The 44,148-nt window shown below is 43.8% G+C and carries 41 protein-coding genes, 8 tRNA genes, 1 pseudogene and 1 riboswitch (1 of these 51 cut by a window edge); of the genes and pseudogenes, 34 read left to right on the top strand and 16 right to left on the bottom strand.

The annotated features are described in order from the left end of the window. The first annotated feature begins 100 nt into the window (after positions 1–100). From CU635_RS06865 to CU635_RS06805, 13 genes are all read left to right on the top strand, one after another. A tRNA-Met gene (locus CU635_RS06865) sits at positions 101–174 on the top strand. 3 nt (positions 175–177) lie between these two features. Next, positions 178–253 (top strand) — tRNA-Asp (locus CU635_RS06860). Positions 254–535: 282 nt separating this feature from the next. Then, a tRNA-Phe gene (locus CU635_RS06855) sits at positions 536–608 on the top strand. A 46-nt stretch (positions 609–654) separates the two neighbouring features. Further along, a tRNA-Gly gene (locus tag CU635_RS06850) sits at positions 655–728 on the top strand. Positions 729–731: 3 nt separating this feature from the next. After that, positions 732–808 (top strand) — tRNA-Ile (locus CU635_RS06845). Positions 809–898: 90 nt separating this feature from the next. Continuing rightward, a tRNA-Asn gene (locus CU635_RS06840) sits at positions 899–973 on the top strand. A 7-nt stretch (positions 974–980) separates the two neighbouring features. Then, a tRNA-Ser gene (locus tag CU635_RS06835) sits at positions 981–1,071 on the top strand. A gap of 8 nt (positions 1,072–1,079) precedes the next feature. Further along, positions 1,080–1,151 (top strand) — tRNA-Glu (locus CU635_RS06830). Between the two features lie 551 nt (positions 1,152–1,702). After that, positions 1,703–3,649: a 1,4-alpha-glucan branching protein GlgB gene (glgB, locus tag CU635_RS06825; protein WP_101576425.1), complete on the top strand. Its 1,947-nt coding sequence runs from the start codon at positions 1,703–1,705 to the stop codon at positions 3,647–3,649. Continuing rightward, on the top strand, positions 3,591–4,736 hold the full coding sequence (locus CU635_RS06820; protein WP_101576424.1) for a glucose-1-phosphate adenylyltransferase: 1,146 nt from the start codon (positions 3,591–3,593) through the stop codon (positions 4,734–4,736). The genes glgB and CU635_RS06820 overlap by 59 nt, the downstream gene beginning before the upstream one ends. Before the next feature lie 68 nt (positions 4,737–4,804). Next, positions 4,805–5,833: a GlgC family sugar phosphate nucleotidyltransferase gene (locus CU635_RS06815; RefSeq protein WP_101576423.1), complete on the top strand. Its 1,029-nt coding sequence runs from the start codon at positions 4,805–4,807 to the stop codon at positions 5,831–5,833. Continuing rightward, positions 5,830–7,281, top strand: a complete 1,452-nt coding sequence (gene glgA / locus CU635_RS06810; RefSeq protein WP_101576422.1) for a glycogen synthase GlgA — start codon at positions 5,830–5,832, stop codon at positions 7,279–7,281. The genes CU635_RS06815 and glgA overlap by 4 nt, the downstream gene beginning before the upstream one ends. Next, a complete protein-coding gene (locus CU635_RS06805; RefSeq protein ID WP_101576421.1) occupies positions 7,271–9,679 on the top strand; it encodes a glycogen/starch/alpha-glucan phosphorylase in 2,409 nt (802 codons plus the stop codon). The genes glgA and CU635_RS06805 overlap by 11 nt, the downstream gene beginning before the upstream one ends. A 468-nt stretch (positions 9,680–10,147) precedes the next feature. On the opposite strand, the gene CU635_RS06800 is transcribed toward CU635_RS06805, so the two are convergent. Further along, entirely contained in the window at positions 10,148–11,080 is a 933-nt protein-coding gene (locus CU635_RS06800) for a 1,4-dihydroxy-2-naphthoate polyprenyltransferase (protein ID WP_101576420.1), read from the bottom strand. A 329-nt stretch (positions 11,081–11,409) separates the two neighbouring features. Between CU635_RS06800 and CU635_RS06795 the strand changes: the two genes are divergently transcribed. The 8 genes and pseudogenes from CU635_RS06795 to CU635_RS24325 all read left to right on the top strand — a co-directional run. After that, positions 11,410–12,816 (top strand): isochorismate synthase, encoded by a 1,407-nt coding sequence (locus tag CU635_RS06795; protein WP_101576419.1) that lies wholly within the window; start codon positions 11,410–11,412, stop codon positions 12,814–12,816. Next, positions 12,813–14,561, top strand: coding sequence for a 2-succinyl-5-enolpyruvyl-6-hydroxy-3-cyclohexene-1-carboxylic-acid synthase (gene menD, locus CU635_RS06790; protein ID WP_101576418.1), 1,749 nt, complete (start codon positions 12,813–12,815; stop codon positions 14,559–14,561). Before CU635_RS06795 ends, menD begins: the two co-directional genes overlap by 4 nt. Before the next feature lie 2 nt (positions 14,562–14,563). Beyond that, positions 14,564–15,373, top strand: a complete 810-nt coding sequence (gene menH, locus CU635_RS06785; RefSeq protein WP_101576417.1) for a 2-succinyl-6-hydroxy-2,4-cyclohexadiene-1-carboxylate synthase — start codon at positions 14,564–14,566, stop codon at positions 15,371–15,373. Positions 15,374–15,388: 15 nt separating this feature from the next. Continuing rightward, on the top strand, positions 15,389–16,207 hold the full coding sequence (menB, locus tag CU635_RS06780; protein ID WP_101576416.1) for a 1,4-dihydroxy-2-naphthoyl-CoA synthase: 819 nt from the start codon (positions 15,389–15,391) through the stop codon (positions 16,205–16,207). A gap of 87 nt (positions 16,208–16,294) precedes the next feature. Further along, positions 16,295–17,800, top strand: a complete 1,506-nt coding sequence (locus CU635_RS06775; RefSeq protein WP_245917359.1) for an o-succinylbenzoate--CoA ligase — start codon at positions 16,295–16,297, stop codon at positions 17,798–17,800. Next, complete coding sequence (gene menC / locus CU635_RS06770) at positions 17,797–18,903, top strand: o-succinylbenzoate synthase (RefSeq protein ID WP_101576415.1); 1,107 nt, start codon at positions 17,797–17,799, stop codon at positions 18,901–18,903. Before CU635_RS06775 ends, menC begins: the two co-directional genes overlap by 4 nt. 126 nt (positions 18,904–19,029) lie before the next feature. Continuing rightward, the gene (locus CU635_RS06765; RefSeq protein ID WP_425427510.1) at positions 19,030–19,278 is read left to right on the top strand and encodes a DUF817 family protein; all 249 of its coding nucleotides are present in this window, start codon (positions 19,030–19,032) and stop codon (positions 19,276–19,278) included. Further along, positions 19,190–19,378: pseudogene (locus CU635_RS24325) on the top strand (DUF817 family protein); the annotation flags it as partial. The gene CU635_RS06765 and the pseudogene CU635_RS24325, both read left to right, overlap by 89 nt. Before the next feature lie 66 nt (positions 19,379–19,444). Here CU635_RS24325 and CU635_RS06760 read toward each other — a convergent pair. From CU635_RS06760 to CU635_RS06745, 4 genes are all read right to left on the bottom strand, one after another. Next, positions 19,445–19,597, bottom strand: coding sequence for a DUF1540 domain-containing protein (locus CU635_RS06760; RefSeq protein WP_101576414.1), 153 nt, complete (start codon positions 19,595–19,597; stop codon positions 19,445–19,447). A gap of 95 nt (positions 19,598–19,692) precedes the next feature. Continuing rightward, entirely contained in the window at positions 19,693–20,733 is a 1,041-nt protein-coding gene (locus CU635_RS06755; RefSeq protein WP_101576413.1) for a cytochrome d ubiquinol oxidase subunit II, read from the bottom strand. A 15-nt stretch (positions 20,734–20,748) separates the two neighbouring features. Beyond that, positions 20,749–22,110 carry a cytochrome ubiquinol oxidase subunit I gene (locus CU635_RS06750; RefSeq protein WP_101576412.1) on the bottom strand — a complete coding sequence of 454 codons (1,362 nt, stop codon included), beginning with the start codon at positions 22,108–22,110 and terminating at the stop codon, positions 20,749–20,751. Positions 22,111–22,339: 229 nt separating this feature from the next. Next, complete coding sequence (locus CU635_RS06745) at positions 22,340–23,392, bottom strand: metal ABC transporter solute-binding protein, Zn/Mn family (RefSeq protein WP_101576411.1); 1,053 nt, start codon at positions 23,390–23,392, stop codon at positions 22,340–22,342. A gap of 316 nt (positions 23,393–23,708) precedes the next feature. Between CU635_RS06745 and CU635_RS06740 the strand changes: the two genes are divergently transcribed. After that, entirely contained in the window at positions 23,709–24,272 is a 564-nt protein-coding gene (locus CU635_RS06740) for a beta-class carbonic anhydrase (RefSeq protein WP_101576430.1), read from the top strand. Here CU635_RS06740 and yidD read toward each other — a convergent pair. Next, positions 24,269–24,499 carry a membrane protein insertion efficiency factor YidD gene (gene yidD / locus CU635_RS06735; protein WP_101576410.1) on the bottom strand — a complete coding sequence of 77 codons (231 nt, stop codon included), beginning with the start codon at positions 24,497–24,499 and terminating at the stop codon, positions 24,269–24,271. The two genes, CU635_RS06740 and yidD, sit on opposite strands and share 4 nt — an antisense overlap. Before the next feature lie 154 nt (positions 24,500–24,653). Between yidD and CU635_RS06730 the strand changes: the two genes are divergently transcribed. Next, positions 24,654–25,127 (top strand): S-ribosylhomocysteine lyase, encoded by a 474-nt coding sequence (locus CU635_RS06730; RefSeq protein WP_101576409.1) that lies wholly within the window; start codon positions 24,654–24,656, stop codon positions 25,125–25,127. A 42-nt stretch (positions 25,128–25,169) separates the two neighbouring features. Here the strand turns inward: CU635_RS06730 and ytzI are convergent, their stop codons facing one another. Then, positions 25,170–25,349, bottom strand: a complete 180-nt coding sequence (ytzI, locus tag CU635_RS06725; protein ID WP_101576408.1) for a YtzI protein — start codon at positions 25,347–25,349, stop codon at positions 25,170–25,172. A 135-nt stretch (positions 25,350–25,484) separates the two neighbouring features. On the opposite strand from ytzI, the gene CU635_RS06720 reads away from it, so the two are divergent. Continuing rightward, positions 25,485–25,922 (top strand): Dps family protein, encoded by a 438-nt coding sequence (locus tag CU635_RS06720; protein ID WP_101576407.1) that lies wholly within the window; start codon positions 25,485–25,487, stop codon positions 25,920–25,922. Positions 25,923–26,040: 118 nt separating this feature from the next. Here CU635_RS06720 and CU635_RS06715 read toward each other — a convergent pair whose 3' ends face one another. Continuing rightward, on the bottom strand, positions 26,041–26,295 hold the full coding sequence (locus CU635_RS06715; RefSeq protein WP_101576406.1) for a DUF6154 family protein: 255 nt from the start codon (positions 26,293–26,295) through the stop codon (positions 26,041–26,043). A gap of 203 nt (positions 26,296–26,498) precedes the next feature. On the opposite strand from CU635_RS06715, the gene CU635_RS06710 reads away from it, so the two are divergent. Further along, the gene (locus CU635_RS06710) at positions 26,499–26,822 is read left to right on the top strand and encodes a hydrolase (protein WP_101576405.1); all 324 of its coding nucleotides are present in this window, start codon (positions 26,499–26,501) and stop codon (positions 26,820–26,822) included. Between the two features lie 80 nt (positions 26,823–26,902). Further along, entirely contained in the window at positions 26,903–27,385 is a 483-nt protein-coding gene (gene ytkD, locus CU635_RS06705) for an RNA deprotection pyrophosphohydrolase (RefSeq protein WP_101576404.1), read from the top strand. A gap of 196 nt (positions 27,386–27,581) precedes the next feature. Here the strand turns inward: ytkD and CU635_RS06700 are convergent, their stop codons facing one another. The 3 genes from CU635_RS06700 to CU635_RS06690 all read right to left on the bottom strand — a co-directional run bounded on the left by CU635_RS06700 (position 27,582) and on the right by CU635_RS06690 (position 30,343). Further along, entirely contained in the window at positions 27,582–28,391 is an 810-nt protein-coding gene (locus CU635_RS06700) for an ABC transporter permease (protein WP_245917357.1), read from the bottom strand. Continuing rightward, complete coding sequence (locus CU635_RS06695) at positions 28,375–29,148, bottom strand: ABC transporter ATP-binding protein (protein ID WP_101576402.1); 774 nt, start codon at positions 29,146–29,148, stop codon at positions 28,375–28,377. Before CU635_RS06695 ends, CU635_RS06700 begins: the two co-directional genes overlap by 17 nt. Before the next feature lie 196 nt (positions 29,149–29,344). Next, positions 29,345–30,343, bottom strand: a complete 999-nt coding sequence (locus CU635_RS06690; RefSeq protein ID WP_101576401.1) for an ABC transporter substrate-binding protein — start codon at positions 30,341–30,343, stop codon at positions 29,345–29,347. Between the two features lie 176 nt (positions 30,344–30,519). Here CU635_RS06690 and CU635_RS06685 point away from each other — a divergent pair, with 176 nt between their 5' ends. From CU635_RS06685 to CU635_RS06670, 4 genes are all read left to right on the top strand, one after another. After that, the gene (locus tag CU635_RS06685) at positions 30,520–31,302 is read left to right on the top strand and encodes an alpha/beta hydrolase family protein (RefSeq protein ID WP_101576400.1); all 783 of its coding nucleotides are present in this window, start codon (positions 30,520–30,522) and stop codon (positions 31,300–31,302) included. A gap of 46 nt (positions 31,303–31,348) precedes the next feature. Continuing rightward, the gene (locus tag CU635_RS06680) at positions 31,349–31,591 is read left to right on the top strand and encodes a DUF2584 domain-containing protein (protein ID WP_101576399.1); all 243 of its coding nucleotides are present in this window, start codon (positions 31,349–31,351) and stop codon (positions 31,589–31,591) included. 93 nt (positions 31,592–31,684) lie between these two features. After that, positions 31,685–32,230 carry an RNA polymerase sigma factor gene (locus CU635_RS06675; RefSeq protein ID WP_101576398.1) on the top strand — a complete coding sequence of 182 codons (546 nt, stop codon included), beginning with the start codon at positions 31,685–31,687 and terminating at the stop codon, positions 32,228–32,230. After that, complete coding sequence (locus CU635_RS06670) at positions 32,187–33,140, top strand: hypothetical protein (RefSeq protein ID WP_101576397.1); 954 nt, start codon at positions 32,187–32,189, stop codon at positions 33,138–33,140. Before CU635_RS06675 ends, CU635_RS06670 begins: the two co-directional genes overlap by 44 nt. Before the next feature lie 235 nt (positions 33,141–33,375). On the opposite strand, the gene pckA is transcribed toward CU635_RS06670, so the two are convergent. Further along, a complete protein-coding gene (gene pckA / locus CU635_RS06665) occupies positions 33,376–34,962 on the bottom strand; it encodes a phosphoenolpyruvate carboxykinase (ATP) (RefSeq protein ID WP_101576396.1) in 1,587 nt (528 codons plus the stop codon). Positions 34,963–35,193: 231 nt separating this feature from the next. Further along, positions 35,194–35,342, top strand: a riboswitch (SAM riboswitch). A 375-nt stretch (positions 35,343–35,717) separates the two neighbouring features. Here pckA and metK point away from each other — a divergent pair. Both metK and asnB read left to right on the top strand, forming a co-directional pair. Further along, positions 35,718–36,914, top strand: coding sequence for a methionine adenosyltransferase (metK, locus tag CU635_RS06660; protein WP_101576395.1), 1,197 nt, complete (start codon positions 35,718–35,720; stop codon positions 36,912–36,914). 220 nt (positions 36,915–37,134) lie between these two features. Beyond that, a complete protein-coding gene (gene asnB, locus CU635_RS06655) occupies positions 37,135–39,042 on the top strand; it encodes an asparagine synthase (glutamine-hydrolyzing) (RefSeq protein ID WP_101576394.1) in 1,908 nt (635 codons plus the stop codon). Positions 39,043–39,156: 114 nt separating this feature from the next. Here the strand turns inward: asnB and CU635_RS06650 are convergent, their stop codons facing one another. Both CU635_RS06650 and CU635_RS06645 read right to left on the bottom strand, forming a co-directional pair. Beyond that, positions 39,157–40,023, bottom strand: coding sequence for a C39 family peptidase (locus CU635_RS06650; protein ID WP_101576393.1), 867 nt, complete (start codon positions 40,021–40,023; stop codon positions 39,157–39,159). A 143-nt stretch (positions 40,024–40,166) separates the two neighbouring features. Then, positions 40,167–40,679, bottom strand: a complete 513-nt coding sequence (locus CU635_RS06645; RefSeq protein WP_101576392.1) for a gamma carbonic anhydrase — start codon at positions 40,677–40,679, stop codon at positions 40,167–40,169. Between the two features lie 157 nt (positions 40,680–40,836). Here CU635_RS06645 and CU635_RS06640 point away from each other — a divergent pair, with 157 nt between their 5' ends. Both CU635_RS06640 and CU635_RS06635 read left to right on the top strand, forming a co-directional pair. After that, the gene (locus tag CU635_RS06640; RefSeq protein WP_101576391.1) at positions 40,837–41,640 is read left to right on the top strand and encodes an alpha/beta hydrolase; all 804 of its coding nucleotides are present in this window, start codon (positions 40,837–40,839) and stop codon (positions 41,638–41,640) included. A 14-nt stretch (positions 41,641–41,654) separates the two neighbouring features. Beyond that, a complete protein-coding gene (locus CU635_RS06635) occupies positions 41,655–42,755 on the top strand; it encodes a tetraprenyl-beta-curcumene synthase family protein (RefSeq protein WP_101576390.1) in 1,101 nt (366 codons plus the stop codon). Positions 42,756–42,800: 45 nt separating this feature from the next. Here the strand turns inward: CU635_RS06635 and mnmM are convergent, their stop codons facing one another. Both mnmM and mnmL read right to left on the bottom strand, forming a co-directional pair. Further along, on the bottom strand, positions 42,801–43,373 hold the full coding sequence (gene mnmM, locus CU635_RS06630; protein WP_101576389.1) for a tRNA 5-(aminomethyl)-2-thiouridylate-methyltransferase MnmM: 573 nt from the start codon (positions 43,371–43,373) through the stop codon (positions 42,801–42,803). A 42-nt stretch (positions 43,374–43,415) separates the two neighbouring features. Continuing rightward, positions 43,416–44,148, bottom strand: the 3' portion of a protein-coding gene (mnmL, locus tag CU635_RS06625; protein ID WP_101576388.1) for a tRNA modification radical SAM protein MnmL/YtqA. Its footprint extends 227 nt past the window's final position; only the last 733 of its 960 coding nucleotides appear in the window; its start codon lies beyond the right edge, outside the window — the gene reads right to left on this strand; the stop codon is at positions 43,416–43,418.

The following is a 44,148-nucleotide window of genomic DNA, read 5'->3' as shown; positions in this document are numbered from 1 at the left end:
GAGTTGTACCGATCGAGCCGCAGCTTGGTTTAGCATCCTGAGATCGGGACAGTCCTAATGCTATCAAAGTGCATAGGGAAAACTTAATAATTTCTATTGTCGCGGGGTGGAGCAGTCCGGTAGCTCGTCGGGCTCATAACCCGAAGGTCGCAGGTTCAAATCCTGCCCCCGCAATCTGGTCCCGTGGTGTAGCGGTTAACATGCCTGCCTGTCACGCAGGAGATCGCCGGTTCGATCCCGGTCGGGACCGCCACTTTTTTTTTTAATTGGCTCAGTAGCTCAGTCGGTAGAGCAGATTGCTCACATCGATGAAAAGCTTCTGCGGCAATCTGCGAGAAAGATCGTGAGATCTTTTGAGCAAAGGACTTACTGAATTAAAGTTTAGGGAATATTTGAATTATGGCTCAGTAGCTCAGTCGGTAGAGCAGATTGCTCACATCGATGAAAAGCTTCTGCGGCAATCTGCGAGAAAGATCGTGAGATCTTTTGAGCAAAGGACTTACTTGAATTAAAGTTTAGGAAATATTTGAATTATGGCTCAGTAGCTCAGTCGGTAGAGCAAAGGACTGAAAATCCTTGTGTCGGCGGTTCGATTCCGTCCTGAGCCACCTTTATTGTCTGTGGATATGTATAGAAAACTTCTATAAATATGATGCGGGTGTAGTTTAATGGTAAAACTTCAGCCTTCCAAGCTGATATCGTGGGTTCGATTCCCATCACCCGCTCCAAATGGGCCTATAGCTCAGCTGGTTAGAGCGCACGCCTGATAAGCGTGAGGTCGATGGTTCGAGTCCATTTAGGCCCACCATTCGTATAAAATTCAGCTCGGGAGAATAGCTTGGTTGTTCTTCTAGACTAGCGATAAAAAATATCTTAATAATCCGCAGTATCTTAATATTCCGCAGTAGCTCAGTGGTAGAGCATTCGGCTGTTAACCGAACGGTCGCAGGTTCGAATCCTGCCTGCGGAGCCATCTATATGGGGAAGTACTCAAGAGGCTGAAGAGGCGCCCCTGCTAAGGGTGTAGGTCGCGTAAGCGGCGCGAGGGTTCAAATCCCTCCTTCTCCGCCATAATAAACGGCCCCTTGGTCAAGCGGTTAAGACACCGCCCTTTCACGGCGGTAACACGGGTTCGAATCCCGTAGGGGTCATCTATCAAAAAAGCTGTTGACAATGTGTCAGCAGCTTTTTTGATTTGGGTTTGCCATGTAAATTGAATTCAATCCTGGTTCTAGTTGCTAACAGTAAAATGGCTTTGGCTTAATTCCCTGAATTTCCGCTTAAATGATATCGGGCCTGTCAAGCAGATTGGTTATTCCCATGTATCCTCTCATTTCTAATCCATTTGTGTTTCTATTATACAATGCTCGGCATCAATAATGGTGCCGGGCTTTTTTACATTTGTCTGACGAAATAAGATCATGGGCTGGAGTCATCGAATGAACGAGAAGACTATAACAACGAGACTCCTGTCTGTCCTATTAAAACAACGACTAATAAAATCCTATATTACTAAACTGCTTTTTCGTAACTGCTTGCTGTTAATATTGTCGAAACCCCAGTTATTTACATATTTCTATTCAAATTTTATCGAAAAACAGTGTTTATTGTCATAAAATTAAAAAAACTTTTACAAGGATATTCGAAACTCAAATCGAATAATAGATAAAAGTCATGAAATATTTTTGGAGCGGGGAGAAGGATTGTTTTGAATTCATTATTGCCTACGGATTATCAGCTGCATTTGTTTCATGAAGGTACGTTTTATGAAAGCTACCGTTTATTTGGTGCCCATCTTTTTGAGGAAAATGAGAGGCAGTTTACCCGATTTTGTGTATGGGCTCCATCTGCTGCCATTGTCAGACTAGTCGGTGATTTCAACAATTGGAATGGAGAAGGGTATACCTTTCATAGAGTGAATAATGAAGGTGTTTGGATGCTGATGGTCGATAGAAATCTGGAGGGTGCCCTATATAAGTATGAAATTATCAATCATAACGGTGAACGGCTGCTAAAATCAGACCCATTCGGCTATTATTCCGAGCTTCGCCCACGAACTGCCTCAATTGTATATTCTCTTAACGGTTACCAATGGAACGACCATAATTGGCGAACTCGCAAAGAGAAAAAGCCGATCTATGCTGAGCCGGCAGCGATATACGAAGTGCATGCAGGCTCCTGGAAAAAGAAAGAGGATGGAAGTTTTCTTACTTACAGGGAGTTGGCTGAGCAACTAATTCCGTATGTCCTGGAGCATGGTTTTACGCAGATTGAGCTGTTGCCATTAGTTGAGCATCCGTTCGACGACTCATGGGGCTATCAGGGTACTGGCTATTATTCCGTTACAAGCCGTTACGGAACACCGCAAGACCTGATGTTTTTCATTGATCAGTGCCATCAAAATGGGATAGGTGTAATACTTGACTGGGTTCCCGGGCATTTTTGCAAGGATGATCATGGACTGTTTCGCTTTGATGGGAGCTATTTGTTTGAGTACCAAAATAGCCATGACCGGGAAAATCATGAATGGGGAACGGCCAATTTTGATCTCGGAAAGCCGGAAGTACAAAGTTTTTTGATCTCCAATGCATTGTTTTGGATGGAATATTTCCATGTGGACGGGTTTCGTGTTGATGCAGTGGCGAACATCATCTATTGGCCTAATTCAGATGGCTGCCATTCCAATCCATACGGGCTCGAATTTTTAAAAAAATTGAATAAGGCTATCTTTGAGCAAGACGAGAACATGTTGATGATCGCAGAGGATTCAACGGACTGGCCACAGGTGACCAGCCCTGTGCATTATGGCGGGCTGGGCTTCAATTATAAGTGGAATATGGGTTGGATGAATGACATTTTGACCTATATGGAAGCTCCCTCCTCTCAAAGAGCAAAACACCACAGCAAAGTAACATTTTCACTGTTATATGCATTTAATGAAAATTTTGTTTTGCCATTCTCCCACGATGAAGTGGTGCATGGCAAGAAATCGCTGCTGGATAAAATGCCGGGAGATTATTGGCAAAAATTTGCGCAACTGCGTCTTTTGCTTGGATTTATGTTTGCCCACCCAGGGAAAAAACTGCTGTTTATGGGCACCGAGCTTGGTCAGTTTGCAGAATGGAAGTTTAGAGAACAGCTTGATTGGCATTTGCTTGAGTATGACATGCACAAAAAATTAAATGACTATGTTAAAGAATTACTTAAGCTTTATAAGCGTTCCAAACCATTGTACGAACTCGATCACCTGGGTGAAGGCTTTGAATGGATTGACGTGGATAATGGGCAGCAGTCAATCTTTTCTTTTATGCGTAAGGGGGCAAAAGAGGGCGAGTTTTTTATCATCATTGGTAATTTTACAGAAAAAACATATCTGGATTATAAAATTGGTGTTCCTGCGGCAGGACAGTACCGCGAAATATTTAACAGTGACCAGCTCGCATTTGGCGGGGCAGGTTTTGTGAACAAGCGGGTTGTAAAAGCGGAAGAAAGCAGCTTTCACGGAAGGCCTTATTCTGTGAAATTAACGGTATCGCCATTTGGGTTAACCATATTAAGACCTGTGAAAAAGCGGAAGGAGATGAACAGCAATGGTGAAGAAAAAGTGCGTCGCAATGCTACTAGCAGGAGGAAAGGGAAGCAGGCTTAGTACATTGACGAAGAGCCTGGCGAAGCCGGCCGTTCCATTTGGCGGCAAATATAGAATCATTGATTTTACGTTGAGCAACTGCACAAATTCCGGGATTGACACTGTCGGTGTCCTCACTCAATATCAACCTCTTGTTTTAAACTCCTATATTGGCATCGGCAGTGCCTGGGACCTGGACCGAAAAGATGGAGGGGTCACAGTTTTACCCCCATACAGCGAGTCCTCTGAAGTGAAATGGTATACAGGAACAGCGAGTGCCATTTACCAAAATTTAAATTATTTAGTTCAGTACGACCCTGAATATGTACTGATCCTCTCCGGAGATCACATTTATAAAATGGATTACGAACAAATGCTGCAATACCACGTTGAAAAAGGGGCAGATGTGACCATTTCCGTCATCGAAGTTCCCTGGGCTGAAGCGAGTCGATTCGGGATTATGAATACGAGCGACGACATGAAAATAACCCAATTTGACGAAAAACCGCAAATGCCAAAAAGCAATCTTGCCTCAATGGGAATTTATATTTTCAACTGGAGCGTCTTAAAAGAGTATTTGGAAATGGATGACCGTAACCCGGAATCCTCACATGATTTTGGCAAGGATGTCATTCCACTCCTTCTTGATGAGAAAAAGAAAATGTATGCCTATCCATTTAAAGGTTACTGGAAAGATGTTGGGACAGTAAAAAGCCTCTGGGAAGCAAACATGGATATGCTGGATGAAGAATGTCAACTTAACCTGTTTGATTATTCGTGGCGAATCTACTCAATCAACCCGAACCATCCTCCACAATATATTTCAGCGGAAGCGGATATTACTGAATCGCTCGTCAACGAAGGCTGCACCATTGAAGGGGATATTAGAAAATCTGTTTTATTCCAGGGTGTTACCGTTGAAAAAGGGGCGGTTGTCAAAGAAACGGTCGTGATGCCGGATGCTGTCATCGGAAAAAACACTTATATCGAAAAAGCGATCGTTCCTTCCAATATCCGTGTTCCTGACGGCACGGTGATCCGCCCTGTCGATGAATCGGAAGAAGTGGTACTCGTGACCGATGAACTGCTGAAAGGTATTTTCTCATAATGTTATCCAGACAAACAGTAAACATTAGTCTGAAACGCTGACAAATAATAAATCGGGAGGGACAAAAGTTGAAAAAGCGACTACTGGGTGTTATTGATGCAACGACCTATCATGAAGATTTAGAAGAATTGATTATTCATCGTTCTCTTGCAGCAGTTCCGATCGCCGGGCGATATCGACTAATTGACTTTGTATTATCAAATATGGTGAATTCAGAAATTGAGAGCGTTGCGATTTTTCCAAAATTCCAATACCGCTCCTTAATGGACCATTTAGGTTCCGGGCGAAACTGGGACCTCAATCGAAAGCGGGATGGACTGTTCTTTTTTCCATCGCCAAATTTAGATGGGCCGCAGCAGGGAATTGGATCGTTTACCCACTTTGCGGCAAACCTCGATTATTTTTACCGAAGTACACAGGATTATGCCGTGATTGCGAACTGTTACACCGTGTTAAATATGGATTTCAGGCCAGTCCTTGATTGGCATCTTGCATCCGGATGTGATATTACAGAGATTCGCCAGAAGGGAAAATCGCTAGAAATGTATCTGGTGAAAAAATCCCTGTTGATTGAATTAATTGAGACAAGAGAAAATACGGGCTATACCTGCATGCGGGATGTTGTGGCCGATATTGGCCATTCATATAGGCTCTGCACCTATAATTATACCGGATTCACCTTTATGATCGACTCAATTAACACTTATTTCAATGCGAGCATGAGCATTCTTCAACCAACGATTTGGCAGCAGCTATTTTTGAAGGATCAGCCAATTTATACAAAAGTAAAAGATGAACCGCCAACCCGCTATTTAGCAGGAGCGAGAGTCAAAAATGCGATGATTGCGAACGGCTGTATCCTTGATGGGTATGTGGAAAACAGCATTATTTCAAGGGGAGTAAAGATCGGCAAAAACTCGGTGATTCGAAACAGTATCATTATGCAAAAATGCCAAATTGCCGAAAACTGTGTGCTAGATTCAGTTATTTTGGATAAGGATGTAAAGATAGAGCCGAATACTGTTATGAAGGCTTCCAGCCGCCATCCGTATGTGATTCGAAAAGGAACCGTACAGGGAGCGTTGATGAATTCGTGAAGCTACTATTTGCTGTATCGGAGTGTATGCCGTTCATTAAATCCGGCGGGCTGGCGGATGTTGCAGGATCATTGCCAAGAGAATTGAAAAAACTCGGAACGGATATCCGTGTCATCATGCCAAAATACGGGAGCCTCCCGGAAGAGTACCGGAAGCGTTTAAAAAAGATTTGTGAACTCAATGTACAGGTCGGCTGGCGCAACCAGTATTGCGGGATTGAAGAGCTTGTATTTGAAGGGGTAACCTATTATTTTGTCGACAATGAGTATTATTTTAAGCGCGATCGCCTGTACGGATATTTTGATGACGGTGAACGATTTGCTTACTTTAACCGGGCTGTGCTAGAAAGCTTGTCCTGCCTCGATTTTTATCCTGATATTCTTCATTGCCATGATTGGCATACTGGCATGATTCCTTTCCTGCTTAAAGCAGGATATGCAAAAAGGGAAGGCTATGGAATGATCAGAACTGTTTTTACGATTCATAACCTGCAATTTCAGGGTGTATATCCTAAGGAAGTTTTGCAGGATTTGCTGGGTCTCGGCGATGAATATTTTAACAGTGAACAGCTTGAATTTTATGGAGATGTCAATTTTATGAAGGGGGCACTTGTTGCCGCTGATAAGATCACAACGGTCAGCCCTTCCTATTTAGAGGAAATTCAAATGCCTTATTACGGGGAAAAGCTCGATGGGTTGCTGAGGAGAAGAAACGCCGATTTGGTTGGAATTTTAAATGGAATTGACGATGAATTTTACAATCCAGCCAATGATCCTTTTGTAACACATCCATACAGTTATAACAATTTGGCCGGAAAAATAAAAAACAAACAAGAGCTGCAGCGTTTGTTCGGGCTCGCTGAGCAGGCTGATACGCCGCTTTTGGTGATGATCACAAGGCTTACTAAGCAAAAGGGACTCGATCTCGTCAAACGGGTGTTTGATGAGCTCATGGCTGAAAATATGCAAATGGTTGTTTTAGGGACAGGGGATGCGGAGTTTGAGGATTTTTTCAGGTGGAAGAGCCACCAGTTTTCATCACAATTTAATGCACATATCGGGTTCGATGAAGCATTGGCCCATAAAATATACGCCGGCACAGATTTGTTTTTAATGCCGTCCCTATTTGAACCGTGCGGCCTTGGCCAGATGATCGCAATGAATTATGGAGCGGTACCGATTGTCCGGGAAACGGGAGGCTTAAATGATACAGTCCAACCCTTCAATGAGTTTTCCAATGAAGGCAATGGTTTTTCTTTCAAAAACTTTAATGCCCACGATATGCTTTACACGATCCGGAGAGCGCTCCGCTTTTATGAAGATAAAAAGATCTGGGATCAGCTTGTAAAACGGGCGATGAAAACTGACTACAGCTGGGCGCAGTCGGCATTCAAATATAATAAGCTTTATGCTGAGCTGATCTCAAGGAGTGATAGTCATGTTTTCTAACAAAGAGGAATTTAAAGCTTTGTTCCTGCAGCGCCTTGAGATGACATATGGCAAAAGTTTTAATGACAGTACGAAATGGGACCAGTTTCATACACTCGGCAGCATGATCAGGGAATACATCAGCCCGGATTGGATTCAAACGAACGAGCGCTACAGAAGCACAGGGACGAAGCAAGTATACTACCTGTCAATCGAGTTTTTACTCGGGCGGCTGCTGCGGCATAATTTGATGAATATCGGGATGGAAGAGGTAGTGAGCAACGGTTTAAAAGAACTTGGAATCGACCTGGATGAACTTGAAGAGGTCGAGGCGGACGCAGGACTTGGAAATGGCGGACTCGGCAGACTCGCAGCATGTTTCCTTGATTCGCTTGCTTCTTTAAATATGCCGGGACATGGCTGCGGCATCAGATATAAGCACGGCCTTTTTGAGCAGAAAATTGTCGATGGCTATCAAGTTGAACTGCCGGAACAATGGCTTCGGCACGGCCATGTGTGGGAAGTGCGTAAAGCAGATTTAGCCATCAATATCCCGTTTTGGGGGACTGTTGAAAGCTATACGGAAAAAGGCGGGCTTCGTTTCCGCCATGTGGATGCGGAAATGATTACTGCTGTTCCATATGATATTCCGGTCGTTGGCTATAACACAAATACGGTAAATACGCTGCGGCTTTGGAGTGCAGAGCCGTCCCCATATCCAATTAATAAGGATATTTTGAAGTACAAAAGGGAAACAGAATCCGTGTCTGAGTTTCTTTATCCTGATGATACACATGACGAAGGGAAAATCTTGCGGTTAAAGCAGCAATATTTTCTTGTCTCAGCAAGTATTCGTTCCATTATCCGTTCATATAAGCGTAATCATGCCAGCTTGCTTAAACTGCCTCAATACATAGGGCTTCATATTAATGATACACACCCTGTTTTGGCGATCCCGGAGCTGATGCGGATATTGCTCGATGAGGAGAAGCTTGGCTGGGACCAGGCTTGGGAAGTGACGACGAAAACGATTTCTTATACGAATCATACGACTCTCTCAGAGGCGCTCGAAAAATGGCCGATTCGCCTGTTCCAGCCGTTGCTGCCGAGAATTTATATGATCATCAATGAAATTAACGAGCGTTTTTGTAAAGATTTATGGCTGCGCTATCCCGGTGATTGGGAGCGGATTGAAGCTATGGCGATTATCGCACATGGAAAAGTGAAAATGGCCCACCTTGCGATCGTTGGAAGCCATAGTGTCAACGGAGTCGCAAAAATTCACACAGATATTTTGAAGCAACGGGAGATGGTCCGCTTTTTTGAAATATCGCCTGAAAAATTTAATAATAAAACAAATGGAATTAGCCACAGAAGATGGCTCCTCAAGGCAAACCCGCGTCTGGCTGCATTAATCACCGAGACGATTGGCCCGTCCTGGGTGGGAAATCCCAGCTCCCTTTCTCATCTGGGTGAGCATCTTAATGATCAGTCACTCTTGGGACAAATGAACGCTATTAAAAGGGGCAACAAGGAAAGCCTAGCCTTGAAAATCAAGGAGAAAACCGGTATAACCGTTGATCCTGCTTCAATTTTTGATGTGCAAGTGAAAAGGCTGCACGCCTATAAGCGCCAGCTGCTAAACATTCTCCATATCATGCATTTATACAAGCAAATCAAGGATGACCAAAGTTTTAATATGCACCCGAGAACGTTTATCTTTGGGGCAAAAGCTTCGCCGGGCTATTATTATGCGAAGAAGATAATTAAACTGATTCATGCTGTTGCCGACAAAGTGAATCATGATCCGAAAGTAAACGACAAGCTGAAAGTGATCTTTCTGGAAAATTATCGCGTTTCGCTTGCTGAAGAAATATTTCCGGCCACTGACATTAGTGAACAGATTTCGACCGCGAGCAAAGAAGCATCAGGCACCGGGAATATGAAATTCATGATGAATGGCGCTGTCACGCTCGGAACATTGGACGGTGCAAATATTGAAATTATGGAGAAAGCCGGCGAGGAGAATATTTTTGTGTTTGGTTTGAGTGCAAGTGAAGTTTTGAACTATTATCAAAACGGCGGCTATCATTCCCGTGAGTATTACCATCTTGATACGCGGATTCGGAATGTAGTCGACTCGCTTGGCAATGGCTTTTTTCCAGGCGTCGGAGATGAGTTCGAAACCATTTATGATTCCCTGCTTATGCAGAATGATCAGTACTTTGTATTGAGGGATTTTGCCTCTTATGCCGATATTCATAAACAGGCAGGCAAAGCGTACGAAAACGAGCAGGGCTGGCTGAAAATGAGCTTAATGAACATAGCCCATTCCGGCTATTTTTCGAGTGATCGGACGATTCGGGAATATGCGGATGATATATGGAACATCAATTCTTCTCCGGGAGCGGTAAGATAGTAAGACAAGCGCAAGCGCCTTGTTCAGCCCCGACAAGCGCTGGCCGACTAAGAGCGCCACGTCCTGTGGCAACGTCGGCACTAGTACGTCCTGTACGTCGAAGGGCCTGACGGTGAAGTCGTTCTTTGACTTCATTGGCAGGACCGAAGCGACTCGAAGGGCTAGGCGCTGGGGCTGGACATGGAAACGCCCTACTAAGAAGTATCAAAAATTATATACTTTAACTATAGAAAATGAGGCCGGATTCCGGCCTCATTTTTTGTCTTTATGATTGTCTTCTGCATACCGATCAGACCTGTGGTATGGAATATCTCCAAACGGTGATTCCGTAAGTTCCAGTCTCGATCGCCTTAAGAGGAAGATAGTGGGTTTGGAAGCAGTGGACAACTCTAATCCAAAAAAGACTGATGATCTTTTTCGAAAAATAAAAAAGCTTCCTCGTTGAGACGGAAGCCGTTAATAACAAATTTATAAAAAATAGCTCAGGAACAACCCAATCGACAGTAAAAATCCAAAAATAGTGTTGGTTTGGGCTGTTGCTTTCATAGCAGGCATCATCTGGAGCGGCACTGTTTTGCCAATGAAACCCTTGATCGCTTCCACCGCTTTCGGGGCGCTCAACACAACAAGAGCAAGCCATGGTGATGCCTTGGCACTTACAATCAATCCAAAAACCCAGACAAACGAGATAATGAATTTTCCGGCCAATAAATAGATCGCCCGTTTTCGGCCCAGTAATATGGCCAACGTTTTCCGCCCATTTTCTTTATCGCCATCGAGATCGCGAATATTGTTGGCAAGCAGTATCGCCCCGACCAATAACGCGATTGGAATTGAGACAAGAATACTGATCGTCGAGATAAAGCCTGTCTGAATATAAAAGGAAATTAAGATAATCATGATGCCCATAAACAGGCCGGCAAAGAGTTCTCCGAATGGGGTATAGGCAATCGGGATAGGACCGCCAGTGTATAAATATCCGGCAAGCATACAAGCGAGCCCAATTAATGCAAGCCACCATGTGCTGTTCATGCAAATATAAATTCCGATCAGGAGCGCGAGCCCGTACAAACCAAGAGCCAGTGAGATAACCGTTTTCGCAGAAATACCGTGTCGGACAATCGCGCCACCAATGCCCACTGATTCTTCGTTATCCAAGCCGCGTTTATAATCATAATACTCATTGAACATATTCGTAGCAGCCTGAATAAATAAACTGGCAATGAGCATTGCTGCCAATAAACCAATATGAATGTCAGTATCCTGGAGCGCTAACGCGGTTCCAAGCAGGACCGGTACAAACGCTGCTGTTAACGTATGGGGGCGCGTTAATTGCCACCAGACTCTCCAATTTTGTGAAGATGCAACAGGTGAAGGACTTGTGTGCATATGAGATTGCATCAATCTGTCTCTCCCTTATAAAAAATGATAGTGCAAACCTACTTATTTTATCGAAAGTGTATAGATTTGTCAAAAATATATAGATGGCAACCGTGTGAACTTTTTGTTTACAATTTTTAGTTTAGGTAATCGGATAAGCACTGTCAATGACTTTTTTCGTATATTTCAGGTTGCTTTTGCCAGCTGTTAAAAAGGAAATTATATAATAAGGAAATTACTAGGAATCATCTGATCAGCATTATTGACATTGCACTGGCAGGAGGTGTATCTTAAAATAAGTTTATAACGAAGGATAACAGCTTTATTTCGCTGTTATTGGAGGGATTTTTTTGGTTACTATTCAAGATACAGAGCTTAAGGAAGGCATATCGGAAGCGATAGATAGGGCCAGAAGGTTAGCAAAGCCTGTATTGGTTAGTGAAGTTCATAAACTCGGTCATATCGACCCTCTTGATTATTTCGCTGCTGGAAGGGAGCAATATCTCGGTGAACGGTTTTTTTGGAAGGATCCTTCCGGCCAAACCTTGATTATCGGCCTCGGGATATGCAAGCAAATTCAATCCGACCAGGCGGATGATCGTGTTCTTCAGACTGAAAAAGAGTGGAAGCGCTTTATTGAAGGCTCTGTCATTTATAATCCATACCCACAACCAGGGCTGGGTCCTGTTATGTTCGGTGGATTTTCCTTTGACCCGCTAAAACAGAAAACCCTGTTATGGTCAAAGTTTTCCGATTCTCTTTTCCATATCCCAAAATATATGCTCAGTATAATAGATGGACAAAGCTACTTAACAACTAATGTGGTTTGCACACAGCATGATGATGCTTCATTGGCTGAAAAAGTGGCGGCAAATCGGCAGGAGCTTCTTTCCTCTGCCGCAAAAACTGCCCACTACGATAGCGCTAAGCTTTTGCATAAAGAGGAGATAGATCCCGGGGATTGGAAAAATACTGTCTCCAATGTTGTCGCCGATTTGCAGGAAGGTTCGTTAAAAAAGGTCGTTCTTGCAAGGGAGCTCCGCCTCTATTTTAAAGAGGCAGTTCAAGTGGAAATGGTTCTCTCACGGTTGCTCAAGGAACAAAGAGAGAGCTTTATTTTTGCCTTTGAGTCAAATGGGGATTGCTTTATTGGAGCCTCCCCGGAAAGGCTTGTGAAAAAAGCGGCAAACCAGGTTAAGTCGACTTGCCTTGCCGGCTCGATTGCGCGGGGCAAAACTCTGGAGGAAGACAAACTCCTCGGCAAAACGCTGCTAACGGATCAAAAGAATTTAATCGAGCACCAATATGTTGTCGATATGATTAAAGAAGCTATGGCAGATGCATGTGAACATGTGGACATGCCGAACGAGCCGCAACTTTTAAAAATGAGGGATATTCAGCATTTATATACGCCCGTTACCGGGAGGCTGTTCCAGAATAAAACATTGCTTTCGCTGGTGAAACGGCTCCATCCAACTCCTGCATTAGGCGGCTCGCCAAAATACGAAGCGCTTGCGAAGATTAGAGAGGTTGAGGCAATGGACCGGGGTTTTTATGCTGCTCCGCTCGGCTGGGTGGATTATCATGATAACGGTGAGTTTGCGGTATCGATTCGTTCCGGATTGATTCAGGGAGAAGAGGCATCATTGTTTGCCGGGTGCGGAATTGTCGCAGATTCAAATGCGGAAAGTGAGTACCTGGAGACGGGAATCAAATTTCGCCCAATGCTTACAGCTCTTGGAGGAAGAATGGAATGAGTCATCAAGAAAATTTAACCGCGTATATCGCTGCTTTTGTAGGGGAATTAGTGACAGCTGGGGTAAAGGATGTTGTCGTAAGCCCCGGATCCCGATCAACTCCAATGGCGCTAATGATGGCTGCCCATCCAGAACTTCGTCTTTACGTTCATGTAGACGAGCGTTCAGCGGCGTTTTTTGCGTTAGGGATGGCCAAAGCTTCGCATCGCCCAACCGCAATTCTTTGTACGTCAGGTACAGCTGCGGCTAACTATTATCCAGCAATTATTGAAGCAAACAGCTCCAGGGTGCCGTTAATCGTCCTGACCGCTGATCGCCCCCACGAATTAAGGGACGTCGGGGCACCGCAGGCAATCGACCAGATTCATTTATATGGAAGACATGTGAAATGGTTTATGGAAATGGCGACGCCTGAAGATTCGCCTGATATGCTGCGCTATGCAAGAACTGTTTGCGCACGTGCTGCTGCAACAGCGTTAAGGGCACCGGCCGGCCCGGTCCATTTGAATTTCCCGTTCCGAGAACCTCTTTTGCCTGACCTGCTGAAACAAAATTTGTTCGAGCACGAGGAGAGAACCGACAAATATGTCGGAATCCACTCTGGAGATTTAACTTTGAGTACTGAAAAATATCAGGAAATTTCGAAACATATCAATCAATTTGAAAAAGGCATTATCGTCTGTGGCCCCATTGATAATTCTGAATTGACAGAATCAATCATTCAATTGGCGCAAAAGCTTCAGTTTCCAATCATTGCAGACCCGCTATCGCAACTCAGAAGCGGCAAGCATAACAAAGACTATATTATTGATACTTATGATACTTTCCTGCGAAATGACGAAGGCAGGCAGGCCTTAAAACCAGATCTGATTCTTCGCTTTGGGGCAATGCCTGTCTCAAAGGCTCTGTCCGGCTTTATAAAAGAAAACATTGCTGCTGTCCAATATGTGATTGATGGAGGCGCGGGCTGGCGGGACCCATCGGCAGCTGCATCGGAAATGCTTTATTGCAATGAGCGTGATTTCTGCCGCTCAGTAGCAAAATATGCTTCGTCCGCAAAGCGGTCCCGTTACCTGAAGAGATGGGTTGACTTGAACGATTTTACAAAAATGTCCCTGCGCAAAGTAAATGACATTGCAGAGCTAAGTGAAGGGAAGCTTTTTTGGCAGCTTGCTGAGTTCATCCCGGATCAGTCCGTGTTATTCGTGGCAAACAGCATGCCGATCAGGGATCTGGATACGTTTTTTCATAATAGCGAAAAATCAATCCGGATCATGGCGAACCGCGGAATTAATGGGATTGACGGCGTTATTTCAACTGCGCTTGGTGCTGCAGCTGTATCTGGCCCGGTTTATTTAGTCGTTGGAGATTTGACCTTCTTCCATGACCTTAATGGTTTATTGGCTGCAAAGCTGTACAGTTTAAATATTAAAATTTTGCTGATTAATAATGACGGCGGGGGCATTTTCTCATTCTTGCCCCAGGCAGCTGAGCCCGAACATTTTGAACTTTTATTTGGCACCCCGATCGGCCTCGACTTTGAGCATGTTGTGAGGATGTATCACGGTACTTTTACAAGAGTTTCGGACTGGAGCAGCTTTAACTCTGCATTCCAGCGAAATATCGAGGATGATGGATTGAGTGTAATTGAAATTCCGACAGCAAGAGACAGGAATTTAAGCGAGCATCGAGAATTGTGGAACGATGTTTCCCAGGAAATAAGCGGCTTTTTAAAAGAGGAATAATGATGAAATATGTTTTAAACGGAATCAACTTTCATGTCAGGCGGTGCGGCGACGGTTTTCCGCTAATTCTGCTTCATGGTTTTACAGGCGATTCGTCGGGATGGGAACCGTTCTGCAAGTTATGGGGAGGCCATTCTGAGCTGATCATGCCCGATATTATTGGCCATGGGAAAACAGATTGCCCCAATTCTCCCGATCGTTACCATATCGAATCAGCAGCGGAAGATTTGTGTGAACTGCTTGATCAGATGGAAATCGGACAAGCTGATGTTCTCGGCTATTCAATGGGTGGCAGGCTAGCGTTAACCTTTGCCAAAAAATATCCGGGCCGGGTGCGCAAGCTGATTTTAGAAAGCGCTTCTCCAGGTTTAAAAACAGCGGAAGAAAGATCGAGCAGGAGGAGCGATGATGAGCAGCTTGCCCAATTTATATTGGAAAAGGGAGTAGCACAATTTGTTTCTTATTGGGAAGAAATCCCCTTATTCTCAAGCCAAAAAAGCCTTTCTGAGCAGAAGAAGGAATTAATCAGGCAGCAAAGGCTGAATAACTCGGCAATTGGGCTGGCAAACAGCTTAATTGGAATGGGAACAGGGGCCCAGCCGTCATGGTGGAATGATTTAAGAAATCTGCAGCACCATACCTTGCTTATAACCGGGATATGGGATGACAAGTTTTGCACGATTGCTGCCCTGATGGCTGAACAATTGCCGCAACCCCAGTGGATCACCGTTAACAAAGCCGGACATGCAGTTCATGTGGAACAACCTGAAAAGTTTGGTACAATAGTAAGTAGGTTTTTGATTCATACATAAAAGGAGGAACGAATGATGACAGTTGAATGGGTAGCTGCACGAAATTATGAAGATATTTTATACGAAACATATAACGGTATCGCAAAAATCACGATAAACCGCCCTGAAGTACGCAATGCATTTCGTCCGAAAACAGTTTCGGAATTAATCGACGCATTTGCCTATGCACGTGATGACGCAAATGTCGGTGTGATTGTGTTAACGGGAGCCGGCGATGATGCTTTTTGTTCGGGCGGCGACCAAAAGGTGCGCGGACATGGCGGGTATGTAGGTGAGGACCAAATTCCCCGCCTGAACGTTCTTGATCTGCAACGCTTGATTCGAGTCATTCCAAAGCCGGTCATTGCGATGGTCAAAGGTTATGCGATTGGCGGTGGCCATGTGCTCCATATCGTGTGCGACTTGACGATAGCAGCGGATAATGCAGTATTCGGTCAAACCGGGCCGAAAGTTGGCAGCTTTGATGCGGGATACGGTTCGGGTTATTTGGCTCGAATTGTCGGCCATAAAAAAGCACGTGAAATATGGTTCCTATGCCGGCAGTACAATGCCCAGGAAGCGCTTGATATGGGACTTGTCAATACGGTAGTTCCGCTTGACCGGGTCGAAGAGGAAACGATTCAATGGTGTGAAGAAATTCTTGAAAAAAGCCCAACAGCACTTCGCTTTCTTAAAGCGGCATTCAATGCCGATACGGACGGACTTGCCGGCATCCAGCAGTTTGCCGGTGATGCAACTCTGCTTTATTACACAACAGACGAAGCGAAGGAAGGCCGGGACGCATTCAAAGAGAAGCGCAAGCCCGACTTTGGGAAATTCCCCCGTTTTCCTTGATCACTCCACAACAGCTTGATGGACCTCCATCAGGCTGTTTTTGTACAATGAAAAAAACGGGACAGAAGGAAGGAAGGAAGGAGGGTGATGATTCTGGATGGACAGTGCATTCCCAACTGGTTGAAAAAACGCGCAAACTTGACGCCAGACAGGATGGCCCTTTATTTTTCAGGGGAGTCTTATACGTTTAAAGAGCTTTATATAGAATCATTAAACGCGGCAGCGAAAATTGCCGGATTAAAGATCGACACGGGCGGTTATATTGCCGTACTTTTAAGAAATCATCCCGATACGGTGTTCATTTTATTGGCTTTGCAAATGCTAGGCATCAAAACGGTTATATTGAATAACCGCCTGTCGGCACAGGAACTTTCCTGGCAAATTGGCGATTCTTGTGCTGCTGCTGTCATAACGGAAGAGAGTTTTAGCAGTACGGCTGTTGAAATAACCAAAAAAATGGACGAGACAGCCGTTATCACGAAAGAGCAGCTTTTTGAGCGGCAAGACGGGCAGGCACAGATTGTCGATGAATTTTCGTTAGCAGATGTTTGTACAATTATGTACACGTCAGGAACGACTGGACATCCAAAAGGTGTGCTGCAAACATACGGCAATCATTGGTGGAGCGCGATCGGCTCCGCTCTAAATCTTGGCTTGATGGATAAAGATTGCTGGCTCTGTGCGGTCCCCCTTTTTCACATAAGCGGATATTCGATTCTGATTCGCAGCATCATCTATGGAATCCCGATCGTCCTTCATGAGAAATTTGTTGCAAAAAGGGTTTTGCACGATATCGCTAAATTCAATGTAACGATCATGTCAGTTGTCAGTGTGATGTTGGTCAATTTGATTGACGGCTTAAATGAACACGCGCTGCCCGCTTCATTTCGCTGCATGCTTTTAGGGGGAGGGCCTGCTCCTTTACCGCTTCTCGAAAAATGCAGAAAGAAGTCTATACCCGTTTACCAGACATACGGGATGACGGAAACAGCGTCGCAAATTGTGACGCTGTCCCCTGACTACAGCTTAACTAAGCTCGGCTCAGCAGGGAAACCGTTATTCCTTTCGCAATTAAAAATTGTCAATTTCCTTGGAAATGAAGCGGGGTCTAAAGAAGAAGGAGAAATCTTTGTAAAGGGCCCGAACGTGACACCAGGTTATTTGCATCATGATACGGTCATAGACCATAACTTTGGTGAAGGCTGGCTATCAACGGGAGATATTGGCTTTCTTGATGATGAAGGCTTTTTATACGTTCTCGACAGGCGTTCAGACCTGATCATTTCAGGCGGGGAAAATATTTACCCGGCCGAGATTGAAGGTATTTTATTATCCCATTTCGAAGTGTCCGATGCAGGTGTCATTGGAATAAATGATTCAAAATGGGGCCAGGTACCGGCCGCATTCGTCGTCCGCAAAAGTGGATCAGAAGTAACTGAGGATGATTTGGCCGCTTACTGCAAACAAAAGCTGGCAGGCTATAAGGTTCCGAAACAAATCAACTTTGTTGATGAGCTGCCGCGTAATGCCGCCAATAAACTGTTACGAAGAGATTTGCCCAAGCTGGTCAGAAAGGGGAATGAACGGGATTGAATCTAAAAGCAATCGGGCTGTATGTAATAAAAATGCCGTTGAAGCTCCCCTTCTCAACCCATCTTGGCACGGTTGCTGAGCGGGAGGCAATCATTGTTGAAGCAGTCGATACGAATGGCCTGAAAGGGTATGGAGAGGCTGTTGCTTTTTCTTCTCCGTGGTATACGGAAGAAACCGTCCAAACCTGCTACCACGTCCTGAAGGATTTTTTAATTCCATTGTTAAAGGATTCGGAGATTAGCCACCCGAATCAAGTCGATTTTCTTTTTCACGGAATCCGCAGAAACCATATGGCAAAGGCTGCCCTTGAAATGGCGATCTGGGATCTTTATGCTAAACAGAAAAATACGCCGCTGGCAAGGATTCTTGGCAGCACGGCGACATCGATCCCAGCCGGAGTTGTGGTCGGTGCAAAGACATCCTCATCAGCCATTGATCAAATAGAAGGTTATATTGGAGAAGGCTATTCACGGATTAAAGTTAAAATCAGTCCAGATAACGATTATGCTTTGCTTGCAATAATCAGGGAAAGATTCCCTGATATTCAGCTGATGGCGGATGCCAATTCTGCTTATACTCTCGATGATATCGAAAAGCTAAAGGCTCTCGATGAATTCGGCCTGTTAATGATCGAGCAGCCGCTTGCAGTTGATGATATCGTCGATCATGCGAAGCTGCAAAAACAGCTAAAGACACCGATCTGCCTCGATGAAAGTATCGTTTCTTTTGGCGATGCACGGAAGGCAATCGAGCTTGGCAGCTGCCAAGTGATAAATATTAAGATTGGCCGCGTGGGTGGACTGAACACGGCTCTGGCAATTCACGATTTCTGCAAAGACAGCGGAGTTCCGGTCTGGTGCGGCGGAATGCTCGAATTTGGCGTTTCCCGGGCTCATAATATTGCCTTGGCCGGTTTACCCGGGTTCACCATTCCAGGTGACATTTCTTCATCAAGCCGCTATTGGGAAGAGGATATAATCATCCCGGAGGTTACCGTTCGTCATGGCGCCATCGAGGTGCCAGATCAGCCCGGAATTGGCTTTGAAATCAATTGCAAGCGTCTTAGGGAAACGTGCAGCTTTGAAGAGACTTTTCGATTATAAATGCCTTCATTAAAAAACGGATTTCACCATGCACGGTGTTGTCCGTTTTTCATGCTCATCAGACTGCAATTTTCAGGAAAAGGATCTGTGCTAATATATAGATAGAACTAGCAGACTGGAGAATAGATGATGAGATACATAAAAGATCTACTTTCGTTTGGATACAAACAAGCACTTTCTTGTATATTTCCCGCAGTCATTTTTTTGACGCTCGCTATCTCGCAGTTGGTGTCCTTTTTGCCGTTGGCCCGCTATGATTTTATTTTGATTATTTGCCTTATTACCTTTTATTTGGATTGCCGAAAACATTGCCACCTTTTGGGGTGCCTGGCAATATCCAAATCAGCAGGACAGCTGGAGCCTTGTGGATTTTAGTAAAATAAGTTCATGGTTCTTGCTTGTTATTGTTAGCTTTTTGATTGTGGCGCAATTAAAACGCTTAAAGCAAAAACGACCGCTGTTAACCAGTGAATAGCGGGACAGGTGTAAACAACGGAAATCACAAAGAAAACAGGCAGAGTCTGCCTGTTTAATTGTTGCTTTAGGAGGGTTCAAATGTTTTACAATCTGTTTCACGGCTATTATCCGCCTGGTTGCCTGTATGGCTTACCACGTATATTTGCTCAGCTGCACAGCGATTCCCGTGTTCCCAATACGTGCAGTTATTCACTTCACACAATACGTCTTTTGCCATGCTGTATCACTCCTTTATGGTCGATACATGAATAGCTTTTGCCGAATCTGTGCCGATCATCCGTAACAAAAATAGGCAAGCGTCACTGGCAAAGGCTAACGTGCTTTTTTTCGCCGCAAATAGCGTTTGTCATTCATAAATAAGCTCCAAAAGTAAATAAAGCCTGGAAAAAGGATCAAAAATCCGACTATGTACGTTATAAACACCGCCTGGAATGAGTTAGGATCCGTGAAGCCGGACTCAATCGTTACTTCCGGATAGACGATATATGGAAGGTGAGCTTTTCCGTACACATAGCTAGCGACGAGATATTGAAGGGTGGTCGCAATCATCGCAGCGCGCGGCATTCCCTTTACTCCTTTAGCGGTTATGGATGGTAGAAACAGGGCGAGCCCGGCAATGAAAAAAAGTACAACTGAAATGATCAGCAAGTTTAGATCGCCAAGCATATTCTGATAAATCCATTCCGCTTCATTCTCCATCGTCACCATAATCATAAAAGCCATCAACAGCGAAACAGGTCCGACGATTAATGCATCTCTTCGGTATACATAATATGCTTCCATGGCATCGGATGCCTTTGAGTAGTCTGCAAGCAGCAGCGAAGACAGATATAGCGTACTGCTTACAGCAAAGGCAATAAACGCATACTCATGCTGGCTTGTAAACAGCCTGCCTATATTAAGTGTTTGCCCGTCACCTGAAAAATCGACAAACTCGCCATGGGTAATTGGCAGTACGCTGATCAGCAGCCCGGGAATAAGGATTCCCGTCATCCCCGATATGTACGTCAATACTTTTCGGTAGTCTTCAGCTACGTTGGAAAACACAAGAAAGGCGCTCCGGATTGCCAGCAGCAGTAAGATCATGCTTCCGGGAACGAGCAGTACGGTACCAAGCGTGTAGGCAGCTCCGGGAAATAAGCTGTAGACAGCAACAACAAGTGCGACAATAAATGTGTTCGTTACTTCCCATGTCGGGGACAGATAGCGGTTGGCAATATTAGTGGCCGTTGTTTTTTTTTTATTAAAATAAAGCATCGACCAGAAGCCGGCTCCAAAATCCATCGTGGCCATGACAGCATAGATAAAAACGAATCCCCATAGTACTGTAATGGCTAATAGTGCATCTGTCATGTTTTTTCACCCTTTTTAATTATTGGATCCGTACAATGGCACACCTTTTTGTTCGGCACGATTTATATCATCGAGAACGGTGTTCCGTTTAAAATAATAAACCAAAACGAAAACAACTGCTGCCCCGAGGACGGCATAAACAGCAACAAACAGAATAAACAGAAGTCCGAGATTACCTGTTGTGGTTGCTGCATCTGGTGTTAATAGAGCCCTGTATATTGCCCATGGCTGCCTGCCCGTGCAGGCAAAAATCCAGCCAAATTCGATCCCCAATACTGCTAATGGCCCAGATGCGACGAACAGCCACATAAAAAAGCGTGGAAACCTATCTTTTTTTAAAAACTTGTGCCATACAAACGCAGTGAGCGAAAGCAAAATTAACAGCATTCCGATTCCGACCATTCCATTGAATAACGTGTGCACAAACAGCGGGGGCCATTCTTCCTCCGGAAATTCATTCAAGCCGACGACAACGGTATCAAAGCTGTTGCCTGCCAAAAAGCTGAGAGCCCACGGAATTTCAAATCCCCATCTAACTTCCTGTGTTTCCGGATCAGTAATGCCGCCAACCGTTAACGGTGCATGCGATTGTGTTTCAAACAGGCCTTCGGCGGCAGCGAGCTTCTCCGGCTGGGTTTCATGAAGGTACTGGGCTGTTGCATGGCCATTAAATGCGGTGAAAAGCGAAAAAATGCCGCCGATAACCAAGCTTAGCATCAACGCTTTGTGGTGAAATCTATAAATCCGTGAACCGAAGTCGCTTTGCAGCATTTTAAACGCGGCAACCGATGCGACGACGAAAGCTCCTGTCAAATATGCAGACAGCGCAACATGGACAGCATTGACAAAAAACCCTGGATTGAAGAAAGCGGCCCACGGGTCGACATCGACAATTTGGCCATCGCGAATATTAAAGCCGGTCGGGCTTCCCTGAAAGGCATGAACGTTTGTAATTAAGACGGCTGAGGCGACCGCTCCGAATGCAACAAGTGTGAGACTGGCGATTCTTCCCCATGGCGGTATCCGTTCTGCCGCATACACATAGATCGACATAAATAAAGCTTCAATAAAAAAGGCATAGATTTCAATTTGAAATGGCAGCGCCATCACTCGGCCGATGACTTCCATAAATCCCGGCCACAATAAAGAGAGCTGGGTTCCGGCAATCGTCCCGGTCGGAATGCCGACGCCAAGCAGCACAGCGAACGCTTTCGTCCATCGTTTTGCCATCACGACATAATCCTGGTCCTTTGTTTTTTGATAAAGCAGCTCAGCTGTCAGCATCATTAACGGCAAACCAACGCCAATCGTTGCAAAAATAATATGAAATCCCATTGTTGTCCCGAATAAAGAACGGGCAATCAGCAAATCATCCATCCATAACCTTCCCTTCCATTGTTGTCCACATTTAAAGCTTAGTGTTTACAACAGAGAGATAAATATGTAAAAGTTTCCTTATTTTGCAGGAACATGTGCAAGAATGTGGAGCCATTATATCCGCAATAGCTTAAATTCAAGGTCGAACAGCTTTTTTTTCAACAACGGGACGGCCAATATGTTCTCCAATTTATCATTAGCACATAAAAAAACCTCCAATGAGGAGGTTTTATCCGTTTAACGCCTTTTCTAATGTCTGAAGATTTTTTTGCATAATGGTAAGATACGTTTCTTGTGCTTTAATATCTTTTTCGGTTAAGGTTGAGAGATTATGGAGGGTCATCGTTTCGGCACCGATTTCTTTTTGGACAATCTCGCTGAACTTTGAGCTGACATTCTGTTCTGTCAATATATACTGAAGTCCATGCTGATCGGCAAGTGCAATAATTTGCTCCAGGTCTCTCTGTGTGGGTTCACTGGCTGTTGACAGCCCTGAAATGCTGAGCTGCTCAATCCCATAGCGCGTTTCCCAATAGCCGTAGGCGGCGTGTGAAACAATCATTTCTCTATGGCTTGCTGTTTCGGCTACCTTTTCGAACTCGTGGTGAAGTTCATCAAGCTCGCCGGCGAGTTTATCAAAGTTTTCCTGGAATAAGCTCTCCTGTTCGGGCAGCTTTTCGGTTAACACCTCTTTAACAGCTTCTGCCAACTCAATGCAGTAAAGGGGATCGAGCCAGACATGGGGATCAATATCATGATCATGCCCGTGATCGTCAGCTTGGTTGCTGGAATCTGTATTTTCTTCTGTATGTGTACTGTCGTCACCATGAGAGTGCGAATCAGCTTTGCTATGATCGGCCTGGCTATCATCACTATGCTCATCATTGTCGGCACGCACATGATCGTGGTTGACTGTGTTAAGATCGACATGATCACCGGCAGCAACTAGGGTAACTTTCTCATTTTCCAAAGTGTGTTTTGCCTTTTCGACAAAGCCTTCCAGCCCGAGGCCAATATAAATAAAAGCATCTGCTTCCGCCAACTTTAGCATATCTTTTTGGGAAGGCTCAAAAGTGTGCTCATCAGCTCCAGGCGGGTAAATGGTTTTTACATCGACATATTTGCCGCCGATTCTTTCTGTAAAATATTGAAGCGGGTAAACAGTCGTGTATAATTTTAACGCCTGATCTTCCCCCTGTTCCGGCGTTTCTTTGTTATTACAGCCGGATAAAAATATGCTGATCGGGAGTAAAATAGAGATAAAAACGAGTAATTTTTTCATAACTGCTCCTTCCTGTTGCGAAAATTCGTATTCATTCCGATTTAAGCAGGAAAAAATTTTATTAGTGAAGTCGGCTCTAGGACTGTCACCGAGTAAAGTCGGACCTAGGACTTTACCGTGTGAAGTCGGACCTAGGGATTAGTGCTATTAGTAGTCAGGATGCTAGTTTAGTAGATAATGCGGAATCGTTACGATTTATCCTTCTGTATAATACAAAAGATAATCTGAAAATGCAAGGAAAAAATTTGCTTGTTTTCACTTCTTTTATGTATTCTAAATAAAAGGAAATCTAAATAATATAGAAAAGGTGATAAATCTGAAGCTGCTTAATGAGATCTTAACTTATAATGAACAATTTGTTGCGGAAAAAAAATATGAGGAGTTTGTGACAACCAAGTTCCCGAATAAACGGATGGTTATTCTCACCTGTATGGATACCCGTTTGCTCGAATTACTGCCGAAGGCATTAAACGTCGGCAACGGAGATGTAAAGCTTGTTAAAAATGCCGGAGCCTTGATTATGCATCCATTCGGAAGCATTATGAGAAGCATCTTGATTGCGATCTACGAGCTACAGGCAGAGGAAGTATTTATTATTGGCCATCATGACTGCGGGATGAGCGGAATCAAGGCAGAGAATGTGATGGGGAAAATGAGGGAGCGAGGCATCAAGAAAGAAATGCTTGAAACCCTTGCCTATTCGGGTATTAATATAGCTGATTGGCTGCATGGATTTAACAATGTTAGTGAAAGTGTTGCACACAGTGTTGACATCGTGAAAAAGCATCCATTATTACCGGCCGACATTCCTGTACATGGGCTTGTAATTGATCCGGAAACAGGAAAACTCGATTTGGTGGTTAACGGTTATAAAGACTAATTTTTCACCTTTTTCTCGGGTACCGGATCAAAGCCGCCGGGATGGAGTGGGTGGCATTTGACGATTCGTTTAAGCGTCAACCATGACCCTTTGAATGGACCGAACCTTTTCACCGCCTCGAGTCCATAATGGGAGCAGGTTGGATAAAACCGGCATGTCGGCGGTTTTAAGGGTGAAATAATGGTTTGATAAAAACGGATCACGCCGATCAACAATTTCTGCAGCATTTCACATCAGGCTCACTTTCAATAGTATCAAACATTAAAAACAAGATACCATAAAATTTGGATTGCGTCTAAATAGATAAAATCCGTTTAATTAGATGAAAAAACTCGGAATTTGCGCTATGATATACATAGACTAAAAAAGGAGTGATGATTCATGCCTTCAGTTGAAAGCTTTGATTTAGATCATAATGCCGTAAAAGCACCTTATGTCAGGCACTGCGGCGTTCATAAAGTTGGCAGTGACGGTGTAGTAAATAAATTCGATATCCGTTTTATCCAGCCAAACAAGGGTGCAATGAAACCAGATGCGATTCATACACTCGAGCATTTGCTCGCCTTCAATATTCGCAAGCATGCGGAAAAATATGACCATTTTGATATAATTGATATCTCACCAATGGGTTGCCAGACGGGCTACTACCTTGTCGTAAGCGGAGAGCCGAAAGTCGAAGAAATCATCGACCTTTTGGAAGATACCATGAAGGATGCTATTGAAATCACTGATATTCCAGCAGCTAATGAACGGCAGTGCGGCCAGGCCAAATTGCATGACCTTGAAGGAGCCAAACGCCTGATGCGCTTCTGGCTTGAACAGGGCAAAGAAGATTTAAAACAAGTATTTGCGTAAATAGACGAAGAACTGGCTCGTATGAGTCAGTTCTTATTTAATTCAAATTCTTGGTTTTATCTTCTGTCCCCTGTCCTTCTGTGAATCGATCTTGTCTAAATGGGGATTTTCCTCAAGCGGATCAACGGTATGCTTGTAGCCATAGGCTTTGGATGTTGTGATGACACTAATCAGCAGTACTGCGAGAACGATAATCACGGAAACAATTAAAACAGCATACATAAATTTTCCTCCTTTATCTAAAAATATTTTATCACGATATTGTGAACACGGGGTAATTAACCGCTAAAATCGTTGATACTCCAATGTTTGATTTGAAGATAACAGGGTAACATAACATCGGGAGGATGATAAGTGATGTCACAGGAATTAATTCAATCATTAAACAAGCAAGTGGCCAACTGGACTGTATTGTACGTTAAGCTTCATAATTTCCATTGGTTTATCAAGGGGCCGCATTTCTTTACGCTTCATGAAAAGTTTGAAGAGCTGTATAACGAAGCAGCCGTATACATTGACGAGTTGGCCGAGCGCATTCTTGCCCTTGAAGGGAGACCGGTTGCAACGATGAGGGAATACCTCGAGCTGTCATCGGTGAAGGAAGCAACAGGCAGTGAAAACGAAGAAGATATGGTGCGCACAATCAGTGACGATTTTTCAACAGTGGCTGCAGAGCTTCAGGAGGCCATCAACTTAGCCGAAGCAGCTGAAGATGAAGGAACAGCGGACATCCTAATTGGCATTAAGAAAAGCCTGCGAAAGCATACTTGGATGTTCAACGCATACCTAAAATAAACTTAAACGGGACCGCATCGCGGCCCCGTTTTTTTATAGAAAGCTATCCAGGCTCCTCTTTGTCCTTAAAAAAAAGAAGCTGGTGAAAATCAGCTTCTTTTTGCATCTCTATGTATGGTTAATGAATGTTTCGCGCATGAAAGGGGTAGGAGCGCTGATCAAATTCCTCCTGGGCAAACTTCCCTTTTAAGCTTTCGATCAAGTATATTCCCATTAAATCGTACAGCTCCTGTTTATCCATCTCCTTGATCAGGCTTAATAAATCGTCATAGCTCATCTCTTCAAGGAATGCAAAGGCTAACATATCAATGTCTTCCTCATCTCCGGTAAGCTTATTTCGGTAAAGCTCATACAGCTCATCAACAAGTTTCAAGTTTATCACCCCCGACAATACATTTTACTCAGACCCTAAATGCGATTGAATCTATAGTTATTCAATACCCTTAATGGTGAAAAATATTCCATGGAACTCTTTGTTCACTTTAGATATTATCCTTTTCTCTCGCAAAAATACAGCGAAAGCTTCTGTATATTATCACAGTAAAAGTGGGAAAAGAAAGAAAAGGGGATGACTAAATGGATAAGTCCACAAAAACTTATTATATAAGCGTAGGGACAGGTGAGATTTCGCAAAGCTCTACCGCCTCACCATGGAATTTTCAAATCCATGCGACCGATGAAGAGATCACCATTTTAAGAGAATATTTTGAACAAAATTATTCGACCGAATGGCAAAATTTTTTCCGTGCCCATGTTCCATACGTTCAATACCATTATGACCGCGAAAATGATGCTTACGATGAAACGATGAAGAAGATTTATGGAATGATTTATGAATTGGGCGATGAGCAGGCAAAAAATCATATCGAGGAAATGGGCATTTTAACCGATAAAAATTAGTTAATCACCCCGGAATAGCGTTACGTTAGGCGATTACTATATAATAATAGCATGAACGGAAATTGCGAGCGGGGTAGATTATGAAAGAATTTCACGATCAAAATGGACAGCCTGTGCGGCTTTCCTTTCAACCAAACCAATTCTCACTACCGAGCAGGCATGTCCTTGTTATCTGTCGTTTTCAAGACAAGTGGCTGCTTACCAGCCATAAAATCCGCGGACTTGAATTCCCGGGCGGAAAAACGGAGAGCGGAGAAACATTAGAGGAAGCTGCGAGAAGGGAAGTTTTCGAGGAAACCGGTGCCCGGTTACAAAGCCTTCATTATGTTGGCGAATATGAAGTGGGTGGTGAAATTCCCTTTGTCAAAACAATTTTCTATGGCGTCGTTGAACGGATCGAAGAAAGGGAAACATTCTTTGAAACAAATGGCCCTGTTTTCATCTCAGGTCCATTGCTCAAAGCCAGGCTCAAAGATGAGTACAGCTTCATCATGCAGGATGACGTCATCGCCACGAGCTTGCTTGAAATAAAGCGGAAATTTGATTCGAAAATGGATATCTAATATAGAAAAACCAGAAAACAGGAAGCCTTTCTGGTTTTTATCATGTTAGTTGAGTGAATTTCATAAAAGCATTCTTTAACTGAAAAACGAACGGTTATTTATAATTAAGACAGTACTCGTTTCCTACAGCATACTCCTGTTAATTTAGACAACCTCATTCGTTTTTCGGTTTAGCTTGTTACATTGTGAAATTTACTCAGTTATTATGTTTGATTAACTTTCTCTCAAGCAATTCAACAAGTTGATACATAATTGTAGCAAAAACGGCGATGATCAGCAGGGACAGCAGCACAAGCGTAAAATTAAAAACCTGGAATCCATAAATGATCATATAACCGAGCCCTTTTGCCGAGACAAGGAATTCTCCGACGATAACCCCGACCCATGAAAGTCCGACATTCACTTTTAAAGTTGAGATAATCGTCGGGAACGATGCGGGTAAAATCGCTTCCCGGAAGCACTGGTATCGTGTGGCTCGGAACGTTAGCAGGACCTTCAAGTAGTTCGGATCCACCTCCCGAAAAGAAGTGTAGACAACGATGGTTGTTATAATAACGGAGATGATCGCACCCATTGCCACAATTGATGTAAATCCAGGCCCGAGTGCGACAATCAAGATCGGCCCAAGCGCCACCTTTGGCATTGCATTCATAATTACAAGGTATGGATCCAGCACCTTGGATACCATCGGCGACCACCAGAGGATGGCAGCGAGAATCGTGCCGAGCAAGGTGCCAAGGATAAATCCAAAGACCGTTTCGGTTAAGGTGACACCAAGATTCCCCATTAATGTTCCGTCAGTAATCTGTTGTAAGAAAAGCCTCCAGATTTTCGAAGGTGAGCTGAAAATAAGCGGGTCCACCCATTGCTTCCTGCTTGCCAGTTCCCAACCAGCGAAAAAGACGAAAAAGATCGCGAGCTGGTAAAAGCTCACCCATGTTTTCTCCCGCTTTAAGGATGCGATGTATTGTTGATGAAGGAGTTTTACATTATGTGGTTTGTCCAAGGGACTCCAGCTCCTTCCATATTGTTTGGAAAATGCCTGAAAAGGCTTCATGATTTCGCGCTGCAAACGGAGAGATTGTTTTTAACTGATCTGGAATTGTAAACATACGGTGCAATCGGCCAGGATTAGCAGTAAACAGAAAAACGCGATCACTCATCGCGATAGCTTCTCCAATATCGTGGGTGACAAGAATAGCCGTCTTTCTGAATGACTTAAGCGTATGCCAGACAAGGTCCTCGAGTTTCAGCTTCGTCTGGTAATCGAGTGCCGAAAATGGCTCATCGAGCAGCAACAGCTTTGGATCTGTGGCCAAAGTTCTGACAAGTGCGACCCGCTGCCGCATTCCCCCTGACAGCTGCTGTGGAAAATGCGTTTCGACTCCATCAAGCCCCATTTGTGATAATAACTGAAAAGCATATTGTCTGCTTTCGGTGGAAAGCGATTTTGATAGTTTCAGGCCAATCAGGATGTTTTCCTCTATTGTCCTCCAGGGAAAAAGATAATCCTGCTGGAGCATGTAGCCGAATGTACTGTCTGATTCCTTCACTTCAATGCCTTCAAGAGTGACGGTCCCTTCGGACGGGTCAATCAACCCGGCAATAATCGATAAGAGCGTCGTTTTACCACACCCGCTCGGGCCCAGGAAGGTGACAAATTCGCCTTCCTTCACCTCAAGCGAAACATCGGAGAGGGCCGTGTTTGCCGATGTTTTACTAAAATACGTGTGGTGAATGTCCTTAAGCGTTAGAAAATCCATAAAGTTGGCCTCCTCTTCAATAAATTTTTAAACAGATTTACTCGCGTTAAATTTGTTTCAAAATGTAATAAGCAAAACCGAAAAACGAATTAGATTGTCTTGAATAAACCAGGAGGATTCAGTATGAACCGAATTATAATGTCTTAATTCTAATTAAGTTGTTTTTTGTACTTAAGAAAATGCTATATGAGTTTTTTCACTTAATCACTTTTTCAGCAATTTCAGTGTTTACCAGGGTGTTATGATCAATTTGTTTCGGAAGCTCACCTGCTTCTTCCATAATGTCCTGGAGATTGTTCCATTCCTCTTCATCGAGGATTGGGTCAGTAGCGAACGAGCCCTGGCTCTTGTAGCGGTCGATTGCTGTTTCCGCGATTTCTATATCTGTATCTTCAAAATAAGGCAGGATCAACTCGGCAGTAGTTTTGGCACTTTCTTTTTGAACAAATTGTTGAGCTTTATAGATGGCTCTCGTGAATTTCTCAACCGTTTCACTGTTTTCTTTGATATAGCTTTGCTTTGCCATAAAAGTGGTATATGGTACATGACCGGACTCGGTTCCGAATGAGGCGACAATGTAGCCCGCACCTTCTTTTTCAAAAACACTGGCGGTCGGTTCAAACAATTGGACGAAATCGCCCGTTCCGGAAGCAAATGCACTCGAGATATTGGCAAAATCAATATTTTGGATTAAATTCAAGTCTTGATGAGGATCAATGCTATGCTTCTTTAAGACAAATTCACCGACCATTTGTGGCATTCCGCCTGTCCGCTGGCCAAGGAAAGTCGTTCCTTTCAGCTGGTCCCAGGAGAAATTATCGATTTTTGTCCGTGAAACGAGGAATGTTCCATCTGTCTGTGTTAGCTGAGCAAAATTAATAACCGGATCGCTTGAGCCCTGGGCCTCTACATAAATAGAAGTTTCAGAACCGACAAGTGCGACATCGGCGTTGTTAGACAAAAGCGCGGTCATCGTTTTGTCACCGCCCCATGCAGTTGTCAGCTCCACATCAAGGCCTTCTTCCTCAAAAAAGCCTTTTTCAATCGCAACATATTGCGGAGCATAAAAAATCGATCTCGTCACTTCTGCTATCTTCACTTTTTCATTTCCTTCATTGCTGCAGGCGGTGAGAGGTATAATAAGTATCATAACGCAAAGCAGGATAAAGTAGATTTTGAAGCAGATTTTTTTCATAACAGGCAACCTCCTTAAGGGGTACGATAGGTTTTGTAGCAATTTACATGTTTTACGATATCGTATGAGTTGATAAAAAATGTGTGAATGCCTAGTCACAAAATTATTAAACGGTACGGAAAGCGGATTTGGCGGGGAGAATCGCAGCATTTATTTAAAAGGAAGGGGAATACAAGATGAACCACTCTGGCATGATCATCGATAAATGGAGGTTTCCATCACCAAACCCTGACATCGTGCTTTCCGTAATTACATACTATTCGGACGGGCTGAAAGTGAAAGGGCTGTTGGCCGAGCCGATTGGCGGAAATGTTTGCGAAGGCCTTTTGTATTTACGGGGCGGCATTAAAAATGTCGGCAAAGTAAGGCCGGCGCGAATTGCACAATTTGCAGTGGAAGGCTTTGTTGTATTTGCCCCTTTTTACAGGGGAAACCAGGGAGGTGAGGGGAATGAAGATTTTGCAGGCGAGGACAGGCATGATGGATTCTCGGCCTTTTGCCTCCTGCAAAACCACCCGCGCGTAAGCAGAGTTCATGTGTTCGGATTCTCCCGCGGTGGAGTGATGGCGCTCCTAACCGGGATTCAATTTCCTGAAGCCGCTTCCGTCGTTACGTGGGGCGGAGTTAGCGATATGTTTTTAACATACGTTGAAAGAAAGGATTTGCGGCGGATGATGAAAAGAGTGATTGGCGGGACACCGACGAAGTATCCTGAACGTTATCAGCTTCGGACGCCGCTGTTCGAACTTGAACGGCTTCAGGCTCCTGTCCTAATTATTCATGGTGTACAGGATAAGAATGTTTCAATTGAACATGCCTTCCGGCTTGAAAAAAGGCTGCGGGAATTGGGTAAATCGGTAACACGCTGGTATTTTGATCAATTCACCCACTATTTCCCTCCAGCTGTTAATCGAAAAATTGTCGATGATTTGACGAACTGGATGAAAACCCAACCGTAAAAACATGTTAAAATAGCAGTAAGGATAGCGTAAAGGAGAGAGAGAGATGGGCATGCCTTTCGAATTAAATACGATGATCGTGACAAAGGGAAGAGAAAAACGTCTAAAAGACAACTATTTTACGCTGGAAAAGCAAGGCTACCGCCTTTATCCGATTGATATTCCCATCGATGTCAGAAAAACGATCGAGAGTGAATCAAGCGGAACCGCAGTCATATCGAAGGTTGAATGGTCAAGCGAAAAAACGATGCTAACTTATCAGCTGGTTTCACTGAACTCAACAAACTGAGCAGGGCAGAAAATGTGCCTGCTTTTTTATTTTTATGGAAGTGTAATTCTGCAGCATTGCGAGCGTCTTATTTTGTAAAGGGGGAGGGTCATCATGGACGCCGGCCGGCACATAGAAAAATGGTTTTTTCAATACGAAAGAGACATTACAAATTACCTTGTTTACTATACAGGAAGCAGGGATGTAGAAGATATTGTGCAAGACACTTTTTTAAGAGCTCTTCTAGCGTTTCCGCGCTTCAGGAACGATGCAGATCCGAAAACATGGCTGATCTCGATTGCCAGAAATACAGCGATTGATTCTTTTCGCAGGAAAAGTCTATGGCAAAAACTAAAGCAATCGTTAAACAGCAGCCAAAATGAACCGGAATCATCTGCGGATAAAAATTTGCTGCAGAAAGAGGAACAGCTTGAATTGCATTTAGCTATCAATCGATTGAAGGAAAATTATCGGGACGTCGTCCTGTTACGGGGAATAGCTGAGTTATCGGCTGCCGAAACAGCAAGGGTGCTGGGCTGGAGTACCAACAAAGTAAATGTTACCTTTCACCGTGCTGTCCAGAAATTGAATACTTTGTTGAAGGAGGGTGCAATGGATGTCCGACCTAACAGAAAAACAGCTTCTTCAAAAGCTGAATGATTTTCAAAAGCATGAGTTGCCATACGAGAAAAGGAACAGAGTCATTACTGCGATTCGGAATAGTGATCGGCCCAAGAAAAAAACAGTCCCATATTTATGGACTGGAACCGCTGCTATAATGCTCATTATGATCATTTTCGGCCCCGCTTATTGGTTTATGCAAACACGAGATGGAGGCACTCAAACAGGGGGACCAGCTGAAACAGTGGAACCGGTCGAGCAAGGAGAAATTTTTAGTTCTGTTGATGAAAATGGAAATCTGGAATATGTGGATCAACTATACGGGATTCCGAATAAGGTTGGGGTTTTGAAGCCGGTTGAATATGACTGGGTTGCGGAGGATTATCGGAGTGTTTCTAAAATTATGATTCATTTATGGGGTGACAGTGAAAAGCTGATTGGTGAATCTTTGCGAGTAACTGGCACACACGTTGAAACAGGTATGAGGCAACATCTGGCCAACCCCAGTGTAGCGGGTGGCGTTGGGGGGAGTGATGCTCACGCGATTACAAGCTTTCAACCTTTTGAACGCCCGGGTGAATGGATTTTAACCTTCAAAGTGGGCAAAGAGAAATTCGGGGAATTTTCCGTCTATGTTAAAGAACCCTATGTACAAATAGGAAATGCCACATTATTGATTTCACAGGAAGATCTTAAACCTGCCGTTTTCGAAAATGTGTCGCTGGAAGTAGGAGGTAAAGATTTGCCGGCACAAATTGAACTCGAATTATTGAATGTTGACAATCCAGTTGAATACTATAATTATTCATTAGCAGATAAAGAAGCCTTTACGAGAGCTTCAGATAATGCAGAAATTTATTCATATAACGGGAAAATAGAGATCAAAAATAGCGGGCGCTGGCGGTTTACTGTATTGGGGCAACAATCAGAGCTTGTCGTTGTTGATTAGCAACGAGCGATTGATAATACATCTATGTGCAGCGACCTGGATTCTATCATAGGCGGCGATGTATCCTGCCTGAAGAGTATTTTATCCGCGAAAAGATAGGGGATATCCGCGAAAAGTCGGATTTATCGGCGAAAAAGTGGAGTATATCCGCGAAACATTTAGTATATCCGCGAAACTAAAAATTTATCCGCGAAACAGCGAAAACCAGGCGTAATCAACGCCTGGTTTTTAACTATTATGCTATAGGACCGCCTTTTTCTTCAATCTGAGCAGGTACTCCGGAAAATTTCTTGAAGTTTTCCCGGAATTTCGCAGACAACTCGGTTGCTTTCCGCTTGTATTGTTCCTGATTAGCCCAGGTTTTGTTTGGCTGAAGTACTTCGTCAGGCACGCCGGGAATGTGAAGCGGTATTTCCAGGCCGAAGATTGCATCTTTTGCAGTTTCGGCACTGTTTAATTCACCGTCAAGTGCGGCCTGGACCATAGCGCGCGTGTAGCTGAGCTTCATGCGGCTGCCAACTCCGTATTCTCCACCTGTCCAGCCGGTATTGACAAGAAATACCTTTGCATTGTGCTCATCAATTTTTTCGCCGAGCATTTCCGCATAGCGCGTTGCTGGAAGTGGAAGAAACGGTGAGCCAAAGCAAGTAGAGAAGGTTGCCTGCGGCGATGTAATGCCGCGCTCTGTTCCGGCCAGCTTTGAAGTATAGCCGCTTAGAAAGTGGTACATCGCTTGCTCTTTCGTCAATCTTGAGATAGGCGGCAGGACTCCGAAAGCATCGGCTGTTAAAAAGACAATCGTATTTGGATGTCCGGCAAGGCTTGGATCGACGATATTGTCTATTGCCTGCAGCTGATATGCCGCTCTTGTGTTTTCGGTTAATGTGCCGTCATCGTAATCAGCAACCCGGGTCTCACTGTTGATGACAACATTTTCTAAAACAGAGCCGAAACGGATTGCATCAAAGATCTGCGGTTCTTTTTCACGAGATAAGTTGATGCACTTCGCGTAACAGCCGCCTTCAATATTGAACACGCCATTTGGCGACCAGCCATGTTCATCATCACCGATTAAACGGCGATTCGGATCTGCAGACAGAGTTGTTTTTCCAGTGCCTGATAGGCCGAAAAATAGGGCGACATCCCCTTCAAGGCCGACATTTGCTGAGCAGTGCATCGATAATATGTTGTTTTCAGGAAGAATATAGTTCATGACAGAGAAAATCGATTTTTTCATCTCGCCGGCATATTCGGTACCTCCGATTAAAATGGTGCGCCGCTCAAATGAAATAATAATGAATGTTTCTGATGCTGTACCGTCAACGTTTGGATCCGCTTTAAAGTTTGGTGCGGAGATAATGGTAAACTCAGCTTGGTGACCAAGCAATTCCTCTTCGGTCGGCCGGATAAATAACTGGTGGGCAAACAGGTTATGCCAGGCATATTCATTAATAACCTGTATTGGCATCCGGTATTTTTTATCCGCACCTGCAAATCCTTTGAATACGAAAAGTTCGTCTTTTTCTTTCAAGTATTCTAATACTTTATTATACAAGTTGGAGAACGTTTCTTCAGAAATAGGCTGATTAACCGGTCCCCATTCAACGTTGGACCTTGAAGATGGTTCTTCGACAATGTACTTATCTTTAGGTGATCGTCCTGTGTATTTTCCCGTTGTCGCGCGTACCGCACCCGTCGAGGTTAACGATCCTTCATTGCGCTTTAATACTTTTTCGACAAGCTGGGGGACGGACAATTGTACATGGACATTATTTCCTTTTGCTAATTCGGTTAACTTATTGGATACACTAACAGAATTCATCTGATGAATACCTTCCTTTACCAATTTGTTTTTTGTTGAAAGTGATTACATCTCATGAATTAGTATAACACATTGACCGAAATAGTCTATACTATTTAACGTCTAATTATTGAACAATTTCGACAAAATTGTGGCTGCTCGAAAAATTGAGACAATGGTGTTGTTTCCGAAGTAAAATTTTATTGACAGGAGTTTACGGCTTAGGTTATGATTTTTTATTGAACGGATATTCTCTTATCCCGAGCTGGTGGAGGGTCAGGCCCAATGAAACCCGGCAACCTGCTTATTGATGGTATGGACTTCTTTTTTCTTTAGGAAGTGTATGTCTGTCGAGCAAGGTGCTAACCTGATGCAAGGATCCATTCCTTGAACGATAAGAGTGAAAGGCGCGTACATTGGACATCAACCTTTCCTCATATAAGGAAGGTTTTTTTGCGTTTACCAGGTGCCAGCTTAGTTGGTTTGACGAATAAGAGCCTGTTATCCACTATTCGGAGCGTTGAATAACGGCCAATGTGCCGGGCCCCCTTAAACGATAGTAAAGTGGGATAAAAAGCTCTTGTTTATTTCATACTACATAGGGAATGAATACCGTATCAATGTAAGGCTTAAGAATAATCACATAGATTAGTACCATGTTATGATATACCAGTTGCCAGGCAGCAGCGGATTGGGAGATTCCTTTCCGGGAAAATTGGGGTGCTGGCACTTTTCTTATGCCCTTGCCTATTATGAATATAAAAGGAGGGAATCAGATGTCAACAAAACGTCGATTGTTTACTTCTGAATCAGTTACGGAAGGTCACCCGGATAAAATTTGTGACCAAATTTCTGATGCTATTTTAGATGCCATTCTTGCAAAAGATGCGAATGCCCGCGTTGCTGCAGAAACTTCAGTTACAACAGGGTTAGTTCTGGTTTCAGGTGAAATCACTACTACTACTTATGTGGATATTCCGAAAATCGTTCGCGAAACGATTGCCGGTATCGGTTACACACGTGCTAAATATGGTTTTGATGCTGAAACATGCGCAGTGCTAACTTCAATTGACGAACAGTCTCCTGATATCGCAATGGGTGTTAATCAGGCGCTTGAAGCTCGTGAAGGCCAAATGTCTGATGAAGAAATTGACGCGATCGGAGCCGGTGACCAGGGGTTAATGTTTGGATTTGCCTGCAATGAAACGAAAGAGCTTATGCCGCTGCCGATTTCACTGGCACACAAGCTTGCCCGCCGCTTAACCGAAGTGCGCAAGGAGGAGATACTTCCATACCTGCGTCCGGACGGAAAAACACAAGTTACGGTTGAATACGATGAAAATGACAAGCCAGTGCGGATCGATACAATCGTTATTTCGACCCAGCACCATCCAGAGGTTACACTTGAGCAAATTCAGCGCAACTTGAAGGAATATGTGATCAACCCGGTCGTTCCACAGGAATTGATCGATGAAAATACAAAATACTTTATTAATCCGACAGGCCGTTTCGTCATTGGCGGTCCACAAGGGGATGCAGGGTTAACAGGCCGCAAAATTATCGTTGACACATATGGCGGATATGCACGTCATGGCGGCGGTGCATTCTCCGGTAAGGATCCGACGAAAGTTGACCGCTCTGCCGCTTATGCAGCCCGTTATGTTGCGAAGAATATCGTTGCTGCCGGCCTTGCAGAAAAAGTGGAGGTGCAGCTCGCCTATGCGATCGGTGTGGCCCAGCCTGTGTCGATTTCTATTGATACATTCGGAACAGGAGCAGTTGATGAAGACATCCTAATCAATCTAGTCCGCAACAACTTCGACCTTCGTCCGGCAGGAATTATCAAGATGCTCAATCTCCGCCGCCCGCTTTACAAGCAGACAGCAGCTTACGGACACTTTGGCCGTAACGATTTAGACCTTCCTTGGGAGCGTACAGATAAAGCTGAAACCTTGAAATCTCAAGCTCAATAACTGAACAATAAGGGAGTTGCATATGATGTGTAACTCCTTTTTTCTTTTTTCGTCTAATGATACAGGACGATATTTGGCATGGAATGGAAATAGTTCCCTTGATTTCCCGTTGATTATTCCTGAAATGCTCTGCCTTTTTACAATGATTATGGTACTATTAGATAGTATGTATTTATAAAAGAACAATTCTCACGAAGAAATGGAGTAGGTGAAGTACATAATGTGTGGTTTTATTGGTTGTGTACATGAGAAAGCACAGGCTTTTCAAGATGATCAAAAACAACAATTTAAAAATATGAACAAGATTATTACGCACCGCGGCCCTGATGATGACGGTTATTATTTTGATGATCATATTCAGTTCGGGTTCCGCCGGTTGAGCATAATAGATATCGAAAGCGGCCATCAGCCATTAACCTATGAAAATGAACGTTACTGGATCATTTTCAATGGGGAAATTTATAACTATGTAGAGCTTCGCGACGAGCTGCTGAATGAAGGATTGTCATTTGCAACCCATTCAGATACTGAGGTAATTATTGCCCTTTACAGCCATCTAAAAGAAAAAGCAGTGGAAAAACTGCGTGGCATGTTTTCCTTTGTAATTTGGGATAAGCAAGAGGAAACTTTATACGGCGCCAGAGATCCGTTTGGAATTAAGCCGTTCTTCTACTTCGATGACGGGGAAAGAACATTCTTTGCGTCAGAAAAGAAAAGCATTCTGCTTGCACTTGAAAATGACGTTCTCAATTATGAGGCGCTCCAGCATTATTTAACCTATCAATTTGTCCCTGAGCCGGAAACGATGTCAGAGGGAATCCGCAAACTGGAACCGGGGCATTATTTTATAAAAAAAATTGGTGCACCGATGGAAATGACGCGCTATTGGAAAGCGGCCTTCCGTCCGGTCCAACAGTCGGAGCAAGATTACATTAAAGAAATTAAAGATGTTCTTTTCGATTCGGTTAAAATTCATATGCGAAGCGATGTGCCGGTAGGGTCTTTCCTGTCAGGCGGAATTGATTCTTCGATTATTGCTTCAATCGCTAAAGAATTTCATCCGGCTATTAAAACCTTCTCGGTTGGATTTGAACGAAACGGCTTCAGTGAAATTGATGTGGCAAAAGAGACGGCTGAAAAGCTGGGTGTCGAAAATATTAGCCATGTGATTACCGCGCAAGAATATATGGATGAACTGCCGAAAATCATGTGGCATATGGATGATCCTCTTGCCGACGCGGCTGCCGTGCCGCTGTACTTTGTGGCGCGGGAAGCAAGAAAGCATGTCACTGTGGTGCTGTCGGGTGAGGGTGCCGACGAATTGTTCGGAGGTTATAATATTTACCGGGAGCCGCAGTCACTTGAAGTTTTTAACAAAATTCCGCGGACAGGTAAAGCGATGCTGAAAGGAATTGCCCGCATGATGCCGGATGGCATGAGAGGTAAAAGCTTTATTGAAAGAGGCGTCACTCCAATGGAGGAACGCTATATTGGCAATGCGAAAATGTTTACGGAGGAAGAAAAACGCGACATCCTTAATGTATATAACAACCGTTTAAACTATAGGGACATAACAAAGCCGTTATATGAAGAAAGTGATGGCTATGATCCAGTTGACCGGATGCAATATATTGATATTCACACATGGATGCGCGGCGATATTCTCTTGAAAGCTGATAAAATGACGATGGCTCATTCACTGGAGCTGCGTGTTCCATTTCTTGATAAAGCCGTGTTTGAAATTGCTTCGAAAATTCCAACCAGCCTGAAAACGGCAAACGGAACAACGAAGTATATTTTACGGAAAGCTGCTGAAGGAATTGTTCCCGATCATGTGCTGAACCGCAAAAAGCTTGGCTTCCCTGTTCCAATCCGCCACTGGTTAAAGGATGAAATGATTGATTGGGCGAAAAAAATGATCCGCGAAAGCAACACGGACCATCTCATTAACAAACAATATTTATTGAACCTGCTTGATGACCATTGCCAAAATAAAGCGGATAACAGCCGGAAAATCTGGACGGTGCTGATGTTTATGCTTTGGCACGATGTGTATGTCGAGAAAAAGTATGCGTTCCAGACAGAATTTGAAATGAAAAAATCATATCAGACCTCTATTGAAAATTAATGAAAACCCAGGCCCTTTTGCAACAAAAGGGCTTTTGTCTTTTATGATTTGTTTCTATGCAAAAGGTCAATTCTTTGGTACAAGAATTGACCTGTCAAAATTACTGCATCGTTATTAACGGGATAGAAATGTGATTGCCTGGCTTCCCATTTGCACCCAGGCCTGTTCAAAGTCGGTGATGGGTGCTTTTTTATTTTTTTCGCCGCTAAGCGGGTCATTAAAATAAACAAAATCTTGATCATAACCGGTGATCAGCACGGAGTGTTCCCTGGCAGTTACCTTGACTTGTCCGGTTGGTGTGTTCCACGTTTGAAATTGGCTGTTTTCAAGCTTTTTATAGCGAGTGTTTGTAATTACCCACACTGGTCTGCCGTCGGAAAGGTGAATTTTTAACTCTTCAAAGCGGGAGCCGGTCATATCAAGGATTTTCCCGGGCAGGTACGTTTCTGCTAATTGTGCAATTGGCTCGTGGTAAACGCCGAGGCCGGGTTCATGATAAGAATACATGCTTCCGACAAAGCCGTCATGCGGGTTACCGAAAAAGATTTGTCCCCCAGAGATTTGGAAAGGAGTAGGATCTTTTTTTATCTGCTCAGCAAGCGTCATTTTATCCACCTGGACGTTTGCGGCCTGAAGGAGCATCGCTAGGCTCGTTACTTCGCAGCCGCGCGGCAGCTCGGGAAATTGTGATACAGCAGGAGCATCAAGGAGCACATTGGGCTCAATTTTAATAATCGAAAAATCGCGATCATCAGGGAGAGCCGATAGTGCTTCATTGTCAGATCTATTGACAAAATTTTTGATTGTTTCAACCGCTTTTGCCACCTGATTATCGGAGTTGTCCATTAAGAAGGCACCACAAGTAACCAGCGCGATAAACACTAGCATAAAGGCGTACTTCCAGGGACTCATTTTTTTTATAAAAGTAATCAGGAGTAGCAGAGAGATGAGCAGCAGCCCTGATATTAAAAATATATTCATCTATATCACCCATTAACAAATCTATAGGCTTATTATCGGATTGAAAGCAGTATATGTTAAGGCCTGTTATTCAATAATAAATAATGAGTTTGCTATGCTCAGGTGCCTGCAGGAAAAGTGGATTGCCGGATTCGGGAAAAATACTATTTTTTTAGGGCTTTATAATACTGGCCTTTTTCAACATACTCCCTGGAGATCCGCTCCATATCCTGCTTATCTTCATCTGTCAATTGTCTGATCACTTTTGCGGGTCTGCCAAATGCCAGACTATTAGGCGGAATCTTTTTTCCTTGCGGGACAAGGCTTCCGGCGCCGATAAAAGCTCCTTCGCCAATTTCGGCCTCATCCAAAATGATTGAGCCCATGCCGATTAATGCTTTTTGGCGAATTAGGCAGCTGTGCAGGATCACCTGGTGTCCAACGGTGACTTCATCTTCAATGATGAGTGGATGATTGGGGCTTTGATGGAGAACGGAATTGTCCTGTATGTTCACCCTTTTGCCAATAATCGTTGGGGCGACATCCCCTCTAATGACGGTATTAAACCAAATGCTTGACTCTTCTCCGATCTTCACATCCCCGGTGACGGTAACATGATCAGCAAGAAACACGGTTGGAGCTATTCGGGGTGTTTTTCCATTGTATGGATAAATCATGTTCATTCTCCTTTACTGTTATCTTACAATTTGATTTTACCGAAAGTTTTAAAGTTTGTCTCAAAGCATTTTTAACGGTATTTACCGGAGAATATGATATATTTCAAATAGACCTATGGGCGAAATTATTTATTGTTAGTTACAGGAGGAAGATTGTATGTGGAAATGGGAAGCTGAAGGAGAAGCAAAAGCAGTTATAGTGATGGTTCATGGGGCTATGGAACATCACCGCCGCTATGGCTGGCTAATTGAGATGTGGCGTTTATCAGGCTTTCACGTAATCATGGGCGATCTTCCCGGTCAGGGGATGACAACAAGATCGAGACGGGGGCATATCGATTCCTTCGATGAATATTTAACAGAAGTAAAGGATTGGATACAGGCAGCCTACCAATTTAATCTGCCGGTGTTTCTTGTCGGACACAGCCTCGGCGGGCTTATCTCGATCAAACTTCTGCAGGAAGTGGAATTGAATATCGCCGGAGTGATTTTATCATCGCCTTGCCTTGGGCTTGTCGAATACCCGTCAAAAATGCTGAATGCAATTTCCCTCGGTTTGAATCTTATCGTTCCTTCCTTTCGGATTGATTCCGGGTTAACGGTCGACATGGCAACACGTAATGAGGACGTCCGCGATGCCGATTTAAATGATTCTCTTTATATCACAAAAGTGTCGGTAAGATGGTATCGCGAAATGATAAGTGCGATGAAGGAAGTATATGAAAATATGGAAGCAACCCAGGATATTCCGATGCTTGTCATGCAAGCCGGGAATGACAAAATAGTCAACAAGGCCAACGTTAAGGATTGGTTTAATCAAGTTCCCCTTTCCGAAAAACGATTTAAAGAATGGCCAAACTGTTACCATGAAATTTTTAATGAACCGGAACGTGAAGATGTGTTTGAATATGCGAAGGATTTCGTGATCAGCCAATTAAAGGTGATTGGCTATCTGGTTTAACGGAGGGTGAAGAAATGTCGATTCCTATCGAGCCGCTCAGCTTAATGTCAAAAGTGTACAGAAAAGTATTTCCGGTAGTACATAAAGAGCTGAACTATTGGAAGGAGCGGGCTGCTAGCATCCCCAATCAGGAACTGCGTAAACAGGCACTCGCAAGCATCCAACACAAAACATTTCATTGTGAGGGCGGCGCAATTCTGGCTTTGCTTGCAAAGGAAAATTATAAAGAAGCGATTCGATTTATAGTGGCTTATCAAACGATCAGCGATTACTTGGATAACCTTTGTGACCGAAGCACCTCGCTCGATCCTGCTGATTTCCAGGCTTTGCATGAATCGATGGCAGATGCGTTAACGATCGGGGCAGAACCGAAAAACTATTATCGTCTAAGACAAGACCAGGACGATGGCAATTACCTGGCCGACCTTGCCGGGACGTGTCGTGAAGTGCTTTCCAATAGCAGAAATTATTCACTTATAAAATCACATTTGCTTGAATTGTGCCGTTATTATTGTGATTTGCAAATTCATAAACACGTCGCAGTTGATGAAAGAGTGGAACGCCTGCAAATATGGTTTGACGATCACAAGGGCGCAATGCCCGAAATGGAATGGTATGAGTTTTCTGCGTGCTCAGGTTCCACGCTCGGTATTTTTTGTTTAATCTCCTATGCAATGAGCGCGGGTTTCCGTGCTGAAGATGCAGATATTATCAAAAACGGGTACTTCCCGTACATACAAGGATTGCATATACTACTCGACTATTTCATTGACCAGGAAGAGGACCTTGCCGGCGGCGATTTAAATTTTTGCTTTTATTATGATGATCAAGAAAAAATGTTCAGCAGATTGGAGCATTTCCTGAGCGAGGCAGATCGTCATACAGATAATCTTCCCCATAAACGCTTCCATCAATTGATCAATAGGGGGCTGCTGGGAGTCTATCTATCGGACGAAAAGGTCCGGCAGCAGAAGCGTGTCCGCAAGCTTGCAAAGGCAATGATAAAAAAGGGCGGGTCAGTCAGTTTCTTTTTTTACATAAACGGCAGAGCATATCGAATGATGCAAAAGTGGATGCCGATCGGTTTAATGCGATCCTTATTAAATAAGCTTTAATATGAATGTAAAAACGGAGCAGATGATTTCATGCTCCGTTTTTTGCTACCTTTTTTCGATGGCAATGATAAAAGGGGGATTATTCTTTTGGTTGATAAATCGATATTGAAGCACGTGGGCGATATTTTGATCAAGCTCCTGCAAGTATTGAAGAAGTTTGTCGCGTTCAACCCCCCCTTCCTGATGTCCGTGATAAATAACAAGAACGATGATCCCCTCAGGTGCGATAATCTCAAGCAATTGTTCGACAGATGCAATGGTTGTCTCTGGCCGGGTAACAATTTCTTTATCGCCGCCCGGTAAATAACCCAAATTGAAGATGGCGCCTGTAATTCTTCCATGATCGGCGGCCGGAATGGCGTCGATTATATGCTGGTGACCTTTATGAAACAGGGTGGCACGGTCAAGCAAGTCATGCTCAGCAAGCCTCGCTTTGCTTGCAAGAATCGCGTTCTGCTGAATATCAAAACCGTAAACCCTTCCCTCAGGACCGACAAGATTTGCCAAAAAAAGTGCATCGTGTCCGTTGCCAAGCGTTGCATCTACAACGATGTCCCCCGGCTGAACCGCACTAATCAATAAAGTTTTCGCAAATGGCAAAATTCGTTCAAGCTTCATCATTAACCCTCCAATGCGACTTTTCGGATCAAGGGCATGATACTAAAGCACTTTCACTGTTTGATAGAGCTTGCCCTGCCAGCTGTTCCGGCGCTTTAGTTCCGTATCAATTGAATTTAACACTTCCCATTTATTGACGCTCCACATCGGTCCGATCATCAAGTCAATCGGGCCGTCCCCTGTGATTCGATGGACAATCATTTCAGGTGGTAACATCTCGAGCTGGTCACAAACCAAGTTTACGTAATCGTTGAACGGCAGAAATTCGAGCATTCCTTTTTCATATTGCTTCACCATTGGCGTTCCTTTAAGCAAATGAAGCAGGTGAATTTTTATTCCCTGCACATTCAACTTGGCTACTTCCTCCGCTGTTATCATCATCATTTCCGGTGTTTCAAGGGGAAGGCCATTAATAATATGTGAGCAGATGCGAATTCCATGCTTTCTCAGCTTGGCAACACCGTCCTTGTAGCATTGAAAGTTATGGGCGCGGTTAATTAAAAGCGCTGTCCGTTCATGCACCGTCTGTAAACCAAGCTCAACCCACAAATAAGTTCTTTCATTCAATTCTGCCAGGTACTCTACAACATTGTCCGGGAGACAATCAGGCCTTGTTGCGATCGAAAGCCCGACAACCCCATCTTGCTGAAGTGCTGCCTCGAACTTTTCCCTTAATACCTCAACAGGGGCGTGTGTATTCGTGAATGCCTGAAAATACGCCATATACTTGCCGTCTTTCCATTTGTGGTGCATTTTTTCTTTGATTTTGAAAAAC

It is taken from the genome of Bacillus canaveralius (assembly GCF_002860125.1).
GTDB lineage: Bacteria > Bacillota > Bacilli > Bacillales > Cytobacillaceae > Bacillus_BJ > Bacillus_BJ canaveralius.
Note: the sequence above shows the minus strand (reverse complement) of the source record. Positions and strands in the feature narration are given on the sequence as shown.

Excerpts from the sequence above, each read along its gene's own strand:
- CU635_RS06820 (WP_101576424.1), top strand. The coding sequence starts at position 3,591 with ATGGTGAAGAAAAAGTGCGTCGCAATGCTACTAGCAGGAGGAAAGGGA.
- CU635_RS06805 (WP_101576421.1), top strand. The coding sequence starts at position 7,271 with ATGTTTTCTAACAAAGAGGAATTTAAAGCTTTGTTCCTGCAGCGCCTT.
- CU635_RS06800 (WP_101576420.1), bottom strand. The coding sequence starts at position 11,080 with ATGCAATCTCATATGCACACAAGTCCTTCACCTGTTGCATCTTCACAA.
- menD (WP_101576418.1), top strand. The coding sequence starts at position 12,813 with ATGAGTCATCAAGAAAATTTAACCGCGTATATCGCTGCTTTTGTAGGG.
- menH (WP_101576417.1), top strand. The coding sequence starts at position 14,564 with ATGAAATATGTTTTAAACGGAATCAACTTTCATGTCAGGCGGTGCGGC.
- menB (WP_101576416.1), top strand. The coding sequence starts at position 15,389 with ATGACAGTTGAATGGGTAGCTGCACGAAATTATGAAGATATTTTATAC.
- CU635_RS06775 (WP_245917359.1), top strand. The coding sequence starts at position 16,295 with ATGATTCTGGATGGACAGTGCATTCCCAACTGGTTGAAAAAACGCGCA.
- CU635_RS06765 (WP_425427510.1), top strand. The coding sequence starts at position 19,030 with ATGATGAGATACATAAAAGATCTACTTTCGTTTGGATACAAACAAGCA.
- CU635_RS06760 (WP_101576414.1), bottom strand. The coding sequence starts at position 19,597 with ATGGCAAAAGACGTATTGTGTGAAGTGAATAACTGCACGTATTGGGAA.
- CU635_RS06755 (WP_101576413.1), bottom strand. The coding sequence starts at position 20,733 with ATGACAGATGCACTATTAGCCATTACAGTACTATGGGGATTCGTTTTT.
- CU635_RS06750 (WP_101576412.1), bottom strand. The coding sequence starts at position 22,110 with ATGGATGATTTGCTGATTGCCCGTTCTTTATTCGGGACAACAATGGGA.
- CU635_RS06745 (WP_101576411.1), bottom strand. The coding sequence starts at position 23,392 with ATGAAAAAATTACTCGTTTTTATCTCTATTTTACTCCCGATCAGCATA.
- yidD (WP_101576410.1), bottom strand. The coding sequence starts at position 24,499 with ATGCTGCAGAAATTGTTGATCGGCGTGATCCGTTTTTATCAAACCATT.
- CU635_RS06730 (WP_101576409.1), top strand. The coding sequence starts at position 24,654 with ATGCCTTCAGTTGAAAGCTTTGATTTAGATCATAATGCCGTAAAAGCA.
- ytzI (WP_101576408.1), bottom strand. The coding sequence starts at position 25,349 with ATGTATGCTGTTTTAATTGTTTCCGTGATTATCGTTCTCGCAGTACTG.
- CU635_RS06720 (WP_101576407.1), top strand. The coding sequence starts at position 25,485 with ATGTCACAGGAATTAATTCAATCATTAAACAAGCAAGTGGCCAACTGG.
- CU635_RS06710 (WP_101576405.1), top strand. The coding sequence starts at position 26,499 with ATGGATAAGTCCACAAAAACTTATTATATAAGCGTAGGGACAGGTGAG.
- ytkD (WP_101576404.1), top strand. The coding sequence starts at position 26,903 with ATGAAAGAATTTCACGATCAAAATGGACAGCCTGTGCGGCTTTCCTTT.
- CU635_RS06695 (WP_101576402.1), bottom strand. The coding sequence starts at position 29,148 with ATGGATTTTCTAACGCTTAAGGACATTCACCACACGTATTTTAGTAAA.
- CU635_RS06690 (WP_101576401.1), bottom strand. The coding sequence starts at position 30,343 with ATGAAAAAAATCTGCTTCAAAATCTACTTTATCCTGCTTTGCGTTATG.
- CU635_RS06685 (WP_101576400.1), top strand. The coding sequence starts at position 30,520 with ATGAACCACTCTGGCATGATCATCGATAAATGGAGGTTTCCATCACCA.
- CU635_RS06680 (WP_101576399.1), top strand. The coding sequence starts at position 31,349 with ATGGGCATGCCTTTCGAATTAAATACGATGATCGTGACAAAGGGAAGA.
- CU635_RS06675 (WP_101576398.1), top strand. The coding sequence starts at position 31,685 with ATGGACGCCGGCCGGCACATAGAAAAATGGTTTTTTCAATACGAAAGA.
- CU635_RS06670 (WP_101576397.1), top strand. The coding sequence starts at position 32,187 with ATGTCCGACCTAACAGAAAAACAGCTTCTTCAAAAGCTGAATGATTTT.
- pckA (WP_101576396.1), bottom strand. The coding sequence starts at position 34,962 with ATGAATTCTGTTAGTGTATCCAATAAGTTAACCGAATTAGCAAAAGGA.
- metK (WP_101576395.1), top strand. The coding sequence starts at position 35,718 with ATGTCAACAAAACGTCGATTGTTTACTTCTGAATCAGTTACGGAAGGT.
- asnB (WP_101576394.1), top strand. The coding sequence starts at position 37,135 with ATGTGTGGTTTTATTGGTTGTGTACATGAGAAAGCACAGGCTTTTCAA.
- CU635_RS06650 (WP_101576393.1), bottom strand. The coding sequence starts at position 40,023 with ATGAATATATTTTTAATATCAGGGCTGCTGCTCATCTCTCTGCTACTC.
- CU635_RS06645 (WP_101576392.1), bottom strand. The coding sequence starts at position 40,679 with ATGATTTATCCATACAATGGAAAAACACCCCGAATAGCTCCAACCGTG.
- CU635_RS06640 (WP_101576391.1), top strand. The coding sequence starts at position 40,837 with ATGTGGAAATGGGAAGCTGAAGGAGAAGCAAAAGCAGTTATAGTGATG.
- CU635_RS06635 (WP_101576390.1), top strand. The coding sequence starts at position 41,655 with ATGTCGATTCCTATCGAGCCGCTCAGCTTAATGTCAAAAGTGTACAGA.
- mnmM (WP_101576389.1), bottom strand. The coding sequence starts at position 43,373 with ATGAAGCTTGAACGAATTTTGCCATTTGCGAAAACTTTATTGATTAGT.